61 protein-coding genes and 3 tRNA genes (1 of these 64 cut by a window edge) are annotated in these 55,453 nt (G+C 68.7%); 60 read left to right on the forward strand and 4 right to left on the reverse strand.

Annotated features, from left to right (window positions below):
• Positions 1-455: 455 nt before the first annotated feature.
• On the reverse strand, positions 456-1,388 hold the full coding sequence (locus ACLQ23_RS14905) for a hypothetical protein (RefSeq protein WP_355631951.1): 933 nt from the start codon (positions 1,386-1,388) through the stop codon (positions 456-458).
• Positions 1,389-2,055: 667 nt separating this feature from the next.
• On the opposite strand from ACLQ23_RS14905, the gene ACLQ23_RS14910 reads away from it, so the two are divergent.
• From ACLQ23_RS14910 to truA, 57 genes are all read left to right on the forward strand, one after another.
• Positions 2,056-2,280 (forward strand): hypothetical protein, encoded by a 225-nt coding sequence (locus ACLQ23_RS14910; RefSeq protein ID WP_355590432.1) that lies wholly within the window; start codon positions 2,056-2,058, stop codon positions 2,278-2,280.
• 61 nt (positions 2,281-2,341) lie between these two features.
• Complete coding sequence (locus ACLQ23_RS14915) at positions 2,342-4,867, forward strand: putative bifunctional diguanylate cyclase/phosphodiesterase (protein ID WP_355590435.1); 2,526 nt, start codon at positions 2,342-2,344, stop codon at positions 4,865-4,867.
• 93 nt (positions 4,868-4,960) lie between these two features.
• Positions 4,961-5,033 (forward strand) — tRNA-Thr (locus tag ACLQ23_RS14920).
• 24 nt (positions 5,034-5,057) lie between these two features.
• A tRNA-Met gene (locus ACLQ23_RS14925) sits at positions 5,058-5,130 on the forward strand.
• A gap of 132 nt (positions 5,131-5,262) precedes the next feature.
• Positions 5,263-5,430: a 50S ribosomal protein L33 gene (gene rpmG / locus ACLQ23_RS14930; RefSeq protein ID WP_007073056.1), complete on the forward strand. Its 168-nt coding sequence runs from the start codon at positions 5,263-5,265 to the stop codon at positions 5,428-5,430.
• A 126-nt stretch (positions 5,431-5,556) separates the two neighbouring features.
• Positions 5,557-6,003: a MaoC family dehydratase N-terminal domain-containing protein gene (locus ACLQ23_RS14935; RefSeq protein ID WP_355590438.1), complete on the forward strand. Its 447-nt coding sequence runs from the start codon at positions 5,557-5,559 to the stop codon at positions 6,001-6,003.
• Between the two features lies 1 nt (position 6,004).
• Positions 6,005-6,397, forward strand: a complete 393-nt coding sequence (locus ACLQ23_RS14940) for a MaoC family dehydratase (RefSeq protein ID WP_355590440.1) — start codon at positions 6,005-6,007, stop codon at positions 6,395-6,397.
• A gap of 129 nt (positions 6,398-6,526) precedes the next feature.
• Positions 6,527-6,599: transfer RNA gene (locus tag ACLQ23_RS14945), tRNA-Trp, on the forward strand.
• Positions 6,600-6,811: 212 nt separating this feature from the next.
• Positions 6,812-7,207, forward strand: coding sequence for a preprotein translocase subunit SecE (gene secE, locus ACLQ23_RS14950; protein WP_053654950.1), 396 nt, complete (start codon positions 6,812-6,814; stop codon positions 7,205-7,207).
• Between the two features lie 41 nt (positions 7,208-7,248).
• A complete protein-coding gene (gene nusG, locus ACLQ23_RS14955; protein WP_053653972.1) occupies positions 7,249-7,971 on the forward strand; it encodes a transcription termination/antitermination protein NusG in 723 nt (240 codons plus the stop codon).
• Positions 7,972-8,160: 189 nt separating this feature from the next.
• Complete coding sequence (rplK, locus tag ACLQ23_RS14960; protein WP_053653970.1) at positions 8,161-8,592, forward strand: 50S ribosomal protein L11; 432 nt, start codon at positions 8,161-8,163, stop codon at positions 8,590-8,592.
• Between the two features lie 78 nt (positions 8,593-8,670).
• A complete protein-coding gene (rplA, locus tag ACLQ23_RS14965; RefSeq protein WP_053653968.1) occupies positions 8,671-9,387 on the forward strand; it encodes a 50S ribosomal protein L1 in 717 nt (238 codons plus the stop codon).
• Positions 9,388-9,466: 79 nt separating this feature from the next.
• The gene (locus tag ACLQ23_RS14970; RefSeq protein WP_425880744.1) at positions 9,467-10,318 is read left to right on the forward strand and encodes an ABC transporter ATP-binding protein; all 852 of its coding nucleotides are present in this window, start codon (positions 9,467-9,469) and stop codon (positions 10,316-10,318) included.
• A complete protein-coding gene (locus ACLQ23_RS14975; RefSeq protein ID WP_425880745.1) occupies positions 10,315-11,004 on the forward strand; it encodes a hypothetical protein in 690 nt (229 codons plus the stop codon). Before ACLQ23_RS14970 ends, ACLQ23_RS14975 begins: the two co-directional genes overlap by 4 nt.
• Before the next feature lie 339 nt (positions 11,005-11,343).
• The gene (gene rplJ, locus ACLQ23_RS14980; protein WP_053653962.1) at positions 11,344-11,892 is read left to right on the forward strand and encodes a 50S ribosomal protein L10; all 549 of its coding nucleotides are present in this window, start codon (positions 11,344-11,346) and stop codon (positions 11,890-11,892) included.
• Positions 11,893-11,944: 52 nt separating this feature from the next.
• Positions 11,945-12,328: a 50S ribosomal protein L7/L12 gene (rplL, locus tag ACLQ23_RS14985; RefSeq protein ID WP_007465324.1), complete on the forward strand. Its 384-nt coding sequence runs from the start codon at positions 11,945-11,947 to the stop codon at positions 12,326-12,328.
• A 572-nt stretch (positions 12,329-12,900) separates the two neighbouring features.
• Positions 12,901-16,332, forward strand: a complete 3,432-nt coding sequence (locus tag ACLQ23_RS14990; protein ID WP_053653960.1) for a DNA-directed RNA polymerase subunit beta — start codon at positions 12,901-12,903, stop codon at positions 16,330-16,332.
• Between the two features lie 121 nt (positions 16,333-16,453).
• Complete coding sequence (locus ACLQ23_RS14995) at positions 16,454-20,344, forward strand: DNA-directed RNA polymerase subunit beta' (RefSeq protein ID WP_425734827.1); 3,891 nt, start codon at positions 16,454-16,456, stop codon at positions 20,342-20,344.
• A 92-nt stretch (positions 20,345-20,436) separates the two neighbouring features.
• Positions 20,437-20,805, forward strand: a complete 369-nt coding sequence (locus ACLQ23_RS15000) for a hypothetical protein (protein WP_355590456.1) — start codon at positions 20,437-20,439, stop codon at positions 20,803-20,805.
• A gap of 872 nt (positions 20,806-21,677) precedes the next feature.
• Positions 21,678-22,058 carry a phage holin family protein gene (locus ACLQ23_RS15005; protein WP_355591360.1) on the forward strand — a complete coding sequence of 127 codons (381 nt, stop codon included), beginning with the start codon at positions 21,678-21,680 and terminating at the stop codon, positions 22,056-22,058.
• 531 nt (positions 22,059-22,589) lie between these two features.
• The gene (gene rpsL, locus ACLQ23_RS15010; protein ID WP_014440718.1) at positions 22,590-22,964 is read left to right on the forward strand and encodes a 30S ribosomal protein S12; all 375 of its coding nucleotides are present in this window, start codon (positions 22,590-22,592) and stop codon (positions 22,962-22,964) included.
• Between the two features lies 1 nt (position 22,965).
• The gene (gene rpsG / locus ACLQ23_RS15015; RefSeq protein WP_007465317.1) at positions 22,966-23,436 is read left to right on the forward strand and encodes a 30S ribosomal protein S7; all 471 of its coding nucleotides are present in this window, start codon (positions 22,966-22,968) and stop codon (positions 23,434-23,436) included.
• A 75-nt stretch (positions 23,437-23,511) separates the two neighbouring features.
• Positions 23,512-25,608 carry an elongation factor G gene (gene fusA, locus ACLQ23_RS15020; RefSeq protein WP_355590460.1) on the forward strand — a complete coding sequence of 699 codons (2,097 nt, stop codon included), beginning with the start codon at positions 23,512-23,514 and terminating at the stop codon, positions 25,606-25,608.
• A gap of 213 nt (positions 25,609-25,821) precedes the next feature.
• Positions 25,822-27,015 carry an elongation factor Tu gene (gene tuf, locus ACLQ23_RS15025; RefSeq protein WP_203174878.1) on the forward strand — a complete coding sequence of 398 codons (1,194 nt, stop codon included), beginning with the start codon at positions 25,822-25,824 and terminating at the stop codon, positions 27,013-27,015.
• Positions 27,016-27,365: 350 nt separating this feature from the next.
• A complete protein-coding gene (rpsJ, locus tag ACLQ23_RS15030) occupies positions 27,366-27,674 on the forward strand; it encodes a 30S ribosomal protein S10 (protein ID WP_007073037.1) in 309 nt (102 codons plus the stop codon).
• 11 nt (positions 27,675-27,685) lie between these two features.
• Positions 27,686-28,351, forward strand: a complete 666-nt coding sequence (gene rplC, locus ACLQ23_RS15035) for a 50S ribosomal protein L3 (RefSeq protein WP_355590463.1) — start codon at positions 27,686-27,688, stop codon at positions 28,349-28,351.
• Positions 28,348-28,998, forward strand: coding sequence for a 50S ribosomal protein L4 (gene rplD / locus ACLQ23_RS15040; RefSeq protein WP_053653946.1), 651 nt, complete (start codon positions 28,348-28,350; stop codon positions 28,996-28,998). Before rplC ends, rplD begins: the two co-directional genes overlap by 4 nt.
• A complete protein-coding gene (rplW, locus tag ACLQ23_RS15045; protein WP_007465304.1) occupies positions 28,995-29,297 on the forward strand; it encodes a 50S ribosomal protein L23 in 303 nt (100 codons plus the stop codon). The genes rplD and rplW overlap by 4 nt, the downstream gene beginning before the upstream one ends.
• Positions 29,298-29,309: 12 nt before the next feature.
• On the forward strand, positions 29,310-30,149 hold the full coding sequence (gene rplB, locus ACLQ23_RS15050) for a 50S ribosomal protein L2 (RefSeq protein ID WP_355590466.1): 840 nt from the start codon (positions 29,310-29,312) through the stop codon (positions 30,147-30,149).
• A gap of 12 nt (positions 30,150-30,161) precedes the next feature.
• The gene (gene rpsS, locus ACLQ23_RS15055; protein WP_007465299.1) at positions 30,162-30,443 is read left to right on the forward strand and encodes a 30S ribosomal protein S19; all 282 of its coding nucleotides are present in this window, start codon (positions 30,162-30,164) and stop codon (positions 30,441-30,443) included.
• Positions 30,444-30,484: 41 nt separating this feature from the next.
• A complete protein-coding gene (gene rplV, locus ACLQ23_RS15060) occupies positions 30,485-30,943 on the forward strand; it encodes a 50S ribosomal protein L22 (RefSeq protein ID WP_053653942.1) in 459 nt (152 codons plus the stop codon).
• Complete coding sequence (rpsC, locus tag ACLQ23_RS15065) at positions 30,943-31,812, forward strand: 30S ribosomal protein S3 (RefSeq protein WP_007465294.1); 870 nt, start codon at positions 30,943-30,945, stop codon at positions 31,810-31,812. The genes rplV and rpsC overlap by 1 nt, the downstream gene beginning before the upstream one ends.
• 3 nt (positions 31,813-31,815) lie before the next feature.
• A complete protein-coding gene (gene rplP / locus ACLQ23_RS15070; protein ID WP_007465292.1) occupies positions 31,816-32,241 on the forward strand; it encodes a 50S ribosomal protein L16 in 426 nt (141 codons plus the stop codon).
• Positions 32,241-32,477, forward strand: coding sequence for a 50S ribosomal protein L29 (gene rpmC / locus ACLQ23_RS15075; protein WP_007465283.1), 237 nt, complete (start codon positions 32,241-32,243; stop codon positions 32,475-32,477). Before rplP ends, rpmC begins: the two co-directional genes overlap by 1 nt.
• Positions 32,474-32,752 (forward strand): 30S ribosomal protein S17, encoded by a 279-nt coding sequence (gene rpsQ, locus ACLQ23_RS15080; RefSeq protein WP_053653938.1) that lies wholly within the window; start codon positions 32,474-32,476, stop codon positions 32,750-32,752. Before rpmC ends, rpsQ begins: the two co-directional genes overlap by 4 nt.
• Positions 32,753-32,849: 97 nt before the next feature.
• Positions 32,850-33,218, forward strand: a complete 369-nt coding sequence (rplN, locus tag ACLQ23_RS15085; protein WP_015619002.1) for a 50S ribosomal protein L14 — start codon at positions 32,850-32,852, stop codon at positions 33,216-33,218.
• Positions 33,215-33,535, forward strand: a complete 321-nt coding sequence (gene rplX / locus ACLQ23_RS15090; protein ID WP_007465276.1) for a 50S ribosomal protein L24 — start codon at positions 33,215-33,217, stop codon at positions 33,533-33,535. The genes rplN and rplX overlap by 4 nt, the downstream gene beginning before the upstream one ends.
• Positions 33,535-34,101, forward strand: coding sequence for a 50S ribosomal protein L5 (gene rplE, locus ACLQ23_RS15095; protein WP_088987580.1), 567 nt, complete (start codon positions 33,535-33,537; stop codon positions 34,099-34,101). Before rplX ends, rplE begins: the two co-directional genes overlap by 1 nt.
• Before the next feature lies 1 nt (position 34,102).
• Positions 34,103-34,288, forward strand: coding sequence for a type Z 30S ribosomal protein S14 (locus ACLQ23_RS15100; RefSeq protein WP_007465272.1), 186 nt, complete (start codon positions 34,103-34,105; stop codon positions 34,286-34,288).
• A gap of 116 nt (positions 34,289-34,404) precedes the next feature.
• Positions 34,405-34,812 carry a 30S ribosomal protein S8 gene (gene rpsH, locus ACLQ23_RS15105; RefSeq protein WP_007465270.1) on the forward strand — a complete coding sequence of 136 codons (408 nt, stop codon included), beginning with the start codon at positions 34,405-34,407 and terminating at the stop codon, positions 34,810-34,812.
• Between the two features lie 16 nt (positions 34,813-34,828).
• Positions 34,829-35,371 (forward strand): 50S ribosomal protein L6, encoded by a 543-nt coding sequence (gene rplF / locus ACLQ23_RS15110; protein ID WP_355590471.1) that lies wholly within the window; start codon positions 34,829-34,831, stop codon positions 35,369-35,371.
• Positions 35,368-35,757, forward strand: a complete 390-nt coding sequence (gene rplR / locus ACLQ23_RS15115; protein ID WP_030329901.1) for a 50S ribosomal protein L18 — start codon at positions 35,368-35,370, stop codon at positions 35,755-35,757. The genes rplF and rplR overlap by 4 nt, the downstream gene beginning before the upstream one ends.
• Positions 35,758-35,790: 33 nt before the next feature.
• Positions 35,791-36,405: a 30S ribosomal protein S5 gene (rpsE, locus tag ACLQ23_RS15120; RefSeq protein ID WP_053653932.1), complete on the forward strand. Its 615-nt coding sequence runs from the start codon at positions 35,791-35,793 to the stop codon at positions 36,403-36,405.
• Complete coding sequence (gene rpmD, locus ACLQ23_RS15125) at positions 36,405-36,587, forward strand: 50S ribosomal protein L30 (RefSeq protein ID WP_030329904.1); 183 nt, start codon at positions 36,405-36,407, stop codon at positions 36,585-36,587. The genes rpsE and rpmD overlap by 1 nt, the downstream gene beginning before the upstream one ends.
• Entirely contained in the window at positions 36,587-37,030 is a 444-nt protein-coding gene (gene rplO, locus ACLQ23_RS15130) for a 50S ribosomal protein L15 (protein ID WP_053653930.1), read from the forward strand. Before rpmD ends, rplO begins: the two co-directional genes overlap by 1 nt.
• Positions 37,031-37,266: 236 nt before the next feature.
• Positions 37,267-38,595 carry a preprotein translocase subunit SecY gene (secY, locus tag ACLQ23_RS15135; RefSeq protein WP_053653928.1) on the forward strand — a complete coding sequence of 443 codons (1,329 nt, stop codon included), beginning with the start codon at positions 37,267-37,269 and terminating at the stop codon, positions 38,593-38,595.
• A complete protein-coding gene (locus ACLQ23_RS15140) occupies positions 38,596-39,249 on the forward strand; it encodes an adenylate kinase (protein ID WP_053653926.1) in 654 nt (217 codons plus the stop codon). It begins immediately after the preceding gene.
• A gap of 87 nt (positions 39,250-39,336) precedes the next feature.
• On the forward strand, positions 39,337-40,188 hold the full coding sequence (gene map, locus ACLQ23_RS15145) for a type I methionyl aminopeptidase (protein ID WP_355590476.1): 852 nt from the start codon (positions 39,337-39,339) through the stop codon (positions 40,186-40,188).
• Between the two features lie 83 nt (positions 40,189-40,271).
• Positions 40,272-40,853: a DUF1707 SHOCT-like domain-containing protein gene (locus ACLQ23_RS15150; RefSeq protein ID WP_355591363.1), complete on the forward strand. Its 582-nt coding sequence runs from the start codon at positions 40,272-40,274 to the stop codon at positions 40,851-40,853.
• A 264-nt stretch (positions 40,854-41,117) separates the two neighbouring features.
• Entirely contained in the window at positions 41,118-41,339 is a 222-nt protein-coding gene (gene infA, locus ACLQ23_RS15155) for a translation initiation factor IF-1 (protein ID WP_007073013.1), read from the forward strand.
• A 91-nt stretch (positions 41,340-41,430) separates the two neighbouring features.
• Complete coding sequence (rpmJ, locus tag ACLQ23_RS15160) at positions 41,431-41,544, forward strand: 50S ribosomal protein L36 (RefSeq protein ID WP_012184307.1); 114 nt, start codon at positions 41,431-41,433, stop codon at positions 41,542-41,544.
• Between the two features lie 266 nt (positions 41,545-41,810).
• A complete protein-coding gene (rpsM, locus tag ACLQ23_RS15165) occupies positions 41,811-42,191 on the forward strand; it encodes a 30S ribosomal protein S13 (RefSeq protein WP_007465236.1) in 381 nt (126 codons plus the stop codon).
• 119 nt (positions 42,192-42,310) lie between these two features.
• Positions 42,311-42,718, forward strand: a complete 408-nt coding sequence (gene rpsK, locus ACLQ23_RS15170; protein WP_030329919.1) for a 30S ribosomal protein S11 — start codon at positions 42,311-42,313, stop codon at positions 42,716-42,718.
• Between the two features lie 13 nt (positions 42,719-42,731).
• Positions 42,732-43,358 carry a 30S ribosomal protein S4 gene (gene rpsD, locus ACLQ23_RS15175; RefSeq protein WP_007465229.1) on the forward strand — a complete coding sequence of 209 codons (627 nt, stop codon included), beginning with the start codon at positions 42,732-42,734 and terminating at the stop codon, positions 43,356-43,358.
• A 98-nt stretch (positions 43,359-43,456) separates the two neighbouring features.
• Positions 43,457-44,479: a DNA-directed RNA polymerase subunit alpha gene (locus tag ACLQ23_RS15180; protein WP_007465227.1), complete on the forward strand. Its 1,023-nt coding sequence runs from the start codon at positions 43,457-43,459 to the stop codon at positions 44,477-44,479.
• A gap of 34 nt (positions 44,480-44,513) precedes the next feature.
• Entirely contained in the window at positions 44,514-45,071 is a 558-nt protein-coding gene (gene rplQ, locus ACLQ23_RS15185) for a 50S ribosomal protein L17 (protein ID WP_053653920.1), read from the forward strand.
• Positions 45,072-45,138: 67 nt separating this feature from the next.
• Positions 45,139-45,987 carry a tRNA pseudouridine(38-40) synthase TruA gene (gene truA / locus ACLQ23_RS15190; RefSeq protein ID WP_425880746.1) on the forward strand — a complete coding sequence of 283 codons (849 nt, stop codon included), beginning with the start codon at positions 45,139-45,141 and terminating at the stop codon, positions 45,985-45,987.
• A 15-nt stretch (positions 45,988-46,002) separates the two neighbouring features.
• Here truA and ACLQ23_RS15195 read toward each other — a convergent pair whose 3' ends face one another.
• Positions 46,003-47,061, reverse strand: a complete 1,059-nt coding sequence (locus ACLQ23_RS15195; protein WP_355631826.1) for a hypothetical protein — start codon at positions 47,059-47,061, stop codon at positions 46,003-46,005.
• A 101-nt stretch (positions 47,062-47,162) separates the two neighbouring features.
• On the opposite strand from ACLQ23_RS15195, the gene ACLQ23_RS15200 reads away from it, so the two are divergent.
• The 3 genes from ACLQ23_RS15200 (at position 47,163) to ACLQ23_RS15210 (ending at position 50,518) form a co-directional block, all read left to right on the forward strand.
• On the forward strand, positions 47,163-47,768 hold the full coding sequence (locus tag ACLQ23_RS15200; RefSeq protein WP_355590485.1) for a class I SAM-dependent methyltransferase: 606 nt from the start codon (positions 47,163-47,165) through the stop codon (positions 47,766-47,768).
• A gap of 40 nt (positions 47,769-47,808) precedes the next feature.
• Positions 47,809-49,488 (forward strand): ABC-F family ATP-binding cassette domain-containing protein, encoded by a 1,680-nt coding sequence (locus ACLQ23_RS15205; protein WP_355631824.1) that lies wholly within the window; start codon positions 47,809-47,811, stop codon positions 49,486-49,488.
• A 67-nt stretch (positions 49,489-49,555) separates the two neighbouring features.
• Entirely contained in the window at positions 49,556-50,518 is a 963-nt protein-coding gene (locus ACLQ23_RS15210; RefSeq protein WP_355631821.1) for an aldo/keto reductase, read from the forward strand.
• Positions 50,519-50,601: 83 nt separating this feature from the next.
• Here the strand turns inward: ACLQ23_RS15210 and ACLQ23_RS15215 are convergent, their stop codons facing one another.
• A complete protein-coding gene (locus ACLQ23_RS15215) occupies positions 50,602-51,147 on the reverse strand; it encodes a hypothetical protein (protein ID WP_355590494.1) in 546 nt (181 codons plus the stop codon).
• Between the two features lie 69 nt (positions 51,148-51,216).
• Positions 51,217-55,453 carry the 3' portion of a ThuA domain-containing protein gene (locus ACLQ23_RS15220; RefSeq protein WP_425880747.1) on the reverse strand. The gene runs 1,607 nt beyond the window's last position, so 4,237 of the gene's 5,844 nt are visible here — the last part of the coding sequence; its start codon lies beyond the right edge, outside the window; it ends in the stop codon at positions 51,217-51,219.

Raw genomic sequence — 55,453 nt, forward strand, 5'->3', positions numbered from 1 at the left:
CCAGCAGAGATGCTGATCGGGGGCCGTCGCCGTTGATCTGGCTGAGTCCAGCGGTTGCCGACTGGTCGTGGGCAGATCGTTGACGGGTCGATCTTGTGCCCCTTGGTGCCCGACGGGCACGCCTGCTACCACTTCCGACGCCAGTCGAGGCATCCCGGAGGCGCCATCGAAAGGTAGGCGCTCAGGTGTCAACGGCCCACCTCGACAGGCGTTGACACCTGGACAGCTGACGGCGGCCTGTTTCAATCATCGCGTGACGATGCGTTGGGTTGGCGGCAGTGTCGGCGGTGGCTTGGTCGCCGTCGCATTGGCGATGAGCGTTGTGGGTGTCTGGAGAGGCGTGGCCTGGTACTTATTCATCGCGTTTCCGTTAGCGGTGGCCGGGGGCGCCTCGTCGGGCGGGCGATCGGGATGGGGGCGCCAGCTCGGTCGAGATGATCGCACACGTCGGCCCGTCACTGCGGTTGGTAGACGACCGCCCGGACGACACCAGAATCCTGGCGGATCCACCCAGCGATGCGACCCTGGTCATCGAGGTCGACGACCTCGCCCTGTCTGCTGATCCCGGCGAGGCTGAGGTCGTGCAGGACGCCGCGCCGCCAGAGCGCTGGCCGGGCGAAGTTGTCGGGTGCGGTGGACATGGCCAGGATGTCGCCGCTGTTGTTGATTGCCCGCGGCTCGGTGGTGTTGCCGCCGAGGGTGCCGATGTCCATGGCGCGGCCGTTCCGCCAGAGGATTCCGCGCGGGTACTGCTGGGCCGAGAACTGCCAGCCGATCGTCCAGCCGAGGTCGTTGAGGGCGTACGTGTTGCTGCGGTTGAAGGGGCCGGCGCCGAGGTCTGTGCCGCGTCCAAGGTGCCACAGGGCGGCGTGGAAGCCGTCCGGCGGGTGTAGTACGCCGCCGGAGACCTGGCTGCTCTCGTTGATGTCGGACACCGCGTCCAGGGGCAGGGGCCGGACGTGGCCGTTCGTCCACAGGACGGGACCTGTGTCGCCGCTGCCGACGATCTGGCCGCGGTCGTTGATCGCCACGGGCGCGGCGGTCAGGCCGACCAGTGGCCGCAGGACACCTTGGTGCCAGATGTGTGGGCCTAAGCCGCCGTCACGGGTGCCGATGACCTGGCCTTGGTTGTTGACGTCGGTGGGTGCGAAGGCGCCGAGGTCGACCATTTGGCCCAGGTGCCAGAAAAAGCCGCGGTAGGTGCCGTCGGCGGCCTGCGAGCGCCCGACCACGTCGCCGAGGTCGTTCATGGCGCTGGCGTGGCTGTTGTCACCGCCCAAGGTTCCGAGGACCACCATGCGATAGGCCGGTGCTGCGGCGGTGGGTACCTGGATGGGCGCGGCGGTCAAAGCGGCCGCGAGGAGGGTGTTGGCGAGCACGGATGGCACGGGACGGCTCCCTCCGGAGTATCGCCGGGCGAGGTGCGCTCAGCGTAGGCGCGTCTTGCCGTTGCGCCGGGTTGCCGTCACGTAGCGGACAGCAGCTCGCAGAGGTTGAAGTCGCGGTGCTGCCGCGCCTCGTCGACTTGTGTGCGGAGGACGCGGACGTCCGCGACGAGACGGCGGCTGGTCTCGCGGCGTCGATGATGTCCGCACCAGCCGCCACGAGCAGCACGGCCTTTGCCAAAGGATAGGAAGGAGGTGGGCAGTGTCGTTCCTGGTCGTCGCCAAGATCCACATCCCGCGTCGAACGGGTTCGGTCGCTTGCTTGTGCCGAGCCCGTTAGAGGGTATGGTGGTCGATGCGTGGACCCGCGTCGATGCGCCTCCATGCCGTTCCGGAAATCACGGAACGTAACCGGTTGTGATTGGGCCGGCGGGTGCTCCAGTGCCCTGGGTGAATTGTGCTGAAGGTCGCATCAAGCGCTCTGTGAAGCGCTGATGTCGCAGGAAGGGGCCCTGATCTGGCCCAGCTTGTCGAGGCGGAGTGGGCCGAAGGGTGCAACCTCGCGAACGCTCGGACGGGTCCAGCCCTCACCGCTTTTCTGCGTACCGACCGTGTGGCACGATCGTGGAATCTCCACCATCCCTGTGACACTTCCCCGACAGGAGCAAACATGTCTGGTCGAAGGCTGGGCCGGCTGCTCGGCTCGCTCCTCTTGCTCGCTGCTGTCCTCGGTGGACTGCAGGGCGCCGGCTCCCTGTCCGGCGGTAAGGCTCAACTGGCCGATGTCGTCTGGGGCGCGAGTCAGGGCGACGTGGTCTGGGGCGCGGGCCAGGACGGTGACGTTGTCTGGGGTTCGAGCCAGGGTGACGTCGTCTGGGGCGTCGACGCCCGGTAACTGGCGCGGTCGCCGCCCGTGAGGGCAGCACCAGCGGGCGGCGTCTCTTCGAGGGAGCGGTATGGCCAGGCGTGACCAACGACGCAAGTCCACGGACCACGCTTGGTTTATCACCGGCCCGCTGGCTCTGCTCGCAGTCCTCTGTTGCACCGCCATCAGCGTCATCTCCGATGAGCCGTTCGGCAACTGGGGCCTGGCGTTCCTGATTTTCCTGGCGATGGCGGGCATCAGCATTCCGGTGCTGAACTTCGTCGTCCGCCGGCAGTCGGTGGGCGTGACGCTCACCGAGATCCCCCTCGTCGTGGCGTTGTTCTTCTTGCCGCCGCTGACCGTTGTCCTGATCTACACGCTCGCCTCGTTGATCTGGAGCGCCACGCAGCGCTTCCCACCGGCGAAGTTCTGGTTCAACGTCGCCAAGGCCGCGGCGGCCACGTCGATTGCCAGCCTGTTGCTCCTGCGGCTGCCGTCGCTTGACGACGTGGGTCCTGGCACGTGGGGCAGCCTCTTCCTCGCGGTGAACACCATCACGCTGGTAAGCCTCATCTCGGTTGTCGGCGTCCATGTGCTCCTGCAGGGCTGGCAGGCTGGCCGGGAGGCCCTACGGACCACACCGTCGGTGTTCCTGACCACCTCGATCAACGCGTCCGTCGGCCTGCTCGTCCTGATCGCGCTGGAAGCGACGTGGTGGTCGGCGTTGCTGCTTGCTGCCCTCTTCGCCGCTCTCGCCCTTGTCTACCGGTCCTACGCCCAGTTCTTCCGGCAGCACCGCACCCTCACCGGCATGTACGACCTGGCGCGGCTGATCACCACCAGTGGCGCCGACGCGGCACTCGCCGATGTCCTGCTCGACCGGGTTCGTGCCCTCATGCAGGCGGAGTCCGCCACCCTCTGGCTGCCCGCCCAGGGCCGGCATCCGGAGGTGCTGTTGACGGCCCGGGTCGACACACCGGGGTTGCTGGACGTCGCCCCGACGCCGGCGATCCTGCGGGTGCGGGCGCGCGATCTTGCGAAGACGTTGTCGATGGGGCGTCTGCTCGGCGACGAGAGCGCCCTGCGCCGCGAGATCAGCGCCCGTGAGATCAAAGACGTGATCGTGGTGCCGCTGCGCTCCGGGCAGGCCGTGATCGGCACCCTGGAGGTGGCGAACCGGCTCAGCGACATCGGCCACTTCGCCCCCGGCGACATCCCCATCTTCGAGACGGTGGCGGCGCACGCGGCGGTCGCGCTGGAAAATTCGCGGCTTGTCGACCGGCTGCGGCACGACGCGTACCACGACACGTTGACGCGGCTGCCCAACCGCCGCCGGATCATCGCGGCGCTTGACGAATCGGCCAAGATCGGGGCGCCCGACGAGGTGGTGGCGCTGCTGCTGTTCGACGTCGACGGGCTGCGACAGGTGAACGAATCCCTCGGCCACGCGGCAGGCGACAAGGTCCTCGTCGAGGTCGCCAACAGGTTGCGGGCCAGCGCGCCGTCGTCGGCCCTGGTCGGCCGGGTCGGCGGCGACGAGTTCCTGGTGACGCTGCGTCTGGAGAGCGCCGAAGCGGCGTTGGAGCTGGCTGGTCAATTGCGGGACCAGATCCGCGACGAAATGGTCTTCGACGCGCTCACCCTCGACGTCAACACGGCGGTCGGTGTCGCCGTACACCCGGATCATGGCAGCGACGCCGCGACCCTGTTGCTGCGGGTGGATTTGGCGGCGACCGCCGCCAAGTCGGTGCCGGGCAGCGTGCAGCTGTTCAACCCGGCGCTGGAGTCCCGGTCGCTGCGCCGGTTGGGTCTGGCCGGCGATCTGCGCCGGGCGCTCGACCAGGGCGAGCTGGAGGTCTACTTCCAGCCCAAGGTGACACTGCGGGACCGGCGGCTGGTGGGTGTGGAGTGCCTGGCCCGGTGGGAGCATCCCACCCACGGCACTGTCGCCCCCGAGGACTTCGTGGCGGTGGCCGAGCACACCGGCCAGCTGAGCCGGCTCACCGAGGTGGTGCTCCGCGAGGGGTTGCGGCGGAGCCGGGACTGGGCCCAGGCAGAGCAGGCGCTTCCCATCGCTGTCAACCTCGCCGCTCGTACGCTCACCGACCGGCACTTCCCGGACCGGGTGCAGGAGCTGTTGACCGAGTACGGGGTGCCGGCGCAGCGCCTCACCCTGGAGATCACCGAGGCGGGGGTGCTGGACGGCACCGACCGGCCCATTCCGACACTGCACCGGCTGCGTGATCTCGGCGTCCGGCTGTCGGTGGACGACTTCGGCACCGGCGACTCGTCGCTCGCCCACCTGCGCCGGCTGCCCGTGCACGAGGTGAAGGTGGACCGCTCCTTCGTGCAGGGCATGGCGACCGACCCGGGTGACCTGGCGATCGTCAACGCGGTGGTGACGCTCTCTCAACAGTTCGGCCTGGCCGTGGTCGCCGAGGGCGTGGAGAGCGAGCTGACCCTGGAGCTTCTCCAGGACATCGGCTGCGAGATCGGTCAGGGCTTCCTGTTCAGCCGGCCGCTGCCGTACGAGCGGCTGGCGGCCTGGTTCGGTGCTCAGGCCGACCCCGAAGCGATCTCCGGTACGGAGCTTCCGCGCCTTCGTGTCGTGCCCTGAGCTGGGCGTAGAGGATCACCGGGGATCCGATTTCACCTGCCGGCAGGTGCCGTGTACTCTTACTTCTGCGCGCCTCCCGGGGAGATCGCGCAGGCCCCCTTAGCTCAGTCGGCAGAGCGTCTCCATGGTAAGGAGAAGGTCTACGGTTCGATTCCGTAAGGGGGCTCGAGGGTTCAGCTGGACCCACCGCGGCGGTGTAGCTCAGATGGCAGAGCAAGCGGCTCATAATCGCTGTGTCGCCGGTTCAAGTCCGGCCACCGCTACTCTCGTCTTCCGGGCTCGTTCCCGGTGGTCGTGAACCCGGGCGCCAATGGCGCCCACTTTGCATGTCCGCGCAGTCAGCGTCTAGGCTGACGCGTCGTAGTTGTTTCCGTTAGCGAGGAAGGCACTCCGCCGTGGCGAAGGCTACCGATGTCCGGCCGAAGATCACTTTGGCGTGTGTGGAGTGCAAGGAGCGCAACTACATCACGCGCAAGAACCGCCGGAACGACCCCGACCGCATCGAGCTGAAGAAGTTCTGCCCGCGTGACGGTCGGCACACCGTTCACCGCGAGACCCGCTGACTCGTGGCCGGCTTCGCGCCGGCCACCGTCACAAGCTTTCCGATCGCCGATCTGACCGGTCCGACGCGGCTTGACCGCCGTCGACCGCCCAGGTCGGCGATCGTTTTGTACGTGTAGGTTCGCGGCATGTCTCTGGACCCTTCCTTTGTCGGCCGGACGTATCCGCCGACGGCCCCCTATCAGGTGGGCCGAGAAAAGATCCGTGAGTTCGCCACCGCCATCGGCGCCACCGATCCGGCCTATCACGACCCGGCGGCAGCTCAGGCCCTGGGCCATCCGGACGTGGTCGCCCCGCCGACCTTCCCGGTGATCGTCGCGGGAGCGGCGAACCAGCAGATCTTCGAGGACCCGGCGTTGGGCGTCGACTACAGCCGCGTGGTGCACGGTGACCAGCGTTTCGCGTACGCCAGGCCGGTCGTGGCGGGCGACGAGCTGGTCTGCACGAGCACCATCGAGGACGTCACCACCCGGGGCGGGCACGGCTTCCTGACCACCCGTACCGACGTGAGCACCGTCGCCGGTGAGCCGGTGGTCGCCGTCTGGACCAAGATCGTCGTACGCGGGGAGGCCTGAGATGGATTTGCCAGCCAAGACGTTCCGGGTGACCCGCGCCGACCTGGTCCGCTACGCGGGCGCCTCGGGGGACTTCAACCCGATCCACTGGAGCGACAGGGTCGCCACGAAGGTGGGGCTGCCCGGCGTGATCGCGCACGGCATGTTCACAATGGCGCTTGTCGGCCGGGCGGTCACCGAGTGGGCCGGCGCGCCCGACGCGGTGGTCGAGTACGGGGTGCGGTTCACCCGGCCCGTGGTGGTCCCCGACGACGACGAGGGGACCGAGATCGAGGTGTCCGCGGTGGTCCGCGAGGTGACCGAGGACGGCCTCACCCGGCTCGATGTGACCGCCACCTGCCTGGGGGAGAAGGTGCTCGCGCAGGCGCGGGCGACCATCCGGACGGCTCGCTGAAACAGACCCGCCACGCGTGGCGGGTAGACCGGTTGGGAAAGTCGGGCGGGTACCCGTACACTGGTCCGCCGTGGGGCAAGTGACCCCTGCTCGGTCGTCTGTGGCCGCGTGGGGCGAGTGTTGCCGCACAGGGGTGTAGCTCAATTGGCAGAGCAGCGGTCTCCAAAACCGCAGGCTGCAGGTTCAAGTCCTGTCACCCCTGCGCCTCAGGCCTGACCGTTCCCGTGGGTCGCGCCGCCGACATGGCGGCGTCCGGCCCGTGGTGGTGGCATCGGCGGGGTGGTTCCGAGGCAATCGGGCCCCCGGTTGATCCACCGGCCGCGGCCCGTCGCGGGACGGTTGGGCCCGGCCGGCGTGACCAGCGCCGCGTACGCCACCCGGCGTGCGACCCGAGATTCCGCGACGGAGGGCGAAGTGGCCGACAACAAGCGGCGCGGCGACGACGACGGCGACGATCGTCTGGACGACGAGATCGTCGACGAGGCAGCCGACGACGACGCCACCAGCGCGGAGGACGAGCCGGTCTCCCGGGGCGGCACCGCGACGCGGTCGCGCGCCCGGGCCGAGTCGGCGGACAGCCGGCCGACCACTCGGTCGGAAACGTCCCGGGTAGGCGTGTTCGGACGCATCGCCCGGTTTTTCCGCGAGGTCGTTGCCGAACTGCGTAAGGTCATCTGGCCGACGCGCAAGGAGCTGCTGACCTACACCGGGGTGGTGGTGACGTTCGTCGCGGTGATGCTGACGATCGTTGCCCTGCTGGATTACGGGTTCGCCAAGGTCGTGCTGTTTGTCTTCGGCAACTCGGACTGACCGGCTGCCTCCAGAGCCGATAGTGACGGAAGTGAGCGAGCGTGCCTGAGTACGACGAGACCGCCGGACCGGTGGACGAGCAGTCCACCGTCGCGACGGCGGCTGGTGACGAGTCGGTTGAGGCCGCCAGCGAGCCGGAGTTCCCCACCACCGAGCCTGCGCCGGACGAGGAGTACGACCCGGTCGCCGAGCTGAGGCAGAAGCTGCGCTACGCCCCGGGCGACTGGTACGTGGTGCACTCGTACGCCGGCTACGAGAACAAGGTGAAGACCAACCTCGAGACCCGGATCACGAGCCTCGACATGGAGGACTTCATCTACCAGGTCGAGGTGCCGACCCGGGAAGAGGTCGAGGTCAAGAACGGTAAGCGTTCTCAGATCCAGGCCAAGGTCTTCCCGGGCTACATCCTGGTCCGGATGGAGTTGACCGCCGAGTCCTACTCCTGTGTCCGCAACACCCCGGGCGTGACCGGCTTCGTCGGCGCGACGGACCGGGCTGACCGGCCCGCGCCGCTCTCCCTCGACGAGGTGCTGAAGTGGCTGGCGCCGGCGGTCGAGACCGAGCAGAAGAAGGCGAAGCCGGAGGTCAAGGTCCTCGACTTCGAGGTCGGTGACTCCGTCACCGTCACCGACGGCGCGTTCGCCTCGCTGCCGGCCACGATCAGCGAGATCAACGCCGACCAGCAGAAGCTCAAGGTGCTGGTGTCGATCTTCGGTCGGGAAACCCCGGTGGAGCTCAACTTCAACCAGGTCGCAAAGATCTGATCCGGTCGTCGGCGACGGGTCGACCCGCCGCCGACGTCGGCGTACGCCCTCCCGCTCGACCTCGGCGGACGAGCGGGCAGCGGCCTGCGCTACCCTTGAACGTCGCCGCTGTCGCGTCGCGCTGACCGTGCGCGCCCGCTCGCTGTGGCGTCAGCCGCATTTTCCCAGCTCCAAGCCCCAGGAAGTGACATGCCTCCGAAGAAGAAGCTCGTCAAGACGTTCACGCTTCAGCTGCCGGCGGGCCAGGCCACGCCGGCGCCGCCGGTCGGCCCCGCGCTCGGCCAGCACGGCGTGAACATCATGGAGTTCTGCAAGTCCTACAACGCGCAGACCGAGTCCCAGCGGGGCGACATCGTCCCCGCCGAGATCAGCGTGTACGAGGACCGGTCCTTCACCTTCGTGCTGAAGACCCCGCCCGCCGCCCGGCTGCTGATCAAGGCTGCCGGTGTGCAGAAGGGCTCGGGCGTTCCGCAGAGCGAGAAGGTCGGCTCGGTCAGCCGCGCCCAGCTGCGTGAGATCGCCGAGAAGAAGATGGCCGACCTCAACGCCAACGACCTGGACCAGGCCGAGAAGATCATCGCCGGCACCGCCCGGTCGATGGGCATCACCGTCAACGACTGACGTCGGCCCCCTTTCGAAGACCCGACCGTGGGAGGGCCGCTCCGAGCGGCCCGCCAGAGACCACAGGAGTAATAAGCAATGCAGCGCAGCAAGAGCTACCGCAAGGCCGCCGACGTCATCGACCGGTCGAAGCTGTACACCCCCGCCGAGGCCGTGAAGCTGGCCAAGGAGACCACCAACGTCAAGTTCGACGCCACGGTCGAGGTCGCCATGCGCCTCGGCGTCGACCCCCGCAAGGCGGACCAGATGGTCCGCGGCACGGTCAACCTGCCGCACGGCACCGGTAAGACCGCCCGCGTGATCGTCTTCGCCGGCGGCGCGAAGGCCGAAGAGGCCGTCGCGGCGGGTGCTGACGAGGTGGGCACCGACGAGCTGGTCGCCCGCATCCAGGGTGGTTGGCTCGACTTCGACGCGGCGATCGCCACGCCGGACCAGATGGCCAAGATCGGCCGGATCGCGCGGATCCTGGGCCCGCGCGGTCTCATGCCGAACCCGAAGACCGGCACGGTGACCATGGACGTCACCAAGGCGGTGCAGGACATCAAGGGCGGCAAGATCACCTTCCGGGTGGACAAGCACTCCAACCTGCACCTGATCATCGGCAAGGCCTCCTTCACGGAGACCCAGCTGGTGGACAACTACGCGGCGGTGCTCGACGAGGTGCTGCGGGCCAAGCCGTCCGCTGCCAAGGGCAAGTACCTCCGCAAGGTCATCCTCACCACCACGATGGGCCCGGGCGTTCCGGTCGACCCGAACCTGGTGAAGAACCTTACTGAGGACTCGGCCGAGGCCTGAGCCGACAGTTCGCTCCGCCGGGGCGCCGCCACCACCGTGGCGGCGCCCCGGCGCGTCTGTGCTGTGGCAGTCTCGGCCCATGCGGTTGGAGAACGTCTGGTTGCGCTACCACCGGCGTGGCCCGTGGGTGCTGCGGGGCGTCGACGCGCGGATCGGTCCGGGTGAGGTCGCGATCGTGCTGGGCCGCAACGGGGCGGGCAAGTCGACGCTCCTCCAGGTGGCCGCCGGCGTGCTCCGGCCGGGCCGGGGCCGCGTGGCCGACCGACCCTCCCGGGTGGGCTGGGTGCCGGAACGCTTCCCTGCCGACCAGCCCTTCACCGTGGCCCGCTACCTGACGGGCATGGCGCGGATGGCCGGCCTTGGCCGGGTGGCAGCCGACGAGGCGGTGGCGGCCTGGACGCAACGGCTCGGGCTGGACGCGTTGCAGGCGGTGCGACTTCCGGAGCTGTCCAAAGGCACCGCGCAGAAGGTGGGCCTCGCCCAGGCGATGCTGCGAAGGCCGGGCCTGCTGGTCCTCGACGAACCGTGGGAGGGCCTGGACGCCGCGACCCGCGACCTGGTTCCCGAGCTGGTCGACGAGGTGCTTGCTGGCGGCGGCAGCGTCCTGGTCAGTGATCACCGGGGGGAGACGGTCCGACTGCCGGGCGCGCGACGCTTGTCGGTGGCCGACGGCTCGCTTACCGAGGAGACGCCGCCGGCAGACGAGAGGATCGCTGTGGTCGAGGTCGCGGTGCCGGCCGCGCGGGTCGCGGACACCGTCGCCCGGTTGCGCGCCGACGGCCACCAGATCCTTCGGGTACGCGCCGACACCTCCATCGCCACAGCCCAGGTCCATCCCGCTGTGCCAGCGATCCGACCGGCTGCGGGATCGGCGCCCGAGCAGGCCGGTGCCGCTGCGGTGGTCGAGCCGACGGCGGGGGAGGCGCAGTGAACGCACTGGTCCGGCTGCGGCTTGCCGGCTTCCTGCGTACCGGGCGGGCGTTGGCGCCGCTGCTCGCCGGCCTCGTCGTGCTCGGCACCCTGTACGGCGGCGGTCGGGCCCAGCCCGCTGAGGCGTACGGCGTCTCCGCAGCGCTGCTCTTTCCGGTGCTCGCCTGGCAGACCAAGATCCTGCTGGACATCGAGCCGGACGTGCAGCGCCGCCTCGCCCAGGTGACGGTCGGGGTGGCCCGGGAACGGGCGGCCGGGCTGCTCGCGGCCGGTGTCGCGGCGCTGGTGGCGGTGGCCGTGGCGCTTGTCTTTCCGTGGCTGGTGGGCGGGGTCACCGGCCCGGCCGATCCGGGGGACCGGTCGCTGCTGGCCGGGCTCACGCTGGGGCTGTGGGCGCACCTGCTGGTCGTACCGTCGGCGGTTGCCCTTGGCGCGCTGGCAAGCCGGGCGTCGGTGGGCGGCGCCGCGTACGGCGTCGCGGTGCTTGCCGTCGGTGCCGTCGGCGCTGTGGTGCTCGGGCTGAGCGGTTCGGTGGTCCCCTGGCTGGCGCCGCCGATCATGGCGGCGGCCCGGACGACCGCTGGCGACGCCGCCGCGCTCACACTTGTCGGGCTGACCGTGTGGGCGCTGGCCTGGAGTGCCGCGGCCGTCGGCGGTTACCTGTGGCGGCGGCGGGCGCGGGGCTGACCGCGCGGGAGCGCCGGTGACCTGACTCACCGGGGGCGATTTGGCGCTGGTGGGAGTGGGCGCGTACTCTTCAAACGTCATCCGTGTTGTCACGGATGAGGAACCACCCAGAGACCGCTGGTCACCGTGCTCCGGCACGGTCGAAGGTCCCGCGACACGGGCGACCCGCGTAGGGCGGCAAGCGTAACTCGGCAGTGAACATGGTCCGCCGACCGTGTCGATCCGCCGGCCCTCGCCCCGTGCGCCCTGCGCCGGGGCTTTTTCGTTGTCGCCGCCTCCGCCTGACGTCCGGCTTCGGCCGGTACGGGGATCAGCCTCGAGTAACGAGAGAGGAGGGACATGGCGGACAAGCCGATCCGGGCCGACAAGGCCACGGCCGTCGCTGAGCTGACCGAGAGCTTCCGCAGCGCGGGCGCTACCGTGCTGACCGAGTACCGGGGTCTGACGGTCTCCCAGCTCACCCAGCTGCGGCGCTCGCTCGGTGCCGAGACCAGCTACACGGTCGCGAAGAACACGCTGGCGAAGCGTGCTGCGACGGACGCAGGCATCACCGGCCTCGACGAGCTGTTCTCCGGTCCTACCGCGCTGACTTTCGTTTCGGGCGACGTCGTCGAGGCGGCGAAGGGGCTTCGCGACTTCGCGAAGGCTAACCCGAAGCTCGTCATCAAGGGCGGTGTCTTCGAGGGCAAGGCCATTTCCGCGGCCGAGGTCACGAAGCTTGCCGACCTGGAGTCCCGTGAGGTGCTGCTGGCCAAGCTGGCCGGCGCGATGAAGGGCAACCTGAGCAAGGCCGCGGCCCTGTTCCAGGCTCCGCTCTCCAAGGCCGCCCGCGCGGCGGCCGCCCTGGCGGACAAGAAGCGCGAGCAGGAGGGCGCCGAGGCGGCCTGAGGCCCCGCGGCGCACCCACGTTCTTAGACAACCTTTAGAAAGGACGCCAGATATGGCGAAGCTCAGCACCGACGAGCTGCTCGACGCGTTCAAGGAGATGACGCTGATCGAGCTCTCTGAGTTCGTGAAGCAGTTCGAGGACACCTTCGAGGTCACCGCTGCGGCTCCGGTCGCCGTGGCCGCCGCCGGTGGGGCTCCGGCCGCCGCCGAGGCCGAGCCGGAGAAGGACGAGTTCGACGTCGTCCTCGAGGCTGACGGTGGCAAGAAGATCCAGGTCATCAAGGTCGTGCGCGAGCTGACCGGCCTGGGCCTCAAGGAGGCCAAGGACGCGGTCGAGTCCGCGCCGAAGGCCATCCTGGAGAAGGTCAACAAGGAGACCGCCGAGAAGGCCAAGGCCAAGCTCGAGGGCGAGGGCGCCAAGGTCACCCTCAAGTGACCTGAGCTCCACAAGCGCTGCGTTCCGGTTCGTGAGCCGGGACACCATCGCGTCACGGCGGGCGGTGATCCCACAGGGATCGCCGCCCGCCGTGTTGGTGTACCTGTGTGACAGCTGCGCTGAGCTGGGCGCCGATCGTGGTCACCGACCACCCGGACGAGCGTCGACGGTCGCCCTCAGGTGGGAAAGAGAGGACGACCCGGATACCGGGCCTTGACGCGGCCCCGGCCTGCCAGGCACGCTGACACCAGCAAGACACCGCGCTTGCGACGGCCACGATGTGGGTATGTCAGCGGCGGCACCATCGCCGCAGCAACATCCCGAGCGGCCCGGCGGGAACGTTGCGTTCCGAGCGGCCCGGCAGCCCCGGTTTTTCGGGGGCCAGGGCGCGTTCCGCAACGACCTGCGGGTTGGGCTGGACAGCGGTTAGCCTCTCGGCTACACTGCTAGTTTGCGCTGCCTTCCGACTAGACCCCTGCTCGGAAATGTCCGGTTACGGATATTTCTGGTGGGGTCATTGGAGTGCACGCGTACCAGCCGTTCTGCAGCACCGGTCCTCGGAAGGACGCATCTTGGCAGCTTCCCGCCCTGCGAAGACCAGTCGTACGTCGAGCGCATTCGCTCCCCGCCGAGTTTCATTCGGCAGGATCACCGAACACCTCGAGGTCCCCAACCTCCTCGCCATTCAGAACGAGTCCTTCGACTGGCTCGTCGGCAACGAGGGTTGGCAGGGCCGGTCGGCGGACGACCCGCACGCACGCTCGGGTCTCGCGGAGATCCTTGAAGAGATCAGTCCCATTGAGGACTTCTCTGGCACCATGTCGCTGTCCTTCTCAGCGCCGCGCTTCGACGAGGTCAAGGCCTCGATCGAGGAGTGCAAGGAGAAGGACCTGACCTACTGCGCTCCGCTGTTCGTGACCGCGGAGTTCACAAACAACACCACTGGCGAGATCAAGAGCCAGACGGTGTTCATGGGTGACTTCCCGATGATGACGCCCAAGGGCACCTTCGTCATCAACGGCACCGAGCGCGTCGTGGTCAGCCAGCTCGTCCGTTCCCCGGGCGTGTACTTCGACAAGCAGCCGGACAAGACCTCCGACCGCGATCTGTCCAGCGTCAAGGTCATCCCGAGTCGGGGTGCCTGGCTGGAGTTCGACATCGACAAGCGCGACACGGTCGGCGTACGCATCGACCGCAAGCGCCGGCAGGCCGTCACCGTCCTGCTCAAGGCCATCGGATGGTCGGCCGAGCGGATCCGTGAGCGGTTCGGCTGGTCCGAGCTCATGATGACCACGCTCGAGAAGGACCACATCGCCGGCCAGGATGAGGCCCTGCTAGACATCTACCGCAAGCTGCGCCCTGGCGAGCCGCCGACGCGCGAGAACGCCCAGACCCTGCTCGACAACCTCTTCTTCAACCCGAAGAGGTACGACGTCGCCAAGGTCGGGCGCTACAAGTTCAACAAGAAGCTCGAAGTCGACGTGCCGATCACCACCGGCACGCTGACCGAGGACGACATCGTCGCCACCGTGGAGTACCTGTGCCGGCTGCACGCCGGTGAGGACGGCTACGAGGCCGACGACATCGACCACTTCGGCAACCGTCGTCTGCGGACCGTGGGCGAGCTGATCCAGAACCAGGTTCGGGTCGGCCTGTCCCGGATGGAGCGGGTCGTCCGCGAGCGGATGACCACGCAGGACGTCGAGGCGATCACCCCGCAGACCCTGATCAACATCCGCCCGGTGGTGGCGGCGATCAAGGAGTTCTTCGGGACGTCGCAGCTGTCCCAGTTCATGGACCAGACCAACCCGCTGGCGGGCCTGACCCACCGGCGCCGGCTGAGCGCGCTCGGCCCGGGTGGTCTGTCCCGGGAGCGGGCCGGCTTCGAGGTCCGCGACGTGCACCCGTCCCACTACGGCCGGATGTGCCCGATCGAGACGCCGGAAGGCCCGAACATCGGCCTGATCGGCGCGCTGTCCACCTTCGCCCGGGTCAACCCGTTCGGCTTCATCGAGACGCCGTACCGGAAGGTCGTCGACGGTCGGGTCACCGACCAGATCGACTACCTGACCGCGGACGAGGAGGACCGGTTCGTCAAGGCCCAGGCCAACGCGCCGCTGAAGGCCGACGGCACGTTCGCCGAGGACCGGGTCCTGTGTCGCCGTAAGGGCGGCGAGACCGAGGACGTCGTCCCCAGCGCCGTCGACTACATGGACGTCTCGCCTCGGCAGATGACCTCCGTGGCGACCGCCATGATCCCGTTCCTCGAGCACGACGACGCCAACCGGGCACTGATGGGCGCGAACATGCAGCGCCAGGCTGTGCCGCTGGTCAAGGCCGAGGCGCCGCTCGTGGGTACGGGCATGGAGTACCGGGCCGCTGTCGACGCTGGCGACGTGGTGGTCGCCGAGGTCGGCGGTGTGATCGAGGATCTCTGCGCCGACTACGTCACCATCCACCAGGATGACGGCCACCGCCGGACGTACCTGCTGCACAAGTTCCGCCGCTCCAACGCCGGCTCCTGCGTCAACCAGAAGCCTGTGGTCTTCGAGGGCGACCGCGTCGAGGCCGGTCAGGTCATCGCCGACGGGCCGTGCACCGACGAAGGCGAGATGGCGCTCGGGCGCAACCTGCTCGTTGCGTTCATGTGCTGGGAGGGCCACAACTACGAGGACGCGATCATCCTGTCGCAGCGCCTCGTGCAGCAGGACGTGCTCACCTCGATCCACATCGAGGAGCACGAGGTCGACGCCCGGGACACCAAGCTCGGCCCGGAGGAGATCACCCGCGACATCCCGAACGTCAGCGAGGAAATGCTCGCTGACCTCGACGAGCGCGGCATCATCCGGATCGGCGCCGAGGTAGTCCCCGGCGACATCCTGGTCGGCAAGGTCACGCCCAAGGGCGAGACCGAGCTGACCCCGGAGGAGCGGCTGCTCCGCGCGATCTTCGGTGAGAAGGCGCGTGAGGTTCGGGACACCTCGCTGAAGGTGCCGCACGGCGAGACCGGCACGGTCATCGGTGTGCGCACGTTCTCCCGCGAGGACGGCGACGAGTTGCCGCCGGGTGTCAACGAGCTGGTCCGGGTCTACGTCGCCCAGAAGCGCAAGATCCAGGACGGCGACAAGCTCGCCGGCCGTCACGGCAACAAGGGCGTCATCTCGAAGATCCTGCCGATCGAGGACATGCCGTTCCTGGAGGACGGCACCCCCGTCGACATCGTGCTCAACCCGCTGGGTGTGCCGAGCCGGATGAACATCGGCCAGGTGCTGGAGACGCACCTCGGCTGGGTGGCCAAGACCGGTTGGAAGGTCGAGGGCGACGACACGGAGTGGAAGCGGCAGCTGCGCTCGATCGACGCGCACGAGTCCGAGGGGGACACGAACGTGGCCACCCCGGTCTTCGACGGTGCCCGCGAGGCGGAGATCTCCGGCCTGCTGGCGTCGACGCTGCCCAACCGTGACGGCAACCAGCTGATCGGTTCCAGTGGCAAGGCGCAGCTGTACGACGGCCGCTCCGGTGAGCCGCTGCCGGACCCGATCGCGGTCGGCTACATCTACATCCTGAAGCTCAACCACCTGGTCGACGACAAGATCCACGCTCGGTCGACCGGTCCGTACTCGATGATCACGCAGCAGCCGCTGGGTGGTAAGGCGCAGTTCGGTGGTCAGCGTTTCGGTGAGATGGAGTGCTGGGCGATGCAGGCGTACGGCGCTGCCTACGCCCTGCAGGAGTTGCTCACGATCAAGTCCGACGACGTTCTCGGCCGGGTGAAGGTCTACGAGGCCATCGTCAAGGGCGAGAACATCCCGGAGCCGGGCATCCCGGAGTCGTTCAAGGTGCTGCTCAAGGAGCTGCAGTCGCTGTGCCTCAACGTTGAGGTGCTGTCCAGCGACGGTGTGGCACTGGAAATGCGCGAGACCGACGACGAGGTGTTCCGGGCCGCCGAGGAGCTGGGCATCGACCTGTCCCGGCGCGAGCCGAGCTCGGTCGAAGAGGTGTAAGTGGTGAGGGTTGGGGGCCGACCGACCCGCTCTGGGCGGTCAAGCTTGATCCCGACGCGGGTCGGACGGCCCCCAACCTCGCCCATGATCTAGCTGTAAAGACGACGACATAGGGGACATAGTGCTCGACGTCAACTTCTTCGACGAGCTGCGCATTGGTCTCGCCACCGCCGACGACATCCGTCAGTGGTCGCACGGCGAGGTCAAGAAGCCTGAGACCATCAACTACCGCACCCTGAAGCCGGAAAAGGACGGGCTCTTCTGCGAGAAGATCTTCGGTCCGCAGCGGGACTGGGAGTGCTACTGCGGTAAGTACAAGCGCGTCCGGTTCAAGGGCATCATCTGTGAGCGCTGCGGCGTCGAGGTGACCCGCTCCAAGGTGCGTCGTGAGCGGATGGGGCACATCGAGCTCGCCGCTCCGGTGACCCACATCTGGTACTTCAAGGGCGTGCCGAGCCGGCTGGGTTACCTGCTGGACCTCGCCCCCAAGGACCTCGAAAAGATCATCTACTTCGCCTCGTACGTCGTGACGAGCGTTGACGCCGAGTCGCGTCACCGTGACCTCTCGACGATCGAGAACGAGATCCTGGCCGAGAAGCGGCAGTCCGAGAACAGCCGCGACTCGGAGATCGAGAAGCGGGCCGCCAAGCTCGAGGCCGACCTGGCCGAGCTGGAGGCCGAGGGTGCCAAGGCGGACGTCCGGCGCAAGGTCAAGGAGGGCGGAGAGCGCGAGATGCGCCAGATCCGCGACCGGGCCCAGCGCGAGATCGACCGCCTGGACGAGGTGCTGGACACCTTCCGCAAGCTGGAGCCGAAGCAGCTCGTCACCGACGAGCTGCTCTACCGCGAGCTGCGCGACCGTTTCGGTGAGTACTTCACCGGCTCGATGGGCGCCGAGGCGATCAAGGCGCTGGTCCAGAACATGGACCTCGACGCCGAAGCCGAGAGCCTGCGGGAGACCATCCGGTCCGGCAAGGGTCAGCGGAAGATCCGGGCGCTCAAGCGGCTCAAGGTCGTGGCGGCGTTCCTGAACACCCGCAACTCGCCGCTCGGCATGGTGCTCGACTGCGTCCCGGTCATCCCGCCGGACCTGCGCCCGATGGTGCAGCTCGACGGTGGCCGCTTCGCGACCTCGGACCTGAACGACCTGTACCGCCGCGTGATCAACCGGAACAACCGTCTCAAGCGGCTGATCGACCTCGGCGCGCCCGAGATCATCGTCAACAACGAGAAGCGGATGCTCCAGGAGGCCGTCGACGCGCTGTTCGACAACGGCCGTCGCGGCCGGCCGGTCACCGGTCCGGGTAACCGCCCGCTCAAGTCGCTGTCCGACATGCTCAAGGGCAAGCAGGGCCGGTTCCGCCAGAACCTGCTGGGCAAGCGCGTCGACTACTCCGGCCGTTCGGTCATCGTGGTCGGCCCGAAGCTCAAGCTGCACCAGTGCGGTCTGCCCAAGCAGATGGCGCTGGAGCTGTTCAAGCCGTTCGTCATGAAGCGGCTGGTCGACCTCAACCACGCGCAGAACATCAAGTCCGCCAAGCGGATGGTCGAGCGTCAGCGCCCGGTCGTGTGGGACGTGCTGGAAGAGGTCATCGGCGAGCACCCCGTGCTGCTCAACCGGGCGCCGACCCTGCACCGTCTGGGCATCCAGGCCTTCGAGCCGCAGCTGGTCGAGGGCAAGGCCATCCAGATCCACCCGCTGGTCTGCACCGCGTTCAACGCGGACTTCGACGGTGACCAGATGGCGGTGCACGTGCCGCTGTCCGCCGAGGCCCAGGCCGAGGCGCGGATCCTGATGCTGTCGTCGAACAACATCCTCAAGCCGGCCGACGGCAAGCCGGTCACCATGCCCACCCAGGACATGGTCATCGGTCTCTACCACCTCACCCACCTCACCGCAGGTGAGACGGGCGAGGGCCGGACGTTCAGCTCGGACGCCGAGGCGCGGATGGCGTTCGACAACCGCGAGCTGCACCTGCAGGCTCCGGTGAAGATCCGCCTGCGCGGCGTGGTCGGTGTCGACAACGGCGCTGGTGCCGAGCAGTGGACCGCCCCGGAGGGCTGGGTCGAGGGTGACCCGCTGACCGTGGAGACCACGCTGGGCCGGGTGCTGTTCAACGAGACGCTGCCGCAGGGCTACCGCTTCGTGAACTACGAGATCCGCAAGGGTCAGCTCTCCGCGATCGTCAACGACCTCGCCGAGCGCTTCCCCAAGGTGGCCCTCGCGGCCACCCTGGACGGGCTCAAGGAGGCCGGTTTCCACTGGGCCACCTGGTCCGGCGTGACGATCGGCATGGAGGACGTCATCGCTCCGCCGCGTAAGGCGGAGATCCTGGCGAAGTACGAGAAGGAAGCCGACCGGATCGACAAGCAGTACCAGCGTGGTCTGATGACCGCCGAGGAGCGTCGCGGCGAACTCATCGAGATCTGGACCAAGGCGACCAACGAGGTCGCCAAGGAGATGGACACCGCGCTGCCGCAGGAGAACCCACTGTGGAAGATGATCAACTCGGGTGCCCGCGGTAACCTGCTCCAGCTCCGGCAGATCGCGGCGATCCGTGGTCTGGTTGCCAACCCCAAGGGCGAGATCATCCCGCGGCCGATCAAGGCCAGCTACCGGGAGGGTCTGTCCGTGCTGGAGTACTTCATCTCCACGCACGGTGCCCGTAAGGGTCTCGCCGACACCGCGCTGCGGACCGCCGACTCGGGTTACCTGACCCGTCGTCTGGTGGACGTCTCCCAGGACGTGATCATCCGCGAGGAGGACTGCGGCACCGACCGGGCGATCCCGATGCAGATCGGCGAGCGCCTGGAGGACGGCCGGCTGGTCGTGCACGAGCACGCCGAGACCAGCGTGCACGCCCGTACCCTGGCCGACGACATCAAGGGGCCGGACGGCACCGTCGTCGCCGAGCGGGGTCAGGACATCAACTCCATCGGTGTCGACAAGATCGTCTCCGCTGGTGTGGAGACGGTCCGGGTGCGCAGCGTGCTCACCTGCGAGTCGAAGCTGGGCGTCTGCGGTGCCTGCTACGGGCGGTCGCTGCCGACCGGCAAGACCGTGGACGTCGGCGAGGCGGTCGGCATCATCGCCGCCCAGTCGATCGGTGAGCCCGGTACGCAGCTGACGATGCGTACCTTCCACACCGGTGGCGTCGCGGGTGAGGACATCACCCAGGGTCTGCCGCGTGTCCAGGAAATCTTCGAGGCCCGGGTCCCGAAGGGTAAGGCGCCCATCGCCGACACCCCCGGCCGGATCCGCATCGAGGACGGCGAGCGTTCGCGGAAGATCATCGTGGTGCCGGACGACGGCAGCGACGAGATCGTCTACGACAAGATCTCCAAGCGGGTGCGTCTGCGTACCCACGACGGCGGTCACGTCGCGGTCGGCGAGAAGCTCACCGAGGGCACCATCGACCCGCACGAGCTTCTGCGGATCATGGGTCCGCGGGCGGTCCAGGTCCACCTGACGAGTGAGGTCCAGGAGGTCTACCGCTCGCAGGGCGTGCTCATCCACGACAAGCACATCGAGATCATCATTCGCCAGATGCTCAAGCGGGTGACGGTCATCGACTCCGGCTCGACGGAGTTCCTGCCGGGTGTGCTCGTCGACCGGGCGCTGTTCGAGTCGGAGAACCGCCGGCTCGTGTCGGAGGGTGGCGAGCCCGCCGCCGGCCGTCCGGTGTTGATGGGTATCACCAAGGCATCGCTGGCCACCGACTCCTGGCTCTCCGCGGCCTCCTTCCAGGAGACCACCCGGGTGCTGACCGACGCTGCGATCAACTCGCGCAGCGACTCGCTTGTCGGCCTCAAGGAGAACGTGATCATCGGTAAGCTCATCCCGGCCGGTACGGGCATCAGCAAGTACCGCAACGTCCGGGTGGAGCCGACCGAGGAGGCCAAGGCGAAGGTCTACTCGATGACCGGTTACCCGGAGACCGACTACGGGTTCGGGCCGGCCAGCGGGCAGGCTGTGCCGCTTGACGACTTCGACTTCGGGTCGTACCGCTAAGCACCAGTACCGACGAGGCCCCCGGCACCTGCCGGGGGCCTCGTCGTGTCCGGACCGCCCCGGCCACGGCCGGGGTTCGGCATGATGGAGGCATGACGACAGCACCCGGGCAGGTGCCCGTCGCGTCCCAGGGCGTGCGCCACCCGCTGGATCCCGATCCGGCCCGTGCCACGAAGGCGCGGGCGGTGTTCGCGCTGGGGCTGCTCGGCATGCTCACAGGCCTGTTCATCGGCGGGGTGGTGCCGGCGACGGTGGCACTTCAGTTGGCGCGGCAGGCTCGCCGGGAGGCGTACTCCTCGGGGGGTTTCCTTACCGGCGGCGCCTGGCTGCGACGCGGAGAGCGGATGGCGTGGATCGGCCTGGTGCTGGTCGCGGTCAGCGTGGTCGTCGCTGTGGTGATCGGCGTGGTCCGGTTGGCGGACATGCCGTTCGGCCATGACTACCCGGCGAACATGGACTGATCCGACCACGGTCGCGTCGGGCGCGGGTGGCGTCGCGCCCGGCCGGTAGCCTGGCCGGTGTCCGCCGTGCGGCGGTGGTGGCCTGTCGACAGGAGGACCTCGTGACGGAACCGGCGCGGCCCCCGGCGGACGAGCCGGCCGGGCATCCTGGCGCGCCGGCCTCCGGCCCGGCCCCGTCCGAGCCGAGTGGCTGGGCACGACCCGAGACGGCCGACGAGCCCGGCGCCTCCGCGGCCTCTTCCGATTCGGGTACGTCGCCGGCGCCCTCACCCGACCGTGCGCCCGCCGGGAGCGAAGCGCCCCCGACGGCGTCATCGCCTGGCTGGGGTGATCCGCCGCATTCGTCACCGCCGTCCGGGTGGGGAGAAGCGCCTCTCTCGTCCGGCTGGGGGGAACCGCCCCGTTCGGCGCCGGTGTCCGGTTGGGGCGCGCCCGCGTCTGGTTGGGGTGCCTCTCCCGCCGGCTGGGCCACGGCCCCCGGATCCGGCCAACCCGACCCGGGTTCCGGTGCCTCGACACCGCCTGGTTGGGGTCCACCGCAGTCCGGGCCCGGCGCGCCACAGGGCTGGGCGCAGCCGCCGGCATCCGGCGCGCCGCAGGGTTGGGCGCAGCCGCCGTCCGGGCCTGGTGGGCCGCAGGGTTGGGCGCAGCCGCATTCCGGGCCTGGTTGGGCGCAGCCGCCGGCATCCGGTGCGCCGCAAGGCTGGGCGTCTCCGTCCGGGCCTGGTGCGCCGCAGGGGTGGGCGCAAGCGCCGGGCTCTGGTGGGCTGCAGGGCTGGGGGCAGCCGCAGTCAGATGGGCCGGGGTGGGGGACGGCGCCCGCTCGGCCGGTGCCGCCGGCCAGTGATGATCAGCGCCGGCCGCCGAAGCGGGTGGAGGCGGTGTCGGGCACACCGTTCGGTGTGGTGCACCTGGACGTGCCGCCGGTCACCTCCGGGCTGGCCATCGGTTCGCTTGTCGCGGGGATCGCGTCGATCCTGGTCTCGCTGCTTGTGCTCTGCTTCGGGGTGGCGTTCGTCAACGACGGCGGGGCCTGGGCGTCCGGTGCGTTCGCAGTGGTCGGCGTGCTAGCGGGGGTGGCGGCGATCGTCGCCGGCCTGCTCGGCCAGCGGCAGATCCGGCGGCCGACCGAGCCACCGGCGGTGCGGTTCACAGGCCGAGGGCTGGCGGTGGCCGGGATCAGCTGCGGGGCGGTGGGAGCGCTGCTCAGCCTCCTCGGACTGGGCCTGGCGCTGCTGCTCACCTTCGCGTGAGGGTGGCGACCGGGGCACGTGAGGACGGTCACCGACGCGAGCATTCGTCGCAGCTCTCGGACCACGTCTGCGGTGCCTGGTTCGGGGGCGACGGGTGGTGCGGCGGGCAAGCCGGTACACTTGTATTCGTAGGTGCCCTTCGCGGGCGACGAGGCAGGACGAGATCCGGCCGGCGAGCGTGAGACGTTCGCCGGGCCATTCCGTTTTGACCTGGGCGGCTGTGGTAGGTACTCTTTCCCCTTGTGCCCGGGCGTGCCCGGGCAACTCGTGCGTGCGCTGGATCTGATAGTCCGGGCGGCGGCACGACAAGCCAGAGATCCGGGGCGGGGCGACCCGCGTGCCGGTGACAAACCCCGGTACGCCGCGAAAGCGTCCGCACCGGGACCGTGAGTGGGGCGACACGCCCGACCGCGGGTGCCGGGGCCTCCGCAAGGTGGCCCTGGTCGGAATGTAGGAGAGCCGGTCATCAGGCCGGCTAACGAGCAGACGGCGCGGCCGCGACAGCGCGGCCGAAGGGAGCGGAGAAACCCGGTGCCCACGATCCAGCAGCTGGTCCGAAAGGGCCGCCAGGCTAAGACGAGCAAGACCAAGACCCCGGCGCTGAAGGGTTCCCCTCAGCGGCGCGGCGTGTGCACCCGCGTGTACACCACCACCCCCAAGAAGCCGAACTCGGCGCTGCGCAAGGTCGCTCGTGTGAAGCTCAGCAGCCAGATCGAGGTGACCGCCTACATCCCGGGCGTCGGTCACAACCTGCAGGAGCACTCGATCGTGCTCGTTCGCGGCGGCCGGGTGAAGGACCTCCCCGGCGTGCGTTACAAGATCGTCCGCGGCTCGCTGGACACCCAGGGTGTCCGCAACCGCAAGCAGGCGCGCAGCCGTTACGGCGCGAAGAAGGAGAAGAGCTGACATGCCGCGTAAAGGACCCGCTCCGCGGCGGCCGCTGGTCGCTGACCCGGTGTACAACTCGCCGCTGGTCACCCAGCTGGTAAACAAGATCCTGCTGCGCGGCAAGCGCCAGCTCGCCGAATCCATCGTGTACGCGGCCCTCGAAGGCTGCCGCGAGAAGTCCGGCACCGACCCGGTCGTCACCCTCAAGCGGGCGATGGACAACGTCAAGCCGACCCTTGAGGTGCGCAGCCGTCGTGTCGGTGGCGCCACCTACCAGGTTCCGGTCGAGGTCCGTCCGACCCGGGCGACCACCCTGGGCCTGCGCTGGCTGGTCACGTACTCCCGCGCCCGGCGCGAGAAGACCATGGTCGAGCGGCTGATGAACGAGCTGCTGGACGCGAGCAACGGCCTCGGTGCCGCCGTCAAGCGGCGCGAGGACACGCACAAGATGGCCGAGTCCAACAAGGCCTTCGCGCACTACCGCTGGTAACACCCTGGTTCCGGCGTCCCACGGGCGCCGGAACCGCCACCAGTTGAGTCGAGACGACGATAAGTAGGGATTGAAGTGGCCGCCGCAGACGCGCTCGCCAACGTACGCAATATCGGCATCATGGCGCACATCGATGCCGGTAAGACCACTACCACCGAGCGAATCCTGTTCTACACCGGCATCACCTACAAGATCGGTGAAGTCCACGAGGGCGCTGCCGTCATGGACTGGATGGAGCAGGAGCAGGAGCGCGGTATCACGATCACTTCCGCCGCCACGAAGTGCGAGTGGAAGGGCCACACGATCCAGATCATCGACACGCCCGGCCACGTCGACTTCACGGTCGAGGTGGAGCGGTCGCTGCGGGTGCTGGACGGTGCGGTCGCGGTGTACGACGGCGTGGCCGGTGTCGAGCCGCAGACGGAGAACGTCTGGCGGCAGGCGGACAAGTACGACGTCCCCCGGATGTGCTTCGTCAACAAGCTCGACCGGACCGGTGCCGACTTCTTCCGCTGCGTGCAGATGATGATCGACCGGCTGAACGCCACCCCGCTGGTGCTGCAGATCCCGATCGGCGCCGAGGCCGACTTCATCGGTGTCGTCGACCTGGTCGAGATGCGCGCGCTGACCTGGCGCGGCGAGACCCAGAAGGGTGAGGACTACGCGGTCGAGGAGATCCCGGCCGACCTCGCCGACTCGGCCGCTGAGTGGCGCGAGAAGCTGATGGAGACCCTCGCCGACGTCGACGACGCGGTGATGGAGAAGTACCTCGAAGGCGAGGAGATCTCCACCGACGAGATCCGGGCCGCCATCCGCCGCGCGACCATCGGTGGCAAGGCCAACCCGGTCCTCACGGGCACCGCCTTCAAGAACAAGGGCATCCAGCCGATGCTGGACGCCGTCGTGGCGTACCTGCCGTCGCCGCTGGACATCCCTGCGATCGAGGGCACGGCGACCGACGGTGAGACGCCGTTGCAGCGGCAGCCGTCCACCAAGGAGCCGTTCTCCGGCCTGGCCTTCAAGATCCAGACCGACAAGCACCTTGGCAAGCTCACCTACGTCCGGATCTACTCGGGCGTGGTCGAGACCGGCACCCAGGTGGTCAACTCCACCAAGGACCGCAAGGAGCGCATCGGCAAGATCTACCAGATGCACGCCAACAAGCGGGAAGAGCGCGGCTCGGCCCAGGCTGGCGACATCATCGCGGTGCAGGGTCTCAAGCAGACCACCACCGGTGACACGCTGTGCGACCCGGCGAACCCGGTCATCCTGGAGTCGATGACGTTCCCGGAGCCGGTCATCGAGGTCGCCATCGAGCCGAAGACCAAGGCCGACCAGGAGAAGCTCAGCACCGCCATCCAGCGGCTCGCTGAGGAGGACCCGACCTTCCGCGTCAAGCTGGACGAGGAGACCGGTCAGACGGTCATCGCCGGCATGGGCGAGCTGCACCTGGACATCCTGGTCGACCGGATGCGCCGCGAGTTCAACGTCGAGGCGAACATCGGTAAGCCGCAGGTGGCGTACCGCGAGACGATCCGCCGCAAGGTGGACAAGATCGAGTACACCCACAAGAAGCAGACCGGTGGCTCCGGCCAGTACGCTCGCGTGATCGTGAGCGTCGAGCCGCTGCCGCTTGACAACGACTCGCCGACCTACGAGTTCGCAAACGCCGTCACCGGTGGTCGCATCCCGCGGGAGTTCATCCCGTCGGTCGACGCCGGTGCCCAGGACGCCATGCAGTACGGCATCCTGGCGGGCTTCCCGCTCGTCGGTGTGAAGCTGACGTTGCTGGACGGCCAGTACCACGAGGTCGACTCCTCGGAAATGGCATTCAAGATCGCCGGCTCGATGGTGATGAAGGAGGCGGCCCGCAAGGCCGACCCCGCACTCCTTGAGCCGATGATGGCCGTTGAGGTCACCACTCCTGAGGAGAACATGGGTGACGTCATCGGCGACCTCAACTCCCGCCGCGGCATCATCCAGGCGATGGAGGAGCGCAGCGGCGCCCGCATCGTGAAGGCTCTGGTGCCGTTGTCGGAGATGTTCGGCTACGTCGGCGACCTGCGGTCGAAGACCCAGGGCCGGGCTAGCTACAGCATGCAGTTCGACTCCTACGCCGAGGTTCCGCAGAGCGTCGCGAAGGAGATCATCGCCAAGGCAACGGGCGAGTAACTTCCCCGAGCAGGTGATTCGTGGTCGGTCGCGGGTGGTTTCACCCGCCCGCGGCCACCACGATCGGATCGCGTGAGACCGGGCCTGTAGGCTTCATCGCCGCAGAACCCACAAAAGCTCTCCGGCCGCCAGGCCGGAAAGGCTGTCGACAGAGTCCTAAGCGCCGACCGGCGCGCCGGGCGTACGAACCAAGAAGTCCACAGGAGGACACCAGTGGCGAAGGCGAAGTTCGAGCGGACTAAGCCGCACGTCAACATCGGCACCATTGGTCACATCGACCACGGTAAGACGACGCTGACGGCGGCCATCACGAAGGTCCTGCACGACCAGTACCCCGACCTGAACCCCTACACGCCGTTCGACGAGATCGACAAGGCGCCGGAGGAGAAGGCCCGCGGTATCACGATCTCGATCGCGCACGTCGAGTACCAGACCGAGGCGCGGCACTACGCGCACGTCGACTGCCCCGGCCACGCGGACTACATCAAGAACATGATCACCGGTGCCGCGCAGATGGACGGCGCGATCCTGGTGGTCGCGGCGACCGACGGCCCGATGCCGCAGACCCGCGAGCACGTGCTGCTGGCCCGTCAGGTTGGTGTGCCGTACATCGTCGTGGCGCTCAACAAGAGCGACATGGTCGATGACGAGGAGCTCCTGGAGCTCGTCGAGCTCGAGGTGCGCGAGCTGCTCTCCTCGCAGGAGTACCCGGGTGACGACCTGCCGGTCGTTCGGGTTTCGGCGCTGAAGGCCCTCGAGGGTGACCCCGAGTGGACCGGCAAGCTGCTGGACCTGATGACCGCTGTCGACACCGCGATCCCGCAGCCGGAGCGCGAGACCGAGAAGCCGTTCCTCATGCCGATCGAGGACGTCTTCACGATCACCGGTCGTGGCACCGTTGTCACGGGTCGCGCCGAGCGCGGCATCCTCAAGCCGAACGAGGAGGTGGAGATCGTCGGTATCCGCGAGAAGTCGCAGAAGACGGTCTGCACCGGCATCGAGATGTTCCGCAAGCTGCTCGACGAGGCCCGCGCGGGCGAGAACGTCGGTCTGCTGCTGCGTGGCATCAAGCGCGAGGACGTCGAGCGCGGCATGGTGGTCGTCAAGCCGGGCACCACGACCCCGCACACGGAGTTCGAGGCGACGGTCTACATCCTCTCCAAGGAGGAGGGCGGCCGGCACACCCCGTTCTTCCAGAACTACCGTCCGCAGTTCTACTTCCGGACCACGGACGTCACCGGTGTCGTCACCCTCCCCGAGGGCACCGAGATGGTCATGCCGGGTGACAACACCACCATGTCGGTGAAGCTGATCCAGCCCATCGCCATGGAGGAGAACCTCAAGTTCGCGATTCGCGAGGGTGGCCGCACCGTCGGCGCCGGGTTCGTCACCAAGATCATGAAGTGAACTAGGTAACCCCGATTAGACCCGCCGCCGGTCGTGCGGCATACTAGTCAGGTTGCGTAACGACAGTTCGTCGCCTGTGTTCGGCTTTCGCTGAACCTCCGGGTGGCGAGACAGTCGAGCGTGGGGTGGTTGGCGGCCCAGTCGCCAACCACCCTCGCACGGCGTTCAGGTCGCGGTAATGCGATCGGCGCCTTGACCCACCGCGCGGTCAGCACCACTCCGGAACCACGGGGCGGAGCCCGGCCCGAGGGCGCGACACGCCCGACCGCGGGGGTCGGCGAAGTGGGCCTGTGCCAGCCGGTGCAGGCGCCCGCAACACAGCGGCATCGAGAGAAGGAACAGAAGCCACCATGGCGGGACAGAAGATCCGCATCCGGCTCAAGGCCTATGACCACGAGGTCGTCGACTCCTCGGCTCGGAAGATCGTCGAGACGGTGACGCGCACCGGGGCGCAGGTCGCGGGCCCGGTGCCGCTGCCCACGGAGATCAACCGTTTCTGCGTTATCCGCTCGCCGCACAAGTACAAGGACTCGCGCGAGCACTTCGAGATGCGCACGCACAAGCGGCTGATCGACATCATCGACCCGACCCCGAAGACGGTCGACTCGCTCATGCGCCTCGACCTGCCGGCTGGCGTCGACATCGAGATCAAGCTGTAGGGACCGGACAAATGGACAGGCAAGTCAAGGGGATCCTGGGCGCCAAGCTCGGCATGACCCAGGTCTGGGACAACAACAAGGTTGTTCCCGTGACCGTGGTCGAGGCCGGCCCGTGCGTCATCAGCCAGGTTCGTAGCGCCGAGAAGGACGGTTACTCAGCGGTCCAGCTGGCGTACGGCACGATCGACCCGCGCAAGGTCAAGAAGCCGATCGGCGGGCACTACGCCAAGGCGGACGTGGCACCGCGCCGGCACATCGTCGAGCTGCGCACCACGGACGCTGGGGAATACTCGCTCGGCCAGGAAGTCACTGTCGAGGAGTTCCCGGCCGGCGTCACGATCGACGTCACCGGAAAGACCAAGGGCAAGGGCTACGCCGGCCCGATGAAGCGGCACGGCTTCCACGGTCTGCGCGCCAGCCACGGTGTCGAGCGCAAGCACCGCTCGCCCGGTTCCATCGGCGCCTGCGCCACCCCGGGTCGTGTCTTCAAGGGCACCCGGATGGCCGGCCGCATGGGTGGCGTGCGCTACACCGTGCAGAACCTCACCGTCCAGGCGGTCGACACCGAGAACAACCTGCTGCTCGTCCGTGGTGCCATTCCTGGCCCCAAGGGCGCGCTGGTTCTGGTCCGTACCGCGGCCAAGAGCAAGGTCAAGAAGGGCGGTGCGGCCAAGTGACCACCGTTGACGTGCGCACCGTCGAAGGCAGCACCAGCGGCTCCGTCGAGCTGCCGGCTGACATCTTCGACGTGCAGGCCAACGTCGCGCTGATGCACCAGGTCGTGGTGGCCCAGCTCGCGGCGGCCCGACAGGGCACGCACAAGACCAAGACCCGCGGCGAGGTCGCCGGCGGCGGCAAGAAGCCGTACAAGCAGAAGGGCACCGGTCGCGCCCGGCAGGGCTCGATCCGCGCACCGCAGTTCGCCGGCGGTGGCGTGGTACACGGTCCCGTTCCGCGTGACTACAGCCAGCGGACCCCGAAGAAGATGAAGGCCGCCGCGCTGCGCGGTGCCCTCTCCGACCGGGCCCGCGCCGGGCAGGTGCACGTTGTCGAGGCGTTCGTCTCGGGCGAGAAGCCGTCGACCAAGGCGGCCCTTGCCACGCTGACCAAGCTCACCGAGGCCCGTCGGGTTCTCGTCGTGCTGAGCAGCACCGACGAGCTGAACTGGGTGTCGCTGCGCAACGAGCCGCGGGTGCACCTGATCGAGTCCGGCCAGCTGAACACGTACGACGTGCTGGTGGCCGACGACGTGGTCTTCACCAAGGACGCCCTGGACGAGTTCCTGGGCGTGCCCGCCGAGACCACCGAGGAGGGTGGCAAGTGAGCACGATCGCCGACCCGCGCGACATCATCGTGGCGCCGGTCGTCTCGGAGAAGAGCTACAGCGAGCTGAACCGGAACTGGTACACCTTCCTGGTGCACCCGGACGCGAACAAGACCGAGATCAAGATCGCTATCCAGCAGATCTTCAACGTCCGCGTCCTGACGGTCAACACGCTCAACCGCCAAGGGAAGCGTAAGCGCACCAAGACCGGCTTCGGTCAGCGCAAGGCGACCAAGCGGGCGATCGTGAAGCTGGCTGACGGTGACCGTATCGAGGCCTTCGGCGGCCCGGTCAGCTGAGGGGTGTAGACAATGGCTATCCGTAAGTACAAGCCGACGACGCCGGGCCGACGTGGCTCCAGCGTTGCCGACTTCGCCGAGATCACCCGGTCCACGCCGGAGAAGTCGCTGCTGGCTCCGTTGCCGAAGAAGGGCGGGCGTAACGCCCACGGCCGGATCACCACGCGGCACCACGGTGGCGGTCACAAGCGCCAGTACCGTCTGATCGACTTCAAGCGGGTCGACAAGGACGGCGTGCCGGCGAAGGTCGCTCACATCGAGTACGACCCCAACCGCACGGCGCGTATCGCGCTGCTGCACTACGCCGACGGCGAGAAGCGGTACATCCTCGCGCCGAAGGACATCAAGCAGGGCGACCGCGTCGAGTCCGGTCCGGGCGCCGACATCAAGCCGGGTAACAACCTGCCGCTGCGCAACATCCCGGTCGGTACCACGATCCACAACGTGGAGCTGCGTCCGGGTGGCGGGGCCAAGCTCGCCCGCTCCGCCGGCGTCGGCATCCAGCTGCTCGGCCGTGAGGGCGCGTACGCGACCCTGCGTATGCCGTCCGGCGAGATCCGGCGTGTGGACGTCCGCTGCCGCGCAAGCGTCGGCGAGATCGGCAACGCCGACCAGTCGAACATCAACTGGGGTAAGGCCGGCCGTATGCGGTGGAAGGGCAAGCGCCCGACCGTCCGTGGTGTCGCCATGAACCCGGTCGACCACCCGCACGGTGGTGGTGAGGGTAAGACCTCTGGTGGTCGCCACCCGGTCAACCCGCAGGGTAAGCCCGAGGGCCGCACCCGCCGTAAGGGCCAGCCGAGTGACCGGCTGATCGTCCGCCGTCGCTACGCCACGCGTAAGCGCGGCTGAGGGAGATAAGACATGCCTCGCAGCCTGAAGAAGGGCCCGTTCGTAGACGACCACCTGCTCAAGAAGGTGGAAGTCCAGAACGACAAGGGCTCGAAGAACGTGATCAAGACCTGGTCGCGGCGCTCGACGATCATCCCCGAGATGCTGGGGCACACGATCGCCGTGCACGACGGACGCAAGCACGTCCCGGTGTTCGTGACCGAGGCGATGGTCGGGCACAAGCTCGGCGAGTTCGCGCTGACCCGCACGTTCAAGGGTCACGAGAAGGACGACCGGAAGAGCCGTCGGCGCTGACGCCGCGGGCATACGGATAGAGGGAACAAGGGGTTACAGCGATGCCAGGAAAGGGCGACGCTCCGGTGCTTCCGGGCGCGCGGGCGGTTGCGCGGCACGTGCGCATCTCGCCGATGAAGGCGCGCCGGGTGGTCAACCTCGTCCGCGGCCTGCCCGCGAAGGAGGCTCTCACGGTGCTGCAGTTCGCGCCGCAGGCTGCGAGCGAGCAGGTGTACAAGGTGCTCGCTAGCGCGATCGCCAACGCGGAGAACAACGAGCGGCTGGACCCCGGCGCGCTGCTCGTCAGCGAGGCGTTCGTGGACGAGGGCCCGACGATGAAGCGGTTCCAGCCGCGGGCGCAGGGCCGGGCGTACCGGATCCGCAAGCGCACCTGCCACATCACCGTGGTGGTCGAAGCGGTCGCGCCGGCAGCGCCGAGGAAGGCCGCGGCGAAGAAGGCCGCCCCGGCCACGGAGGCCGCACCGGCCGAAGCGCAGAGCAAGACGGAGGACGCCGAGTAATGGGTCAGAAGGTTCACCCCACTGGGTTCCGGCTCGGCATCTCGACCGACTGGAAGTCCCGCTGGTTCGCGGACAAGCTCTACAAGGACTACATCGGCGAGGATGTCAAGATCCGCCGGATGATGTCCAAGGGCCTCGAGCGTGCCGGCATCTCCAAGGTCGACATCGAGCGCACCCGCGACCGCGTCCGGGTCGACATCCACACCGCCCGGCCGGGCATTGTCATCGGCCGTAAGGGTGCGGAGGCCGACCGGATCCGCGGCGAGCTGGAGAAGCTCACCGGCAAGCAGGTGCAGCTGAACATCATCGAGGTGAAGAACCCCGAGTCGGACGCTCAGCTCGTCGCGCAGGGCGTGGCCGAGCAGCTGTCCAGCCGGGTCAGCTTCCGTCGGGCGATGCGCAAGGCCATGCAGTCGGCCATGAAGAACCCGGTCTGCAAGGGCATCCGTGTCCAGGTCTCGGGTCGCCTCGGCGGCGCCGAGATGAGCCGGACCGAGTTCTACCGCGAGGGTCGGGTTCCGCTGCACACGCTGCGGGCCAACATCGAGTACGGCTTCTTCGAGGCCCGTACCACCTTCGGCCGGATCGGCGTGAAGGTCTGGATCTACAAGGGTGACGCGGTTCCGGGCCGGGAGGCTCCGGCCGAGGCCGGTCCGTCGCGCCCGCGTCGTGGTGAGCGTGGCGACCGTCCCGAGCGTCCGCGCCGTGGCCGGTCGGGTTCGTCCGGCACCACGGCTGGTGGCACCGAGGCCGGTCGGGCTGCTGCGACCACCATCGCGCAGCAGGCCGAGACGCCGAGCGGCGAGCCGGTCGACAGCGCTGCTGTCGCGGCTGCTGCTGCTCCGGCAGAAACGCAGCAGGAGGGCTGACAGATGCTGATGCCGCGCAAGCCCCCGAAGGGCTTCCGCAAGCCGCACCACCCGGACCGCAGTGGCGCGTCCAAGGGTGGTAACCGGGTGGTGTTCGGCGAGTTCGGGATCCAGGCTCTCGAGCCGGCGTACGTGACCAACCGCCAGATCGAGTCGGCGCGTATCGCGATGACCCGTCACATCAAGCGTGGTGGCAAGGTCTGGATCACGATCTTCCCGGACCAGGCCCTCACCAAGAAGCCTGCCGAGACCCGGATGGGTTCCGGTAAGGGTTCGCCGGAGTGGTGGGTCGCGAACGTCAAGCCGGGGCGGGTTCTCTTCGAGATGTCCTTCCCGAACGAGCAGATCGCGCGAGAGGCGATGCGTCGCGCGATCCACAAGCTCCCGATGAAGTGCCGCATTGTTACGCGCGAAGTGGGTGAATCCTGATGGCAGCGGGCGTTAAGGCGACCGAGCTGCGTGAGCTCTCCGAGGAGGAGTTGGTCACGAAGCTGCGGGAGGCCAAGGCGGAGCTGTTCAACCTCCGCGTGCAGGCCGCAACCGGGCAGCTGGACAACAACCGGCGGCTGCAGGTCATCCGTCGGGAGATCGCCCGGATCTACACGATCATGCGCGAGCGCGAGCTGGGGCTCTCGGCCGCGCCGACTGAGGTGACTGCATCATGACCGAGAACACCACGACTGACGCCACGCGCGCGCGCCGTAAGGTTCGCGAGGGCCTGGTGGTCAGCGACAAGATGGACAAGACCGTCGTTGTCGAGGTCGAGGACCGGGTTCGGCACGCCCTGTACGGCAAGATCATGCGCCGTACGAGCAAGCTGAAGGTGCACGACGAGCAGAACGCCGCTGGCACCGGCGACCGGGTCCTGATCATGGAGACCCGGCCGCTGAGCGCCACCAAGCGTTGGCGGATCGTGGAGATCCTGGAAAAGGCCAAGTAGCGAAGGCTCGAGCTCGCCCGGCGTTGCGTCGGGCGTTGGTTCCGCCAGGCTCCGGCCGCCACGGCGGCCGGAGAACCGGCAGACATAGGAGATAGACGTGATTCAGCAGGAGTCGCGACTGCGCGTCGCCGACAACACGGGTGCTCGGGAGATCCTGTGCATCCGGGTTCTCGGTGGCTCCGGTCGGCGCTACGCGAGCATCGGCGACGTCATCGTGGCCACCGTCAAGGACGCGATCCCGGGTGCCGGTGTCAAGAAGGGCGACGTCGTCAAGGCGGTCATCGTCCGCACCGCCAAGGAGAAGCGGCGTCCGGACGGCTCGTACATCCGCTTCGACGAGAACGCCGCCGTCATCATCAAGGACGGTGGGGACCCGCGCGGTACCCGCATCTTCGGCCCGGTGGGCCGGGAGCTGCGGGACAAGCGGTTCATGAAGATTATTTCCCTCGCGCCGGAGGTGTTGTGACCGTGAAGGTCAAGAAGGGCGACACGGTCGTCGTCATCGCCGGCAAGGACAAGGGTGCCAAGGGCAAGGTCATCGCGGCCTACCCGCGGCAGGACAAGGTCCTGGTCGAGGGCGTGAACCGGGTCAAGAAGCACACCCGCATCAGCACCACCCAGCGTGGCGCCAAGACCGGCGGCATCGTCACCCAGGAGGCCCCGATCCACGTCTCGAACGTGCAGGTCCTGGACTCCGACGGCAAGCCGACGCGCGTCGGTTACCGGATCGACGACAACGGCCAGAAGGTCCGCATCGCGCGTAGCACCGGTAAGGACCTGTGATGACCACGGCTACCGAAAAGACCATGCCGCGCCTCAAGGAGCGGTACCGCAACGAGATCGTGGCCCAGCTGCGTGAGCAGCACAGCTACGGCAACCCCATGCAGGTGCCGCGGCTGGTCAAGATCGTCGTCAACATGGGTGTCGGCGAGGCTGCTCGCGACGCCAAGCTGATCGACGGCGCGGTCCGCGACCTCGCCACGATCACCGGCCAGAAGCCGCAGGTGCGGCGGGCGACCAAGTCCATCGCGCAGTTCAAGCTCCGCGAGGGCATGCCGATCGGCGCGAAGGTCACCCTTCGCGGTGACCGGATGTGGGAGTTCCTGGACCGGCTGCTGTCCATCGCGCTGCCGCGTATCCGCGACTTCCGCGGTCTGGACGGGCGCAAGCTCGACGGGCACGGCAACTACACGTTCGGTCTGACCGAGCAGTCGGTGTTCCACGAGATCGACCAGGACAAGATCGATCGCCAGCGGGGCATGGACATCACGGTGGTCACCACCGCCACGACCGACGACGAGGGCCGGGCGCTGCTCAAGCTCCTGGGCTTCCCGTTCAAGGAGAACTGAGATGGCCAAGAAGGCGCTGATCATCAAGGCGGCCGCGAAGCCGAAGTTCTCGGTTCGCGCGTACACCCGCTGCCAGCGGTGCGGGCGTCCGAAGGCGGTCTACCGCAAGTTCGGGCTGTGCCGGGTCTGCATCCGGGAGATGGCCCACCGCGGTGAGCTGCCGGGTGTGTCCAAGGCTTCCTGGTAAGGGTGACCGCGTCCCGGCTGCCGGCCGGGAACTCCTGCACCGATTAGGTATTGCTCTTCGCCGTAGGCCCGGGGCTGGTGCCCCGGGAACCCCGGCGAGAAAGGCTGACGAAATCCATGACGATGACCGACCCGATCGCAGACATGCTCACGCGTCTGCGTAACGCCAACCAGGCGTACCACGATCAGGTGAAGATGCCCTACTCCAAGATCAAGGCGAACATCGCCGAGGTCTTGAAGGCCGAGGGTTACATCGCCACCTGGTCGGTCGAGGAGCCCGAAGAGGGTGCCGTCGGCAAGCGACTGGTCGTCGAGCTGAAGTACGGCCAGAACCGGGAGCGGAGCCTGGCCGGCATCAAGCGCGTGTCCAAGCCCGGTCTCCGGGTTTACGCCAAGTCGGACGGGCTCCCGCGGGTGCTCGGCGGGCTGGGCGTGGCGATCATTTCGACGTCCCAGGGGCTGCTTACCGACCGGCAGGCCCGCAAGCGGAGCGTTGGCGGGGAAGTCCTCGCCTTCGTCTGGTAACGGGAGACAGGTAGAAATGTCGCGAATTGGACGTAAGTCGATCCCGGTACCGTCCGGCGTCGATATCACGATCGACGGGCAGACCGTCAAGGTCAAGGGCCCGAAGGGCGAGCTCCAGCACACCATCGCCGAGCCGATCACGATCGAGCGTGGCGAGGACGGGCAGCTGAGCGTCAACCGCCCGAACGACGAGCGCAAGGCCAAGGAGCTGCACGGCCTGAGCCGTACGCTGGTGGCCAACATGATCGTCGGCGTGACCGAGGGCTACCGCAAGAGCCTGGAGATCGCAGGCACCGGTTACCGGGTCACCGCCAAGGGTTCGGACCTCGAGTTCGCGCTCGGGTTCTCGCACCCGGTGCTCGTCTCCGCGCCGGCGGGTATCACCTTCACTGTGGAGCGGCCGACCCTGTTCCACGTGGCCGGCATCGACAAGCAGCAGGTCGGTGAGGTCGCCGCCAACATCCGGAAGATCCGCCCGCCGGAGCCCTACAAGGGCAAGGGCGTGAAGTACCAGGGCGAGGTCATCCGCCGCAAGGCCGGAAAGGCAGGTAAGAAGTGAGCGCCACGCTGCTCAAGCGCCGCCGCGGCGTCGCCGCCAAGCGCGCCGTTGGGCGTGCGCGTCGGCACTTCCGCGTCCGCAAGAACGTCAGCGGTACGGCCGAGCGTCCGCGCCTGGTCGTCACCCGTTCGCTGCGCCACATGGTCGCCCAGATCGTCGACGACACCAAGGGGCACACCCTGGCGTCGGCGTCGACCCTGGACGCCTCGCTGCGCGGTGCGGAGGGCGACAAGAGCGCCCTCGCCGGCAAGGTGGGCGCCCTGCTCGCCGAGCGGGCCAAGGCCGCCGGCGTTTCCAAGGTCGTCTTCGACCGCGGTGGCAACCGGTACGCGGGGCGTGTCGCCGCGCTTGCCGATGCCGCCCGCGAAGCCGGGCTCGAGTTCTAACAACCCCGTCACGAGAGATAAGGAAGGCTGCTGATGCCAGGTCAACAGCGCCGTGGCGGCGGGTCCGGTGGCAACGAGGGTGGTCGCCGCGACAACCGCCGTGAGGGCGGCCGCGGAAACGCGCCCGTCGAGAAGACCCCGCACCTTGAGCGGGTCGTCGCGATCAACCGCGTCGCCAAGGTCGTGAAGGGTGGTCGTCGCTTCAGCTTCACCGCCCTTGTGATCGTGGGCGACGGCGACGGCACGGTCGGCGTGGGCTACGGAAAGGCCAAGGAGGTGCCCGCGGCCATCGCCAAGGGCGTCGAGGAGGCCAAGAAGCACTTCTTCAAGGTTCCGCGTATCGGCCAGTCGATTCCGCACCCGGTGACGGGTGAGGACGCCGCTGGTGTGGTGCTGCTCAAGCCGGCCTCGGCCGGTACGGGTGTCATCGCCGGTGGTCCGGTGCGTGCCGTGCTGGAGTGCGCCGGGATCCACGACGTGCTCTCCAAGAGCCTCGGCTCGTCGAACCCGATCAACATCGTGCACGCCACCGTGGCGGCTCTGCGGGGGCTCGAGTCCCCCGAGCAGGTCGCTGCGCGTCGTGGTCTGCCGGTCGAGGACGTCGCGCCGGCCGCCATGCTGGCGTCGCGTGCGGGGGTGGCTCGCTGATGGCACGTCTGAAGGTCACCCAGCTCCGGTCCGGCATCGGGACCAAGCAGAACCAGCGTGACTCGCTGCGTTCGCTCGGTCTCAAGCGGATCAACGACGTGGTGGTCAAGGAAGACCGGCCCGAGATCCGCGGCATGATCTTCACGGTCAACCACCTCGTGAAGGTCGAGGAGGTCGAGTAATGACGATCAAGGTGCACCACCTGCGCCCGGCGCCTGGTTCCAAGACCGCGAAGACCCGTGTGGGTCGCGGTGAGGGTTCCAAGGGCAAGACCGCTGGTCGCGGTACCAAGGGTTCCAAGGCCCGCAAGAACATCTCGGCGGCGTTCGAGGGTGGGCAGATGCCCATCCACATGCGCCTGCCGAAGATGAAGGGCTTCAAGAACAAGTTCAAGGTGGTCTTCCAGGTGGTCAACCTGGACCGGCTCGCCGAGCTGTTCCCGAACGGCGGCCAGGTTGGCCCGCTGGAGCTGGTCGAGGCTGGGGCGGTCCGCAAGGGTCACCCGGTCAAGGTCCTCGGCACCGGGGATCTCGGCGGGGTGGCGCTCCAGGTGTCGGCGCACGCGTTCAGCGCGTCGGCCAAGGAGAAGATCGCCGCTGCCGGTGGCTCCGCCACCGAGCTGTAAGGACGTAAGAGACATGGCGCCCGTCCGGTTGTGAGCAACTGGACGGGCGCCATGGTCTGCCTGGGCGCGTGTGCGCCCGGTAATATCGGAATCGGTTTATGTAGCCGGGCGCATCTGCCCGGAGGGGGATAGGGCTGTTAGAGTCCCATCCCAGCCATGGAATCCGGGCACTCGCCCGGGATCCACCCCGACCCGCCAGGGATCACCGGCGGCCCGCCTCGCGCAGGAGGAAGAAGTTGCTGTCCGCCTTTCTCAGTGCGTTCCGTACGCCTGACCTGCGCAAGAAGCTGCTGTTCACAGTAGGCATCATCGCGGTCTACCGACTGGGCGCCACGCTGCCCAGCCCGGGCGTCTCGTACGGCAACGTGCAGAAGTGCCTCGACACCCTCCAGGGTGAGTCGACGGGTGTGCTGAACCTGCTCAACCTCTTCTCCGGTGGAGCGCTGCTACAGCTCTCGGTCTTCGCGCTGGGCATCATGCCCTACATCACAGCGTCGATCATCCTGCAGCTGCTGACCGTCGTGATCCCGCGCCTGGAGCAGCTCCGCAAGGAGGGCCAGGCCGGCCAGGCGAAGATCACCCAGTACACCCGCTACCTGACTCTCGGTCTGGGTGTGCTTCAGGCGTCGGCGTTCGTGGCCCTGGCCCGTTCCGGCCAGCTCTTCCAGAACCGCTGCGACCAGTTCCCGATCATCCCCACCGGCACCGGCATCCCGGACTGGCTGACCCTCACCATCCTGGTGATGACGATGACCGCCGGCACCGGCATGGTCATGTGGCTCGGCGAGCTGATCACCGACCGCGGCGTCGGCAACGGCATGTCCGTCCTGATCTTCACCTCGATCGCGGCCCGGCTGCCCAGCGAGGGTTGGCAGATCAAGACCAGCAAGGGCTGGGACATGTTCGCCCTGGTCATCGCGCTGGTCCTGGTGGTCATCACCGCGGTTACCTTCATCGAGCAGGCGCAGCGCCGGATCCCGGTGCAGTACGCCAAGCGGATGATCGGCCGGCGGATGTACGGCGGCACCTCGACCTACATCCCGCTGAAGGTCAACCAGGCCGGTGTCATCCCGGTCATCTTCGGCTCGTCGCTGCTCTACCTGCCGCAGCTGGCCCTGCAGTTCTTCGACCAGACCGACCCGGGCAAGACCCAGGCGTGGATCCAGAACAACCTGGTCAACCCGAGTAGCCCGATCTACATCGCGGTCTACTTCCTGATGATCATCTTCTTCACGTACTTCTACGTCTCGATCACGTTCAACCCGACCGAGGTCGCGGACAACATGAAGAAGTACGGCGGCTTCGTTCCGGGCATCCGCCCCGGCAAGCCGACCGCCGACTACCTGGACTTCATCCTCAGTCGGATCACCCTGCCGGGCGCGCTGTACCTGGGTGTCATCTCCATCCTGCCGAACTTCTTCTTCATCTGGCTGGACAACCAGCAGTACCAGAACTTCCCGTTCGGCGGCACCGCTGTGCTCATCATGGTCGGCGTCGGTCTGGAGACCGTGAAGCAGATCGAGAGCCAACTCATGCAGCGGAACTACGAAGGGTTCCTGCGGTAGATGAGACTCGTTCTGGTTGGCCCGCCGGGAGCGGGCAAAGGCACGCAGGCCGAGTTCATCGCCGCCCACCTCTCGGTGCCGAAGATCTCGACCGGTGACATCTTCCGATCGAACGTGACCCAGGGCACGCCGCTCGGGGTCGAGGCGAAGCGTTACATGGACGCCGGTGAGCTGGTCCCGGACGAGGTGACCATCAACATGGTCCGGGACCGGCTGGCCGAGCCCGACGCCAGCGAGGGCTTCCTGCTCGACGGCTTTCCGCGGACCACTCCGCAGGCCGCCGCTCTGGACAAGCTCCTCGCCGACCTGGGCACCGCCTTGGATCTGGTCCTGGAGCTCGTGGTCGACGACGACGAGGTGATCCGGCGGCTGTCCGGCCGGCGCACCTGCCGGGGCTGCGGCAAGATCTGGCACGTCGAGTTCGACGCCACCACCCGGCCGGACGTCTGTGACCGTTGTGGCGCCGAGCTGTTCCAGCGGGACGACGACAAGCCGGAGACGATCGCCACCCGCCTGCGGGAGTACGGCGAGAAGACCGCGCCGCTCGTCGACTACTACGGCGCCCAGGGCAAGCTGGTCGGGATCGACGCCACCGGTCCGGTGGAGGACGTCACCACCCGGGCCATCGACGCCCTGCGGTCGTACGGCGGCTGAGGTCCGGCCGAATTACGGCGGATAGAGTGCGAACAGCGGGGTACGCATGACGTGCCCCGCTGAACGGCCACGAAAGGTAAACGCTCCATGCGTCGTCCCCAGCTGGATATCCAGCTGAAGACCCCTGACCAGATCGAGAAGATGCGGGCCGCCGGCCTGGTGGTCGCCGAGGCCCTGCGCCGCATGCGCGAGGCGGTCGCCCCCGGGGTGACCACCGCCGATCTGGACGCCATCGCCGAGTCGACGATCCGCGAGGCGGGCGGCGTCCCGTCGTTCAAGGGCTACCACGGCTTCCCGGCGTCGATCTGCTCCTCCGTGAACGAGCAGATCGTGCACGCCATCCCGTCTGGAGAGCAGGTGCTCGCCGACGGTGACCTGATCTCGATCGACTGCGGTGCGGTGCTTGACGGTTGGCACGGCGACGCCGCGATCACGGTGGGCGTCGGCGACGTCGACCCGGCGCTGCTGCGGATGGCCGAGGTGGCGGAGGACGCCATGTGGGCCGGTATCGCTGCCGCCGCGCGGGGAGCGGCAAGCGGGAAGGGTCGCCTCACCGACATCTCGCACGCGGTGGAGAGCGCGGTCCGCAAGGGCGGCAGGTACGGCATCGTCGACGGGTACGGCGGGCACGGCATCGGCACCGAGATGCACCAGGACCCGCACGTGCTCAACCACGGCCGACCGGGCAAGGGTCCACGCCTGGTTCCCGGTATGGCGCTCGCCATCGAGCCGATGATCACCATGGCGTCGCCGCGTACCGTCGAACTGGCCGACGGCTGGACGGTCGTCACCCGGGACGGGTCGGTCGCGGCGCACGTCGAGCATTCGATGGCGCTGTTGCCGGACGGCGTCTGGGTGCTCACGGCCTTCGACGGCGGCCGGACCCGTCTGGGCGACCTGGTGACGGCCCGCCAACCGGCAGTCTCGGCAGCCTCCTAGACCCCGCACCGCTCTGGCGCACGGGGCGTCAGGGGGTCGGACGGGTGAGACGGTTTTTGTTTCCGGGTGGCATGCTTGCCGGCATGGACGGGCGCGACGGGATGCGAGCGGCGGACGCGGATCGCGAGGCGGTGGCCGAGCGCTTGCGGGCCGCCCTCGGCGAGGGTCGGCTGGACCTGCACGAGTACGACGAGCGGGTGCAGAACGCGTACGCGGCGCGCACGTACGCCGATTTGGACGCCCTGCTTGTCGACCTGCCCCCGGTGGCGCCCGCCGAGCGTTCCGCTGTGGTGCCGGCCAGCCTGCCCGCCGAGCCGCCGAGCGTGGTGGTGGGCCACCATCCGGTCGCAGGTGGCGTCACCGCGCGCTGGCTGGCCGAGGTGTGGCTGCCCTACCTCCAGGTGATCGGCATCGTGGTGGCAGTCTGGGGCGTCACGTCGATGCTCAGCGGCGAGCTGCTCTACTTCTGGCCGGCCTGGGTGGCCGGGCCGTGGGGTGCGGTGCTTGCGGTTCGCACTGTCACCGGGTTGGCCGGGGGAGAGCCGCGACGCCGGGCGATCGAGCGGGAGCGCCGACGGGAGCGCAAGCGCCTGAAGCGTGAGCGGCGGCGCGAACTGCGCGCCGGTGAACCGGACGAACGAGACGATCCTTCGCCAGCGAGCTGAGCGCCAGCAGCCCAGCTCGAAGATCATCGGACGTCCGGGAGGCGGGCCCGTACCCGACACGGTGCTCGGGTGCCGGCCGGTTTGGCGACGGCGTGCAGGTCGGCGTACACTTTCTGTTCGGCGCACAGCGTCCACTCCGGCATGCCCACCCTGCGCTTCGGTGGGAGCTGGAGCCGCGGCTGGCGCGGGCATCTGATCTTGGTCAGTTCCCGTGTAAGACGTTGTGGGCCGCCCGGTGCAATCGACGTCAGGACAGCGGAGGACATGCCGAAAAAAGACGGAGCCATCGAGATCGAGGGTCGGGTCATCGAGCCCCTGCCGAACGCAATGTTCCGGGTGGAGCTCGCGAACGGCCACAAGGTGCTGGCTCACATCAGCGGCAAGATGCGGCAGCACTACATCCGCATCCTGCCGGAGGACCGGGTCGTCGTCGAACTTTCGCCGTACGACCTGACCCGCGGGCGCATCGTCTACCGCTACAAGTAGTCCTGACGACGGCCGGGAAGTCCCGTGTCCGTCTTCGACGTCCGGTCTCGCGCTTCGCGCGTTCCCGGGCCAGATGGGAAGTAAGGCAACCGTGAAGGTCAAGCCGAGCGTCAAGAGGATCTGCAACAAGTGCCGGGTAATCCGCCGGCACGGCCGGGTCATGGTCATCTGCACCGACCCGCGCCACAAGCAGCGCCAGGGCTGATCTCAGCCCGTCCGGCCGGACACGGCCGGGTGGCGTTGGCCCAGGCAGATCCTCAGCGACACACAACACACATGCTCGTCCCAGCCGCGAGCGGTACGTGAAGACGTACTCCTTTCGTGGCTGACCCCCGGTCGGAGGCCGGGGCCCGCTCGGGCAGCGACCGATCCCGGTCGCCGGCGCTTACCGCGTCGGAAAGACGGGACGGCCGGTAGCGGGGTGGGACGGGTCCACACCTCCGCCACACATCACGAGGAGTACGCCCGCACATGGCACGTCTAGTCGGCGTGGATCTCCCCCGCGAGAAGCGGATGGAGATCGCGCTCACCTACATCTTCGGGGTCGGTCGCACCCGCGCCCTGGAGACACTCGCCGCTACCGGTATCTCGCCGGACAAGCGCGCTCGGGACCTCACGGACGAGGAGCTCGTGCAGCTCCGCGACCACATCGAGGGCAACTACAAGGTTGAAGGCGACCTGCGCCGCGAGGTCGCCGCCGACATCCGCCGCAAGGTCGAGATCGGCTGCTACGCCGGCATCCGGCACCGCCGGGGCCTGCCCGTGCGTGGCCAGCGGACCAAGACCAATGCACGGACCCGCAAGGGCCCGAAGCGGACCGTCGCCGGCAAGAAGAAGCCCGGCAAGAAGTAATTCTTTAACCGGAATTCTGGTCGTTCTCCGCCGAGGTAGGCCGGGCTCCAACCGGAACCGGTGCCTACGTCATCAACGGGGCGACAAGCCACAGAACCCATTCAGGAGCGCACAGACTTATGCCACCGAAGGCTCGTGCCGGAGCCGCTGTAAAGAAGGTCCGGCGCAAGGAACGCAAGAACGTCGCCCACGGGCAGGCGCACATCAAGAGCACGTTCAACAACACCATCGTGTCCATCACGGACCCGACCGGTGCGGTCATCTCCTGGGCCTCCGCTGGCCAGGTGGGCTTCAAGGGCTCCCGCAAGTCGACTCCGTTCGCCGCGCAGCTGGCCGCCGAGGCCGCCGCGCGTCGCGCCATGGAGCACGGCATGCGCAAGGTCGACGTGTTTGTCAAGGGCCCCGGCTCCGGCCGGGAGACCGCCATCCGTTCGTTGCAGGCCGTGGGCCTCGAGGTCGGCCAGATCGCCGACGTCACCCCGCAGCCGCACAACGGGTGCCGTCCGCCTAAGCGTCGTCGGGTCTGAGAGGTAGAGAGAGATGGCTCGTTACACCGGTGCAGACTGCCGCCGTTGCCGGCGGGAGAAGATGAAGCTGTTCCTCAAGGGCAGCAAGTGCGATGGTCCGAAGTGCCCGTTCGAGTCCCGGCCGTTCCCGCCCGGGCAGCACGGCCGCGGCCGCACCAAGGAGACGGAGTACCTGCTCCAGCTCCGTGAGAAGCAGAAGGCCCGTCGTGTCTACGGCGTGCTGGAGAAGCAGTTCCGCGGTTACTACGAGGAAGCCGTTGGCAAGCAGGCCAAGACCGGTGAGGTCCTCCTGCAGATCCTCGAGTCGCGGCTGGACAACGTCGTTTACCGGGCCGGCTACGCCCACTCGCGGGACATGGCCCGCCAGCTGGTCAAGCACGGTCACTTCACGGTGAACGGCAAGAAGGTCGACATCCCGTCGTACCGCGTCAAGGAGCACGACATCATCGAGGTTCGGGGCAAGAGCAAGGAGCTCACCCCGTTCGTCGTCGCGCAGGCTCAGGCCGGCTCGAAGACGGTTCCGGCGTGGCTTGAGGCCATCCCGAGCCAGATGAAGGTGCTCGTGCACTCCCTCCCGGCCCGGCAGGTCATCGACACGCAGGTCCAGGAGCAGCTGATCGTCGAGCTCTACTCCAAGTAGTCCGAGCTCGTGCGGTGGCCCGCCCTTCGGGGCGGGCCACCGGAACGGTTTGTGTCGTGGACGTCAAATAGCGGGCGTCCCGGAAGAGAAGAGAAAAGATGCTCATCAGCCAGCGACCCTCCCTCTCCGAGGAGTCGATCAACGAGACCCGGTCGCGGTTCGCCATCGAGCCGCTGGAGCCGGGCTTCGGCTACACCCTGGGCAACTCGCTGCGGCGCACGCTGCTGTCGTCGATCCCGGGTGCGGCGGTCACCTCGATCAAGATCGACGGCGTGCTGCACGAGTTCACCACGATCCCCGGTGTCAAGGAGGACGTGGTCGAGCTCGTCATGAACATCAAGGAGCTGTGCGTCAGCTCCGAGCACGACGAGCCGGTCAGCATGTACCTGCGCAAGCAGGGCCCGGGCGACGTGACCGCGGGCGACATCCAGCCCCCGGCCGGCGTCTCGGTGCACAACCCGGACCTGAAGCTCGCCACCCTCAACGGCAAGGGCCGGCTCGACATGGAGCTGACCGTCGAGCGGGGCCGGGGCTACGTGACGGCCGCGCAGAACAAGCAGTCCGGCGCCGAGATCGGCCGGATCCCGGTCGACTCGATCTACTCGCCGGTGCTGAAGGTGACCTACCGCGTCGAGGCGACCCGTGTCGAGCAGCGCACCGACTTCGACCGGCTGATCATCGACGTCGAGACCAAGCCGTCGATGGGTCCGCGTACGGCGCTGGCGTCGGCCGGTTCGACGCTTGTGGAGCTGTTCGGTCTGGCTCGGGAGCTTGACGAGACCGCCGAGGGCATCGACATCGGGCCGTCCCCGCAGGACGCTCAGCTGGCGGCGGATCTCGCCCTGCCGATCGAGGAGCTGGACCTCACCGTCCGCTCCTACAACTGCCTCAAGCGCGAGGGCATCAACTCCGTTGGTGAGCTCATCGGGCGTACCGAGGCCGACCTCCTCGACATCCGCAACTTCGGTCAGAAGTCGATCGACGAGGTCAAGATGAAGCTCGCCGGGATGGGTCTGGGGCTGAAGGACTCGGCTCCGAACTTCGACCCGGCGCACGTCGTGGACACCTTCGGCGAGGCCGACTACGACACCGACGACTACCGCGAGACCGAGCAGCTCTAGTCCGCGCTGCCGCCACATTTGAGGAGCACCAAAAATGCCCACGCCCACCAAGGGCCCCCGCCTCGGCGGCAGCCCCTCGCACGAGCGGCTGATGCTGGCGAACCTGGCCACCGCGCTGTTCCAGCACGGCAAGATCCAGACCACCGAGACGAAGGCCCGGCGGCTGCGTCCGCTGGCCGAGCAGCTCATCACCAAGGCCAAGCGCGGTGACCTCGCCTCGCGGCGGCGGGTGCTGGGTGTCGTCAAGGACAAGGACGTGGTCTACGCCCTGTTCGACCAGATCGCGCCCCGGTACTCCAACCGCCCCGGCGGTTACACCCGGATCGTGAAGACCGGTCCCCGCAAGGGCGACAACGCGCCGATGGCGATCATCGAGCTGGTCGAGGAGCTTCAGGTCGCAGAGCCCAAGGTGAACAAGAAGACCGCGGCCCGCAAGGCTGCGCAGCAGGACAAGGTCGAGGCGCTCGCCCCGGCCGACGAGGCCCCGAAGTCGGCTCCGGCCGACCAGGACTCCGAGGCGCCGGTGTCGGCGTCCGGTGACACCGACGCCGCCCGCGAGGACAGCGACGAGGCCACCGAGAACAAGGCCTGATCAAGGGCAACGTCGGGCCCGGCACCCCATCGGGGTGCCGGGCCCGACCCATGACAGGAGGTACGAGGTGGACGAGCGGATCCGGCTGCGGCTGGACGTCTCCTACGACGGTGCGGACTTCTCCGGCTGGGCCGCCCAGCCGACCCGGCGCACCGTCGCCGGCGTGCTCGTCGAGACCCTGGACCTGGTCCTCGGCGCCGGCACGGTCACCGGGTTGACGGTCGCCGGGCGGACCGACGCGGGGGTGCACGCCACCGGTCAGGTCTGCCACCTCGACCTTCCCGTCGACGTGTGGCGGCAGCACGAGGGGCGGCTGCTGCGGCGGCTGGCCCGGCTGCTTCCCACCGACGTACGGGTGACGGCGATGACCGAGGTGCCGGCCGACTTCGACGCCCGCTTCTCGGCGACCTTCCGGCGCTACGAGTACCGGGTGACCGACGCCGTGTTCGGTGCCGAGCCACTGCGCCGGCACGAGGTGCTGGCCTGGCCGAGGCCGCTGGACCTGGGCGCGCTGAACGCGGCGGCGGCGGGCCTGGTGGGGGAGCACGACTTCGCCGCGTACTGCCGGCGCAAGGAGAACGCGACGACGCTGCGCGAGGTGACCCGGCTGGACTGGCGTCGGGAGCCGGACGGCATCCTGGTCGCCACCGTGCAGGCGGACGCGTTCTGCCAGGCGATGGTGCGCAGCCTGGTGGGGGCGATGCTGGTGGCCGGCGACGGTCGCCGCCCGGTCGAGTGGCCGGGCAGCCTGCTGACCCGTCAGGAACGCTCCAGCGAGGTGACAGTGGCGCCCGCGCACGGGTTGACACTTGTGGTGGTCGGTTACCCGGCCGACCCGACCGAGTACGCGCGCCGCGCCGACCTCACCCGCCGCCTACGCGTCCCGGTGGGGGACGCGGCACCTGTCGAGGGCTGACGGTCCGGCAGCCTGTCAGTCGCCCGGCAGCTCGTCCTCACTGCCGCTCTGGCTGCCGCTGCCCTCTGTGGCCGCCGGCGTGGGCTGTACGGCCATCGCGGTGTCGGCCCGGCGTTGCAGGACGCCTCGGCTGAGGTGCACCTCGATCATGTCGAACAGCACCTCCCGGATCTTGGCGTCGCCGGACTTGACGGCGGCCCCGTCGGCGCGGACCACCAGGGCGTACGCCAGGTAGTGCCCGCGGACCTGCCAGCCGACCCGCGCCGGTGCGCTTGTCAGCGCGTCGGTGCCGTCGTCGTCGCCGGTGGTCAGACCCCGGAAGCGGCCCTGCCGTTCGTCGAGCAGTTGCCGGAGCCGGTCGCGGGTCCGTTCCGCGCTGACCTTGTCGGTGAGGTTGAACAGGCCGGTGGTGACCAGGTGGTCGCCGCTCGGTGACCGCAGGGTGGCCCGTACGACCTGGTTGCAGCCGAGGCGGACCAGCAGGTCGGCCACCTCCCCGGTGGCGGCGACGGCGCAACTGCCGCTGGACTGCGTCTTGAGCACCTTGTAGGCGGGCTGGCCGTCGGCGAGCTTCAGCTCCTTGCCGGGGAAGAGTTCCTTGGCGGTGAGCGGGGCCTGGTCGGTGTCCCGGGAGTCGAGGTCCTGTCGCTGGGCGGGGGTGGGCGCGGCGGCGTTCGGCTGGAGCGTCGGGGTGGTCTGCGGCTCCTGGTTGCGGTCCGCCAGCAGTGCGGCGGCGCCCAGGCCGCAGAGGGCGAGCAGGACCAGGACGGCGGCACCGCCGACGACCGCCTGCCAGAGTCGCCCGCCACTGCGCCGGGTGGACGGATCCACCGGCTGGGCGGAGGTGTAGACCTGACCGAGAGGGGTGCTGGTCCCAGTGGCGGCACGGGTGGCCGGTGGTGGTTGCGTCGAGGGCAGCATCAACTGGTTCGGCCGGGGCAGCGACGGGGCCGGAAAGCGCGACGGGGAAGGCCCGGCCGCCGGAGGCGGCCCGGCGCCGAGCGCGGGCAGGTCGGACCCGGGCTCCGGGTACTCCTCGAATGCGTCCTCATCGGACTCGTACCGATACACCATGTTGCCCAGAGTAGGAGCCATTGTCCCTTTAGGGGCAATAATGGGAAATGTGCGTGCGGGCCGTGTCGTGAGCATGCCGAGCCGGTGCGAGAATTGCCGACGTGACCGGCGACCACTACTTCAGCGCTCAACCCGCAAGCGAAGCCCCGGCGCGCGAGGTCGAGTTCACCGTCGCCGACCGCGACTACCGGCTCGGCTCGGCCGGCGGGGTCTTCTCCGCCAGCCGCCTCGACCCCGGCACCGCCGTGCTCCTGCGCAAGGCCGAGCTTCCCACCGCCGACACCACAGGTGACCTGCTCGACCTCGGCTGCGGGTTCGGCCCGATCGCCTGCGTGCTTGCCGACCTGGCACCGGCCAGCACCGTCTGGGCGGTCGACGTCAACGCCCGTGCCCGCGAACTCACCGAAGCCAACGCGGCCCGGGTGAACGCCGCCGACCGGGTCCTGGTCCGCGCGCCGGACGACGTGCCGGCAGAGGTTCGATTCGCCCAGCTCTGGTCCAACCCACCCATCAGGATCGGCAAGGACGACCTGCACGAGTTGTTGCGGCGCTGGCTTCCCCGGCTCGCCCCGGACGGCGTCGGCTGGCTTGTCGTCGCCCGCCACCTCGGCGGCGATTCGCTGCACCGCTGGCTCACCGACGAAGGCTGGCAGGTCGAGCGGCACGCCAGCCAGAAGGGTTTCCGGGTGCTGCGGGTCACCCGGTAATTGGATGTCCCAGCGGCCCGCGCTGGGGCAGGATCCCGGCGTGGGATACGTGGACGTGGCAGCGGTCGGGCACATCCTGCCCGACGGTCGGGAACTCTTCGCCGACGTGTCGTTCCGGGTCGGCGAGGGCAGCAAGGTCGCCCTTGTCGGGCCGAACGGCGCGGGAAAGACGACGCTGCTGAGGATGGTCGCCGGTGATCTGCCGGTGCGTACCGGCACCGTCGCGCGGGCCGGCGGACTGGGCGTGATGCGCCAGTTCATCGGCATGATCGGCGACGAGACGACACTCGCCGACCTGGCCCTGTCGCTCGCCCCGCCACCGCTGCGCGACGCCGGCCGCCGGCTCGCCGACACCGAGGCGGCAATGCGGGCGGCCGAGGTCCGCGGCAAGTTCAGCAGCGCCGCAGGCAAGGCACAGTTGGCGTACGCCGACGCGCTGGGCGCCTGGGGCGAGACCGGCGGGTACGACGCCGAGGTGCTCTTCGACACCGTCGCCACAATCGTGCTCGACAAGCCCTGGGACGCCGTCCGGGACCGGCCGGTGCGCACCCTCTCCGGCGGGCAGCAGAAGCGCTTCGCGTTGGAGTTGCTGCTGCGCGGCCCGGACGAGGTGTTGCTGCTCGACGAGCCGGACAACTTCCTCGACGTACCGGGCAAACGCTGGCTGGAGGCGCGGCTGCGCGAGTCCACCAAGTCGGTGCTCTACGTCTCGCACGACCGGGAGCTGCTGGCACAGACCGCCGACCGGGTGGTCGCCGTGGAGGGTGGCAGCGCCTGGGTGCACCCGGGCGGCTTCACCAGCTGGCACGAGGCGCGGGTCGCTCGGCACGCACGCCTCGACGAGCTGCGCCGACGCTGGGACGAGGAGCACCAGAAGCTGCGCGAGCTGATGCTGATGTACAAGCAGAAGGCGGCGTACAACGACGGGTTGGCCTCGCGCTACCAGGCCGCGCAGACCAGGTTGCGCAAGTTCGAGGAGGCCGGGCCGCCGCCCGTACCCCCGAAGGACCAGGACATCCGGATGCGGCTGACCGGCGGGCGGACCGGCAAGCGCGCGGTCATCTGCGACCAGCTGGAGCTCGACGGCCTGACATTCCCCTTCGACCTGGAGATCTGGTACGGCGACCGGGTGGCGGTGCTCGGTGCCAACGGCACCGGCAAGTCGCACTTCCTGCGGCTGCTGGCCCGGGGCGGCACCGACCCCGACCCGGCGAACGGGCCGGTCGACGGTGCGGGCGCGCTCGCACCGGTGGCGCACGAGGGCACTGCCCGGCTGGGTGCCCGGGTCCGCCCGGGGCACTTCTCCCAGACCCACGACCGGCCGGAGCTGATGGACAGGACGCTCGTCGAGATCCTGTGGCGGGGCGACGAGCACCGTACCGGGATGGACCGGCACGCGGCGATGGGTGTGCTCAGCCGCTACGAGCTGGCAGCGCAGGGCGACCAGCGGTTCGGGACCCTCTCCGGCGGGCAGCAGGCCCGCTTCCTGGTGCTGCTGCTGGAGCTGTCCGGCGCGACCCTGCTGTTGCTCGACGAGCCCACCGACAACCTCGACCTGGCCAGCGCGGAGGCCCTTGAGGCGGGCCTGAACGCGTTCGAGGGGACAGTGGTGGCTGTCACCCACGACCGCTGGTTCACCCGCTCCTTCGACAGGTTCGTGCTGTTCCGGGGCGACAGCGAGGTGGTGGAGACCCCCGAGCCGGTGTGGGACGTCGGCTGAGAGCGAAGGAGGGGCCCCTTACTAACGCCTGGCGTTAGTAAGGGGCCCTTCCTTCGCTGGGCATAGGGTGGATCTCGTGACTGAGATGACCTATCGCCGGCTGGGTGACTCCGGGCTCGTGGTGTCCGTCGTCGGCATCGGCTGCAACAACTTCGGCCGCAAGCTCGACCTCGACGGCACCCGCGCGGTGGTGGACGCGGCCCTGGACGCCGGGATCACCCTCTTCGACACCGCCGACATCTACGGCGAGCCGCAGGGAGGGTCCGAGGAACTGCTCGGGCAGGCGCTCAAGGGCCGCCGCGACGACGTGGTGGTGGCCACCAAGTTCGGGATGGACATGCACGGTCTCAACGGGCCGGACTTCGGCGCCCGGGGCGCGCGGCGCTACATCGCCCGCGCGGTGGAGGCGTCGCTGCGCCGACTCGGCACCGACCACATCGACCTGTACCAGATGCACGAGCCCGACCCGGGCACCCCGATCGACGAGACCCTCGCGGCCCTCGACGACCTGGTCCGCGACGGCAAGGTGCGCTACCTGGGCAACTCCAACTTCTCCGGGTGGCAGATCGCCGACGCCGACTGGGTGGCTTCCTCCAACGGTCGGTCCCGCTTCATCAGCGCGCAGAACCACTACAACCTGCTGGAGCGCTCCGTCGAGGCCGAGGTGATCCCCGCCTGCGAGCGGTTCGGCCTCGGCATGCTGCCGTTCTTCCCGCTCGCCAACGGCCTGCTCACCGGTAAGTACAAGCGCAGTGAGAAGCCACCGGCGGGCAGTCGGCTCGCCGGCGGCGGCCGGTACGCCGAGCGCCTCGCCGCGGCCAACTGGGACACCATCGAGGCGCTCGAGGCGTACGCCGCCGAGCGGGGTCTGACAATGCTCCAGGTGGCGATCGGCGGGCTGGCCGCCCAGCCGGCGGTGACCTCGGTGATCGCCGGTGCCACCACGCCCGAGCAGGTGCACGCCAACGCCGCGGCCGGCACCTGGGAGCCCAGCGACGAGGACCTGGCGGCGCTGCGCGCCATCGGCTGATCTCGGACGTTCGAACGCGACAGGCCCGCGTTCCCTGAAGTCGGGGTGACCCGGGCCCGGAACACCCCGACTTCAGGGGCCGATCAGTCGTTCTGCGTGCCGGTGCGGCGGCGACCGAACAGCATCGCCACCCCCATCGCGGCGGCGGTGAGCACCAGGCCGGCAGCCGCGATCGGCCACCAACCGCCGCCCGCGCCACTGCCGGCGGCACGGTTCGTGTCCGCCGTCACGGCCACCGGCGCGGGAGCCGGCGCGGTCTGTGCGACCTTCGCCTGGATGTCGGCGGTCGCCTTACCGGGATTCGGGGCCGGAGCGGTCACTGTCACCCGCCACTTACCCGGGGAGAGCAGAGGGCCGCTGCTGTAGAAGCCCTGCCCCTCGGGTGCCGGCTCCAGTTGCACCGGGCCGATCCGCTGCCCGTCCGGACCAGTGCCGGTGAGGACCAACCGCACCGGCTTGTCCAGCCGGTGCCCGTCGCTGTAGGTGGCCTGGATGGTCACCCCTTCGGCACCGTCACCGGCGACCTCGAGCTTCAGCTTGCCGGTGTGCGCCGCCGCAGGGGCGGCGGAGAGCAGCGCCAGGACCAACCCGACGACCACGGCGGTGAACACCGCGCGGATACGAGTCACGATGTCTCCTCACTGAGCTGAGGAGGCCCCTTCCCGACACCGAGGTGTCGGGAAGGGGCCCCGGATGGATCAGAGCTGGCGACCCGGAGCGAGCCGCGTGACGTCGTCACCCAGTCGCCCGGCACCCTTTACGGGCTTGCCCTTGTTCGCCTTGACCCCGGCGTTGCTGGCCGGCGTTCCGCCCAGCCGCACCGTCATGGCATCGGCGTCGCGGACCAGCACGTCCCGGATCTCCGCCTCGGTCACCAACTTGGTGTCCGCGGCGAGCTTCCGGAAGGCGTCAAGCTCCTTGAGCGCCTTGTTGTCGTTGCCGGCCGCCTCAGCCTTGCGGACGGCGTCGAGCTTCTTCGTCAGATCCTTGTGGGCCTTGGCCGAGAGCCGCCCCGTCGCCTTGAACCGGTCCAGCAGGTTCTGCATGTCCCGGAACGAGGTGGTGACGAAGAACCGGACCGCCGAGGTGGTCTTGTTGCCCGCCTTGTCGGTAGCGGTGACGGTCAGCTCGTGCAGGCCGAGCGGCAGCTCGTACATGGCCTGCAAGGTGCCGCTGGCGTACGCCTTGCCGTCCAGCGTGCCGACCACGGACGCGATGCCCGAGGTCGGGTCGACGGCCTGCCAGGACACCCGTACGTCCTGGCTGTCGCCGTAGAGCTGGCCGTCGGCGATGCCGGACACCAGCAGCGTCGGCTTGGTGCCGTCGATGCGCAGCACCGCCGACTTCAGCGTCTCGGCGTTGCCCGCCTTGTCGGTCGAGCGGAACAGCAGCTCGTGCTGCCCGTCACCGGTCACCTCGACCGGCTCCGAGTACGGCGTCCACGCGCCGCCGTCGAGCGACCACTCCACCGACTTCACACCGGAACCGGCGTCGGTAGTGGCCAGCACCACCGGGATGGCCCCGTTGTGCCAGCCCTCGTCGTTCGCCGGAGCGAACGTCGCCGAGGTCACCGGCGCCGTGGTGTCGATCTTGACCGAAACGGTCTTCGTCGACTCCACGTTGCCCGCCTGGTCCGTCGAGCGGAACCGCAGCTCGTGCTCGCCGTCACCGCTTACCGTCACCGGCTCGGTGTAGGGCGTCCACGCGGTGGCACCGTCCAGCTGGTACGACGTACCGGCCAGGCCGCTACCACCGGCCTCGTCGGCGGCGGTAAGCGTGACCGTCACCGGCCCGGTGTACCACCCCTCGGTCGGGGTACCGGACACCGCCGCCGTCGTCACCGGCGCGGTCTCGTCGGCCGACTCGGTGCTGAGCCGGAAGTAGTCGAACGAGGCTGTCTTCGACGCCGTCTGGTTGCCGCCGAGGGTGAACAGACCGACCTTCGGGGTGGCCCCGACCGCGCTGTTGGTCAACGACTCCAACGCGGTCCAGGTCGTCCCGTCGGCCGAGTACGACGCGGTGAACGTGTCGCCGCTGCGCGCCAGCCGCAGGTGCCACACCGCCGAGGTCAGGCCCGTCGCCCCCGGCTGCGGGTCCTGGACCGTCCCGCCGATCTCGTTGCGGAACTCGATCCGCCACGACACCGCCTGGCCAGGCTGGTTGTCCGCGACGAAGTCGAACTTCAGGTAGTTGTCGTCGTCCGCCAGCACGATCAGTCCGGCCTGCTGGTACTGCTCGTTCAACAGGCTGCCGTCGACCTTCGTCTCCAGGGTCCAGTCGCCCGAGGGCGCGGTCTGGAGGATGAAGTTCTTCGGCCCGGTGTTGTCGGCGCCGTAGATGTCACCGTTGGGCACGTCGATCCGCAGCGCGCCACCGGTCACCCGGTAACCCGCCGGGTCCTCCCGCAGGATCGCGTCCCAGCGGCACTTGTCAAGCGTGCTGCCGGTGAACTCGTCCGACGGGTCGACCGGCCCGGCCGGAGCATCCGGCGTGACCTGGAACGAATCGAAGGCCGCGTCGACCACCGGTGCCTCGGTGCCACCGTTGAGCGCGAAGACCCCGATCCGCGGGTTGGTGATGCCGGCGAGATCGGCCGACCGGCCGACAGTGCTGAACGTCTGCCCGTCGCCCGAAACGGCGGCGGTCAGGTTCGTCCCGTCGCTGGTGATCCGCAGGTACACGGTGTCACCCGCCGGTGCGGCGACGCTGTCGGCGGACTCGTTGCGAGGCGTGCCAGCCGTCTCCCGGATGAACTCCACCCGTCGGCTGCCGTTGTACAGCAGGTCCACCTTGGCGTAGTTGTCGTCGTCGCCGTAGACCAGCAGGCCAGCCTGCTGGTAGTTGGCAGTGACCGGCAGGGTGACCTTGGTGGTGATCTCCCAGGCGCCGGTCGGGGCCGGCTGGAGCACCAGGTTGGTGGCGTCGTTGCGAGCGCCGTAGAGGTCACCAACACCGGTCGGCAGCCGCAGCGAGCCGCCGCTGACCGAGTAGAGCTGGTTCTCCCGGACCACTGTCCAACGGTCCTTGTCGAGGCTGGTGCCGTTGAAGTCGTCCGAACGCGCCCCGAAGCAGGACGTGTCCGGAGCGTTCACCCGCACCGGCACCGTGGCGTAGGACTTGGCGCCCTTGCTGTCGGTCACCGTGAGGGTGGCCGTGAACGTGCCAGGGCTGGTGTAGGTGTGGCTGGCGTCCAGAGTGGACGCCGAACCGCCGTCACCGAAGTCCCAGGCGTACGTCAGCGGAGTGTCGCCCTCGGCGTCGGTGGCCGTGCCGTCGAAGGCCACGGTGACCGGCGCGGTGCCCGTCGTCGGGGTGGCGGTGGCGGTGACCACCGGCGGCGCGTTCTCGGTGACGCCGCGCCCGACGAAGTCCATCCAGTTGACGTTGAACAGCGAGCCCGTCCCGCCGTTCGGGTCGCGGGCAACGAAGTACAGCGAGCCGCTCGCGGCACCGGTGACCGGCGCGCTCACGTCCGTGTACGTCTGCCACGCCCCGGTCGCCGGCACTGTGGCAGTGGCGACCACCGGTCCGTCGACAGCACCCGCACGGACCTCGATCCGACCGCCGGCGGCGGCCGAGGCGGCCCGGAACCGGATCTCGGAGATGTTGAGCAGATCCGCCGGGGCCACCGACCACCAGTCGCCGTCCTCGATGAACCCGATGTTCTGGCCGCCGCCCGCGCTGTCGGCGCCGGTCTCCCGCTGCACGCCGGGGTCTCCACCGCCGGTGCTCACCGGCGCACGGCCGGTGGCGGTGAAGTACTCGGCCTGCTTCTGCTTCGGCTGGAGGATCTCGATCGCCCGGCCGGTGAGCGCGCCGGAGCCGCCGTTGCCGCCCTTGTCGGTGTAGGTGGCCTCGAAGACCGCGAACACGTTCGCCTCGGCGCCGTGCCCGGAGGCGAGCGACGTCTGGACGGTGCCGGTGCAGCCGGTGTGCTGCTCCAACGGGTGGGCGTGCTCGTCGTGACCGAGCAGCACCTGCAACTGCACCTCGTCGCAGTCGATCTGGCCGTCCTCCGGGTCCGTCACCTTGATCGTGTAGCGGACCTGGTCACCCCAGTTGAAGAAGCCGCCGTCCGGTGGGAACTCGATGGTCACCGTCGGCGCGGTGTTGCCCACTGTGACCGGCACGTTGGCCACCGCGGTACGGCCCTTCGGGTTGGTCACCGTGAGCTGGGCGGTGTAGTTGCCCGCTGAGGCGTACGTGTGCGTCGGGTTCGCCTCGGTGGAGGTCTGCCCGTCGCCGAAGGCCCAGGCGTAGGTGAGCGTGCCGCCGTCCGGGTCGCGGGAACCGGCGCTGGAGAACGTGACAGTCAGCGGTGCCGGACCCGAGGTCGGGGTGGCCGACGCCGCCGCGATGGGCGCGCGGTCCCCGGCGGTGTAGTCGATCCGGTAGACGCCGGAGTTGTCGTTGTTGCCACCGAAGCCGCTGCCCCACTCGATCAGGTACAGCGCGCCGTCCGGGCCGAACTCGAAGTCCATCGGCCGGATCATGCTCATGCCGGTGAGCAACTGGTTGATGTCCACCAACGACTTGCCGTCGGCGCTCATCTGCATCGTGTACATCTTCGACTGGTTCCACTCGCCGAGCAGCGCCTTGCCGTCGTAGTACGCCGGCCACTTCCGCGTCGAGTTGAGGTCCGCGTCGTACCGGTAGACCGGGCCGCCCATCGGGGCGCCGCCGCCGCCGATCTCCGGGTACCGCGCGTCACCGGCGTAGCCGTAGTCGACGGTGGCCGGAACGACAGGCGGGAGGTTGGTCAGGCCGGTGTTGTTAGGCGAGTCGTTAACCGGCGCCGCGCAGTCGAACTTCGCGCCGCTCGGGCCGGACGGGAACGTGTAGTCGTTGTACGCCTCGTTCGTGCCCGTGCAGTACGGCCAGCCGTAGTTGCCGGGGGTGACGACGTTCCACTCGACCAGACCCCGGGGGCCACGG

Origin of the sequence: Micromonospora sp. DT41, assembly GCF_049841715.1 — a bacterium.
Lineage (GTDB): Bacteria > Actinomycetota > Actinomycetes > Mycobacteriales > Micromonosporaceae > Micromonospora > Micromonospora profundi.

Excerpts from the sequence above, each read along its gene's own strand:
- ACLQ23_RS14910 (WP_355590432.1), top strand. The coding sequence starts at position 2,056 with ATGTCTGGTCGAAGGCTGGGCCGGCTGCTCGGCTCGCTCCTCTTGCTC.
- ACLQ23_RS14915 (WP_355590435.1), top strand. The coding sequence starts at position 2,342 with ATGGCCAGGCGTGACCAACGACGCAAGTCCACGGACCACGCTTGGTTT.
- ACLQ23_RS14935 (WP_355590438.1), top strand. The coding sequence starts at position 5,557 with ATGTCTCTGGACCCTTCCTTTGTCGGCCGGACGTATCCGCCGACGGCC.
- ACLQ23_RS14940 (WP_355590440.1), top strand. The coding sequence starts at position 6,005 with ATGGATTTGCCAGCCAAGACGTTCCGGGTGACCCGCGCCGACCTGGTC.
- rplK (WP_053653970.1), top strand. The coding sequence starts at position 8,161 with ATGCCTCCGAAGAAGAAGCTCGTCAAGACGTTCACGCTTCAGCTGCCG.
- rplA (WP_053653968.1), top strand. The coding sequence starts at position 8,671 with ATGCAGCGCAGCAAGAGCTACCGCAAGGCCGCCGACGTCATCGACCGG.
- ACLQ23_RS14970 (WP_425880744.1), top strand. The coding sequence starts at position 9,467 with ATGCGGTTGGAGAACGTCTGGTTGCGCTACCACCGGCGTGGCCCGTGG.
- rplJ (WP_053653962.1), top strand. The coding sequence starts at position 11,344 with ATGGCGGACAAGCCGATCCGGGCCGACAAGGCCACGGCCGTCGCTGAG.
- rplL (WP_007465324.1), top strand. The coding sequence starts at position 11,945 with ATGGCGAAGCTCAGCACCGACGAGCTGCTCGACGCGTTCAAGGAGATG.
- ACLQ23_RS15000 (WP_355590456.1), top strand. The coding sequence starts at position 20,437 with ATGACGACAGCACCCGGGCAGGTGCCCGTCGCGTCCCAGGGCGTGCGC.
- rpsG (WP_007465317.1), top strand. The coding sequence starts at position 22,966 with ATGCCGCGTAAAGGACCCGCTCCGCGGCGGCCGCTGGTCGCTGACCCG.
- rpsJ (WP_007073037.1), top strand. The coding sequence starts at position 27,366 with ATGGCGGGACAGAAGATCCGCATCCGGCTCAAGGCCTATGACCACGAG.
- rplC (WP_355590463.1), top strand. The coding sequence starts at position 27,686 with ATGGACAGGCAAGTCAAGGGGATCCTGGGCGCCAAGCTCGGCATGACC.
- rplB (WP_355590466.1), top strand. The coding sequence starts at position 29,310 with ATGGCTATCCGTAAGTACAAGCCGACGACGCCGGGCCGACGTGGCTCC.
- rpsS (WP_007465299.1), top strand. The coding sequence starts at position 30,162 with ATGCCTCGCAGCCTGAAGAAGGGCCCGTTCGTAGACGACCACCTGCTC.
- rplV (WP_053653942.1), top strand. The coding sequence starts at position 30,485 with ATGCCAGGAAAGGGCGACGCTCCGGTGCTTCCGGGCGCGCGGGCGGTT.
- rpsC (WP_007465294.1), top strand. The coding sequence starts at position 30,943 with ATGGGTCAGAAGGTTCACCCCACTGGGTTCCGGCTCGGCATCTCGACC.
- rplP (WP_007465292.1), top strand. The coding sequence starts at position 31,816 with ATGCTGATGCCGCGCAAGCCCCCGAAGGGCTTCCGCAAGCCGCACCAC.
- rpmC (WP_007465283.1), top strand. The coding sequence starts at position 32,241 with ATGGCAGCGGGCGTTAAGGCGACCGAGCTGCGTGAGCTCTCCGAGGAG.
- rpsQ (WP_053653938.1), top strand. The coding sequence starts at position 32,474 with ATGACCGAGAACACCACGACTGACGCCACGCGCGCGCGCCGTAAGGTT.
- rplE (WP_088987580.1), top strand. The coding sequence starts at position 33,535 with ATGACCACGGCTACCGAAAAGACCATGCCGCGCCTCAAGGAGCGGTAC.
- ACLQ23_RS15100 (WP_007465272.1), top strand. The coding sequence starts at position 34,103 with ATGGCCAAGAAGGCGCTGATCATCAAGGCGGCCGCGAAGCCGAAGTTC.
- rpsH (WP_007465270.1), top strand. The coding sequence starts at position 34,405 with ATGACGATGACCGACCCGATCGCAGACATGCTCACGCGTCTGCGTAAC.
- rplF (WP_355590471.1), top strand. The coding sequence starts at position 34,829 with ATGTCGCGAATTGGACGTAAGTCGATCCCGGTACCGTCCGGCGTCGAT.
- rpsE (WP_053653932.1), top strand. The coding sequence starts at position 35,791 with ATGCCAGGTCAACAGCGCCGTGGCGGCGGGTCCGGTGGCAACGAGGGT.
- rpmD (WP_030329904.1), top strand. The coding sequence starts at position 36,405 with ATGGCACGTCTGAAGGTCACCCAGCTCCGGTCCGGCATCGGGACCAAG.
- rplO (WP_053653930.1), top strand. The coding sequence starts at position 36,587 with ATGACGATCAAGGTGCACCACCTGCGCCCGGCGCCTGGTTCCAAGACC.
- ACLQ23_RS15140 (WP_053653926.1), top strand. The coding sequence starts at position 38,596 with ATGAGACTCGTTCTGGTTGGCCCGCCGGGAGCGGGCAAAGGCACGCAG.
- map (WP_355590476.1), top strand. The coding sequence starts at position 39,337 with ATGCGTCGTCCCCAGCTGGATATCCAGCTGAAGACCCCTGACCAGATC.
- ACLQ23_RS15150 (WP_355591363.1), top strand. The coding sequence starts at position 40,272 with ATGGACGGGCGCGACGGGATGCGAGCGGCGGACGCGGATCGCGAGGCG.
- infA (WP_007073013.1), top strand. The coding sequence starts at position 41,118 with ATGCCGAAAAAAGACGGAGCCATCGAGATCGAGGGTCGGGTCATCGAG.
- rpsM (WP_007465236.1), top strand. The coding sequence starts at position 41,811 with ATGGCACGTCTAGTCGGCGTGGATCTCCCCCGCGAGAAGCGGATGGAG.
- rpsK (WP_030329919.1), top strand. The coding sequence starts at position 42,311 with ATGCCACCGAAGGCTCGTGCCGGAGCCGCTGTAAAGAAGGTCCGGCGC.
- rpsD (WP_007465229.1), top strand. The coding sequence starts at position 42,732 with ATGGCTCGTTACACCGGTGCAGACTGCCGCCGTTGCCGGCGGGAGAAG.
- ACLQ23_RS15180 (WP_007465227.1), top strand. The coding sequence starts at position 43,457 with ATGCTCATCAGCCAGCGACCCTCCCTCTCCGAGGAGTCGATCAACGAG.
- rplQ (WP_053653920.1), top strand. The coding sequence starts at position 44,514 with ATGCCCACGCCCACCAAGGGCCCCCGCCTCGGCGGCAGCCCCTCGCAC.
- ACLQ23_RS15195 (WP_355631826.1), bottom strand. The coding sequence starts at position 47,061 with ATGGTGTATCGGTACGAGTCCGATGAGGACGCATTCGAGGAGTACCCG.